Genomic DNA, 55,013 nt, shown 5'->3' with positions numbered 1-55,013 from the left:
CTCGGCGTAACGGTGCGCGGCAACGGTGTTTGCCACCTCGTCATCGGTCGCGGCGGCGGGGACGAGGCCGGCCGCTTCGAGCGCGGTATAGGCCGCGTCGCGCTTTGCCGGGTCGTCGAGCGCGGCCAGCGGGACGCCGCCGACCGCGCCGTTCTCCACATACGCCTCGAGCACGGCGCGCAGGTCGGCGCGGGTGAGCCGTTTCGGCGCGAGCCCCTGGGCGACGAGAAGTGCATAGGCTTCCTCGGCGGTGAAGCCGCGCTGGCCCGGGCGCAGCTCCTGCGCCACGTTGCCGGCGGGGGCGCCATCGAAGGCCGCGCGCGCGGTGGCGAGGATCGGGTTCAGCGCGCCGCGGAAATCAAGCGCCATGTCGGCACCGAAGCCCTCGATCGCCGTGACACGCTCGGCCGGGGTCGCACCGAAGCGGATGGTCAGCAGGCCGAGCAGGCGCTCCTTCTGCGCCTTGATCGCCGGATCGCTTTCCCCCTCGATCGCGGCGGCGAGCGGGGCGAGATGCTCGGCCCCGCCCTCGCGGGCGAGCGCCTCGAGCGCGGCGCGACGCTGGGCCGGGTCAGGGTCGGAAAGATGGAACTGCACCAGCGCCGCGGCGATCAGGCCGCGCACGCCGGAATTCGGCTTGATCTCGGCGATCTCGGCTTTCGGCGCGGTGCCGGCCGGGGCGCCGCTGACCGGGTCGCTCAACGCATAATCGGCGCCCTGCTTCTCCAGCAAGAAGATCGCCCCGTCGGACTTGCGTTGCCCAGCCGCTTGTCGGCCCAGGCGGCGAGGAAGCCGGGCGCGCCCTCTCCCGCCGCGACGAGCGCCTCCACCACCGGGCCGATGGTCTGGCGCGATGGCCTGGCGATCGCCTCGGCATTCGCCGCGATCACCGCAGCGAGGCCGGTGAGGGCCGGGGCCGAAACGGTGGTGTCGGGAGGAACGGGGGCGGCGCTTTCCTGCGCGGGGGCGGGCAGCGTGAGGCAGAGACCTGCACTCAGCGCCAGAAGAAAGGTGCGCATCTCGGTTTCCCTGCAAGGGTCGTCGGAGGGGGCGCGAACGCCCCCTCCTGGGTGCCGAAGCCGATCAGTAATTCGACTTCAGCTGAACGCAGGTCTTGGTGTCGGTGTTGTACATGCCGCATTTGAGCGTCTTCCAGTCCGACGAGAGCACCGCGGATTCGGGCAGGAAGTCGGTCCAGGCGTCGCCCGGCACCGGATCGGTCTGCGAGATGATGTCGAACTGGCCGTCCGCCTGGATCTCGCCGATCAGCACCGGCTTCGTCAGGTGGTGGTTCGGCAGCATCTCGGCCGTGGTGCCGGTGAGGTTCGGGAATTTCTGCCCGATCATCGCATCCTCGACCTTGTCGACATTGGTGGTGCCGGCCTCGGTCACCGCGTTCACCCACATGTTGAAGCCGATATAGGTGGCCTCCATCGGGTCGTTGGTGACGCGCTTGTCGTTGCCGGTGAACTTGTGCCAGCCGTCGATGAAGGCCTTGTTCTCGGGCGTATCGGCGCTTTCGAAATAGTTCCAGGCGGCCAGCTGGCCGACGAGGTTCTTCAGATCGCCCTCGCCGAGCCCCGAAAGCTCCTCCTCGCCCACCGAGAAGGCGACGACGGGGATGTCCTCGGCGGTGATCCCCGAGGCCGCGAGTTCCTTGTAGAAGCCGATATTCGCGTCGCCGTTGATCGTCGAGATCACCCCCACCTTCTTGCCATCGGCGCCAAGCGCCTTGACGTCAGCCACGATCTTCGACCAGTCCGACTGCCCGAAGGGGGTGTAGTTGACGAAGATGTCGCTCTCGGCGATGCCCTTCGACTTGAGATAGGCGGTCAGGATGTTGTTCGTGGTGCGCGGATAGACATAGTCGGTGCCCAGCAGCGCGAATTTCTGCACGCCGAGCTCATTCAGGAAATAGTCCACCGCCGGGATCGCCTGCTGGTTCGGCGCGGCGCCGGTGTAGAAGACGTTGTAGGAGCTTTCCTCGCCCTCGTATTGCACCGGGTAGAACAGCAACCCGTTCAGCTCCTCGAGCACCGGCAGCACCGACTTGCGGCTGACCGAAGTCCAGCAGCCGAAGATCACGTCGACCTTGTCGACGGTGATCAGCTCGCGCGCCTTCTCGGCGAACAGCGGCCAGTCGGAGGCCGGGTCGACGACCACCGGCTCGATCTTCTTGCCCAGAAGGCCGCCCTTCTTGTTCTGTTCGTCGATCAGCATCAGGACGGTGTCCTTCAGCGTCGTCTCCGAGATCGCCATCGTGCCCGACAGCGAATGCAGCACGCCGACCTTGATCGTGTCGCCCTCGGCGAGCGCGCCGCCCGCCGAGAACAGCGTGGCCAGTGCCGCGCCCGCCATCAGGTTCCCAAACCGCGTCCCAAACCGCATCATCGTGAAATCCCCCTGTTCCGGCCCGTCGTTCGATGCGCGGGCAGATTGTCGGCCGCCGGTTGCGGCGGCACGGCCCGGTTCTGGTGCCGCTGAGGACAGCAGAGCGCAGCACGCCGCGCTGCGGCAAGCGGCGGCGCAGGCGGCGCTCACGTCCCCCGCACGATTTCGTGAATCATGTCCAAAAATTGGGCGAATGCCCGGGTGTCGCGCAACACCCGGGCACCATTTTGATCAATTTGTCGGTTTTCCTGCCAATCAGGTCGGAATCGCCGCCAGTTCGAGCCCCCCTTCGCGCTCGAGGAAGGCGACGATCTCGGCGATGCCGCGGCCCTGGCGCAGCTGTGCCATGACATAGGGCCGGGCGCCGCGGGCGCGCTGCGTGTCGGATTCGAGCAATACCGGATCGACACCCACATAGGGCGCAAGGTCGGTCTTGTTCACCACCAGCAGGTCCGAGCGGGTCACCCCCGGGCCGCGCTTGCGCGGGATGTCCTGCCCTGCCGCGGTGTCGATCACATAGATCGTCAGATCGGCCAGCTCCGGGCTGAAGGTGGCAGCCAGATTGTCGCCGCCCGATTCGATCAGCACGAGGTCGAGATCGGGGAAAGCCGCGTTCAGCTCGGCGATGGCGGCAAGGTTGATCGAGGCATCCTCGCGGATCGCGGTATGCGGGCAACCGCCGGTCTCGACGCCGCGGATGCGCTCGGCCGGCAGCACCTGCGCGCGCATCAGCGCCTCGGCATCCTCGCGGGTGTAGATGTCATTCGTCACCACCGCCATCGAGCAGCGGCCGGCCAGCGCCCGGCACAGCTGTTCGGTCAGCGTGGTCTTGCCCACGCCCACCGGGCCCCCGATGCCGACGCGAAGCGGTCCGTTCGTCATGTCTTGAAGATCCTCACATCCAGCGTTTCATGCGCCGCCGCCTGCAGCTCGGCGCGGAAGGCCGCGCTGGCCAGATCGGCGCGCGTGGCCGCGGCCGCGCGGGCGGCGAGCGCAGCGATCATCGGGTGCAGGCCGGCCAGCACCGCTTGCCCCGCCGATTGTCCCAAAGGGATAAACCTGACCCCCGCCGAGACCAGGTTCGAGGCGAAGGAATGTTGGAAAAGTGCAATGACCTGCCCGGCTGGTAGGGCCAGCCCGCGCGCCGCCCGGGCCACGGCAAGCGGCAGCGGCAGGGGGGCAAGCGGCGAGCCGGTCATCTCGGCCTGCGCCCGGGTGAAGGCCGCGCCCTGCGCCTCGGTCTCGTGCAGACGCTCGGCACTGCCGGCAAGCGCGCGGGCAAGACCCGCGAGCGGCGCCAGATCCTCGCCGCGCAGCGCGCAGGCCAGAAGCACCGCGTCGTTCCAGCCTGCGCCATGGGCAAGGATGTCGGCAAGCCAGTCCGCCAGCGCCGGCGCGTCGCGCACGTCGCCCTCCGCCACCGCCTGTTCAAGCCCGTGGCTATAGGCGAAGGCGCCGGTCGGGAAGGCCGGTGACAGCCATTGCACGAGGCTGAGCAGGCCAAGCGCCTCAGGGGTGGACATGGAATTGCCCCGGCCCGTGCGACGGGCCATGATCGTGCCCCATCGTCCGGCCCATGCCATAGGCGCCGCCCTCGGGGGCGAAGGGCTCGACCGTCGCCGTGACCCGCGCGCCAAGCTGGCGCAGCATCGCCTCGAGCACGTGATCGGCGCGGATGACGAGCCGCGTGGGCTCGATCTGGCAGGGCGTGTGGCGGTTGCCGATGTGCCAGGCGAGGCGCGCCAGGTCGCCCGAGACGCTCAGCACCGGCTCGAGCCCGCAGCGCACCTCGACCAGCCGCCCGTCATCAAGCCGGAACGCCTCGCCGCCGGCCAGGTTCACCACCTCGGGCAGGTCGACAAGGAAGGCAAGCCCTCCCGCCGACACCAGCCGCTTGCGGCGCAGGAAACGCCCCTCGTAGTCAAGCGCGACGTGATCGGCCGCGCCCTGCCATTGGCCCTTCGGCACCACGGCCGGCGCATGGAGAAGTTCTGTCATCTCGGACCTTCGTTGTTAGACGTTTCTTAAAGATGGCGGCGCAGGCTGAGGCTTCAACTTCGCAAGGGAGGCGAAGATGCATCTGACATCCCCTGCCGACGAGCTGGTCGCCATCCGGGCCGAGATTGCCCGGCTGCGACGACGCGAAGCGGAACTGCGCGCGACCTTCCTGACCCGGCCGGAGGTACCGAAGATCGGCCGCTGGCACAAGATCGAGGTGGTGACACAGCGCCACCGCGTGTTCGACCCGCGGCTTCTGCCCGACGAGATCCGCCTCGATCCGGGTTATACCCGCGAGAAGATCGCGCGCGTGCTGCGGGCCTCGCGCCGGGCGGCCGAGGAACGCCCGCCCCTGCTCGACCTGCCGGACCTGGCCGGCGCCCTGCGCACGCTGCCGCGCGCAGGGCTGTTCGCCGGGCTTGGTCTGGGCTGAGCGCTCAATAGAGGAAGTAGCGCTGTGCAAGCGGCAGGCTCTCCGCCGGCTCGCAGACAAGCAGCTCGCCATCGGCGCGCACCTCGTAGGTTTCGGGGTTCACCTCGATCATCGGCGTCGCGGTGTTCAGCATCATGTCCGCCTTGCCGATGCCGCGCGTGCCCTTGACCGCGATCACGTCCTTCTCGAGGCCAAGCCGGCCGCTCACCCCCTCGGCCACCGCCGCCTCCGAGACGAAGGTGGCGCAGCTCGCGGACAGCGCCTTGCCGAAGGCGCCGAACATCTGCCGGGTGTAGAAGGGCTGCGCCGGGATCGAGCCGTTCGGGTCGCCCATCTGCGCCGCGACGATCATGCCGCCCATCAGCACCATCTCGGGCTTGGCACCGAAGAAGGCCGGATCCCACAGAACGAGGTCGGCGCGCTTGCCAACCTCGACCGAGCCGATATGCGCCGCGACGCCATGGGTGATCGCCGGGTTGATCGTGTATTTCGCGATATAGCGCCGGACCCGGAAGTTGTCGTTGGCGCCGGTTTCCTCGGCCAGCCGCCCGCGCTGTTTCTTCATCTTGTCGGCGGTCTGCCAGCAGCGGATGATGACCTCGCCCACCCGCCCCATCGCCTGGCTGTCCGAGCTGATGATCGACATCGCGCCCATGTCGTGCAGGATGTCCTCGGCGGCGATCGTCTCCTTGCGGATCCGGCTTTCGGCGAAGGCGACGTCCTCGGGCACCTTGTTGTCGAGGTGGTGGCACACCATCAGCATGTCGAGGTGTTCCTCGATCGTGTTCTTGGTGTAGGGTCGCGTCGGGTTGGTCGAGGACGGGATCACATTCGGCGCCGAGACGACGCGCAGGATGTCGGGGGCATGGCCACCGCCCGCGCCCTCGGTGTGGAAGGCGTGGATGGTGCGACCCTTGAAGGCGGCCAGCGTGTTCTCGACAAAGCCGCTTTCGTTCAGCGTGTCGGTGTGGATCATCACCTGCACGTCCATCGCATCGGCCACCGACAGGCAGCAGTCGATGGCGGCGGGCGTGGTGCCCCAGTCCTCGTGCAGCTTGAGCGAGCTCGCCCCTGCCTTCACCATCTCCTCGAGCGCCTCGGGCAGCGAGGCGTTGCCCTTGCCGGCCAGGGCAAGGTTCATCGGGAAGGCCTCGAAGCTTTGCAGCATCCGGCCGATGTGCCACGGCCCCGGGGTGCAGGTGGTGGCAAGCGTGCCATGCGCGGGGCCGGTGCCGCCGCCGAGCATCGTGGTCACGCCCGAGGCCAGCGCATCCTCGATCTGCTGCGGGCAGATGAAATGGATATGCGCGTCCATGCCGCCCGCGGTCAGGATCTTGCCCTCGCCCGCGATGATCTCGGTGCCGGGCCCGATGATCAGCGTGACGCCGGGCTGGGTGTCGGGGTTGCCGGCCTTGCCGATGCCGGCAATCCGGCCCGAGCGCAGCCCGACATCGGCCTTGTAGATGCCGGTATAGTCGACGATCAGCGCATTGGTGATGACGGTGTCCATCGCCCCCGCCGCGCGGCTGATCTGGCTTTGCCCCATGCCGTCGCGGATCACCTTGCCGCCGCCGAATTTCACCTCCTCGCCATAGGTGGTGAGATCCTTCTCGACCTCGATGATCAGATCGGTATCGGCCAGGCGCAGCCGGTCGCCGGTGGTGGGGCCGAACATGTCGGCATAGGTGGCGCGGGAAATCGTTGCGGGCATCAGAGGTCCCCCATCACGGTCTGATTGAAGCCGAACACCTTGCGCGCGCCGCGATAGGGCACCAGCCGCACCTCGCGGGTCTGGCCCGGTTCGAAGCGCACCGCGGTGCCCGCGGCGATGTCGAGCCGATAGCCACGCGCGGCGGCGCGGTCGAAGCTCAGGCCCGGGTTGGTTTCGGCGAAATGGTAATGCGAGCCCACCTGCACCGGCCGGTCGCCGGTGTTCGAGACGGTGAGGGTGATCGCCTCGAGCCCCTCGTTCAGGGTGATCACGCCGTCGGCGGGGAAGATTTCTCCGGGAATCATCGCGGCACCTCAGCGGATCGGGTGGTGGACGGTGACGAGCTTGGTGCCGTCGGGGAAGGTCGCCTCGACCTGGATCGAGTGGATCATCTCGGGGATGCCCTCCATGCACTGCTCGCGGGTCAGCACCTGAGCGCCGGTCTCCATCAGCTCGGCGACCGAGACGCCGGCGCGCGCGCCCTCGACCACGAAGTCCGAGATGATCGCGATCGCCTCGGGGTGGTTGAGCTTCACGCCGCGCTCGAGCCGGTTGCGCGCCACGATGGCGGCAAGGCTGATCAGCAGCTTGTCCTTTTCACGGGGGGTCAGGTTCATCGTTCCCTCTTACAATTGCCAGACGCGCGGCGGGGCAGCACCCCGGCGCAGCGCATCCATCAGCTTCAGGATCTGTCGGCGCAGCGGCCAGCCGTCACGGGCCAGCAACCGCACCACGCATTTGCCGTCAAAGCCCGAGGCGGCGCCCTCCACCCCGGTCTCGGTCAGGGCTGCACGGGCGGCGGCAACCGCATCTTCGGCCCCGGGGGCGCAGAGCACCAGCGTCGCGAAGGCGCGCGCGGGGCCAAGAAGTGCCGCACGCGGGCCACGGGCCAAAATGTTTGAATTCAGCACGAAAGGCTCTAAAAATACCGGATTTCCGTCCCGCAGGATGGTGCGATGGTCTGAAAACTGCAATGTCTCCACCGTCTCGCCCATGGCAGCCCGGCCCAGAACCACCGCTTCGAGCAGCAGGCAGGAGGCGTCGGGGGCGAGCTCGATCACCGTCTCGCGGGCAAGGTTCGCGGCCTCGAACAGGATCGTCTCCTGCGGCAGCCAGTCGAGCGATCCGCCCGGGCCGACCCTGTGGCGGACGGTGACACGCGCGGGGCCGGCATTCGCGCGATAGGCGCGCTCGGCCGCCTGGGTGGTGGTCACGGCGCGCGCACCGCCCTCGAGTGTCACGGAATAGGAAAGCGTATCGCCCGAGGTCAGCCCGCCCGAGGTGTTGAGAAACACCACCTCCGGCACGCCGCGCACCCGCGGCAGCAGCGCCTTGCCCGAGCCCTTCTGCCGCAGCCCGGTCAGGCGCGCGCCCTCAAAAGCCACGGCGGCCTCGCCGTGGCTGCGCTGCATGCGGGACTGGCCGGCTGTGTCGAACATCATTTCCTCTCGCCCCGATCCAATCCCCGGCGCGCGGGAAGGTCCATCCCGCGCCCTGCGGCACCCCCTGCCCCGACCGGGGCACGGGAAGCGAATGCCCGCCAGAATGGCGCAATGCTCGCCGATCAGGCAAATTGGAAATCAGCCAAGCGGCCCCGGCAGCCGCTCTTCCGACAGCAGCACATTCGCCTCGACTTGACCGAGCCCCGGCAAGGTCATGATCCGCCGCCGCAGCACGCGCTCGAAATCCGCGATGTCGCGGGCGCGCACCTTGATGCGATAGTCGAAGAGGCCCAGCACGTGCTGCACCACCTGCACCTCGGGAATGGCGGTCACCGCGCGCTCGAAATCCTCGAGGCTGACGCGGCCCTTGGTGGCGAGCTTCACCCCCAGGAACACCGTCACCCCGAAGCCAAGTGCGGCATGGTCCAGCACCAGCCGCCGCCCGGCGATCACCCCGGCCTCTTCAAGCCGCCGGATCCGTCGCCAGCAGGCGGGCTGCGACAGGCCGAGCCGACGGCCAAGCGCCCCGGCACTCAGCGTCGCATCGGCCTCGAGCGCGCGCAGGATCGCCCGGTCGGTATCGTCGAGCGCGATCACAACGGCAACTCCGCGCTGTCCTTGATCGTCGAGATCAGCATCAGCGCCTCGGTATCCTGGATATGTGGCAGGGTCAGGATGCGGGCGCGATAGATCTCCTGCCAATGCGCCATGTCGCGGGCGATCACGTTCAGACGCACATCGGTCTGGCCGAGGAAGGTCTGGATCTCCAGCACCTCGGGCACCTCGCGCGCGGCGGCCAGAAACTCGTCGAAGGCGCGCGGATGGGTCTTGTCGAGGGTGAAGCGCAGGCTCACCTCGACCTCCCAGCCAAGCGCGCGCCAGTCGATCACCGCCTGCGCCCCACGGATCACCCCGCCTTCGCGCAACCGTTCCAGCCGGCGCCAGCAGGTCGCCGTGGTCACCCCCGCCCGCTCGGCCAGATCCGCCGTCGCCATCGCGGGTTCTGCCAGCAGCTGCCGCAGAATCCTGCGGTCGGTATCGTCGATGGGCATGAATATTCCGCCAATTCCTGTTTTCAAGCATGACTTTTAACGTATCAGGCAAAAATCCTCAAACAATGAACCGACAATCTTCGCAAGTGGCCTATCCTGTGCGCATCAATCAATGGAGGAGCGCCATGCGCGTCTACTACGATCGCGATTGCGATGTGAACCTGATCAAGGACAAGAAGGTCGCCATCCTGGGCTATGGCTCGCAGGGCCACGCCCACGCGCTGAACCTGCGCGACTCGGGCGCGAAGAACGTGGTCGTCGCGCTGCGCGAGGGCTCGGCCTCGGCGAAGAAGGCCGAAGCCGAAGGCCTGACCGTCATGGGCATCGCCGAAGCCGCTGCCTGGTGTGACCTGATCATGTTCACCATGCCCGACGAACTGCAGGCCGCGACCTACAAGAAATACGTGCATGACAACCTGAAGGAAGGCGCCGCCATCGCCTTCGCTCACGGCCTGAACATCCACTTCGGCCTGATCGAGCCGAAGGCCGGCGTCGACGTCATCATGATGGCGCCAAAGGGCCCGGGCCACACCGTGCGCGGCGAATACGTCAAGGGCGGCGGCGTGCCCTGCCTCGTAGCCGTGGCGCAGGATGCGACCGGCAAGGCGATGGACATCGCGCTGAGCTATGTCTCGGCGATCGGCGGTGGCCGCTCGGGCATCATCGAAACCACCTTCCGTCAGGAATGCGAAACGGACCTCTTCGGCGAACAGGCCGTGCTGTGCGGCGGCGTGGTCGAGCTGATGCGTATGGGCTTCGAGACTCTGGTCGAGGCGGGCTATGCCCCCGAGATGGCCTATTTCGAATGCGTGCACGAGATGAAGCTGATCGTCGACCTGATCTATGAAGGCGGCATCGCGAACATGAACTACTCGATCTCGAACACCGCCGAATACGGCGAATACGTCTCGGGCCCGCGCGTTCTGCCCTATGACGAGACCAAGAAGAACATGAAGGCCGTGCTGACCGACATCCAGAACGGCAAGTTCGTGCGCGACTTCATGCAGGAAAACGCCGTCGGCCAACCCTTCTTCAAGGCGACCCGCCGGATCAACGACGAGCACCTGGTCGAAGAGACCGGCGCCAAGCTGCGCGCGATGATGCCCTGGATCACCGCCGGCAAGCTGGTGGACCGTTCGCGCAACTGATCGCCGCGACATCGCAACACGGACGGGGCGCCTTGCGGGGCGCCCCTTTTGTTTCTACGCTGCACGCGCAGAAGGAGAGCAGCGATGACCGAACTGACGGAACGAGAGATCGAGAAGATCGAGGCGGAACGCGCGAAGATCTTCACCGCACCGTGGTTTCGCGACCTCGTCGCCGGCCGGTTGGGCCTCGGCGACACCTTCTGGATCGGCAATTACGGCGTGCTTCTGGGCGTGGTGCCGCTGGTGGTGCTGGTCTCGGGCCTGCTCTATGCGCAACTGCCCGACCTGATGACGCCCTTCCTGCAGCTCTTCGCGGCGGCGCTCGGCCTGTGGCGCCTCGTCACGCTGCGCGCGCTGGCGCGGGCGCGCACGCGCCTTGCTGCCCCCGGCGCCTGGCCCATCGTCGGGCTGATCTGGACGCTGGGCGAGGCGATCACCGCCTTCGTCTACGCCGCCACGCTCTGATCCGGGGGCGCCGATGGACGGGACGCCCGACGCGCGCCGCCTGCCGAAGCTCCTCGTCGTCGGCTTCCCGAAATCGGGCACCAGCACGATCCAGCGCGCGCTCGAGGAAAGCGGCCTCGTCAGCGCGCATTGGATGTGGCGCAACCGCCCGGTCGGCCGGCTGATCTATGACGGCTGGTTCTCGCGCGGCGATCCGCTGGCGCTGCTCGAGGGCGTCGACGCGGTGACGCAGATGGATTTCTGCATGCCGTCGCAGGGGGTGAACCTCTGGCCGAACCTCGACATCGCGCTGTTGCTGACGATCCGCCGGCTGCATCCCGACTGCCGCTTCATCCTGAACTATCGCCCGCCGAAGGCGACAGAAAGCAGCTTCGGCCGCTGGAACACGCTGGTCGAGCGGATCACCGAAAGCGACATCCCCGGCCTGCCGCGCGGCCGTGGCGGCCGCCCGGGCGAGATCGCGCGCTGGATCGGGGCGCATCTCGATGCGATGCGGCAGATCTTCGCGGGCGACCCGAATTTCCTCGAACTCGACATCACCGCGCCGGACGCGGCCGAGAGGCTCGGCACCTTCCTCGGTCACGAGATCCACTGGTGGGGCGTGGCGAACGCGAACCCCGACGGCAAGCGCTGAGTTACGCCGCCGCCTCGACCGCGGCGACGATGCCGTCGACGGTGTCCGACAGCAGCGCCGCGTCCTCGCATTCCGCCATCACCCGGATCAGCGGCTCGGTCCCCGACTTGCGGATCAGCAGCCGGCCCTGACCGGCCAGACGTGCCTCGGCCTCGGCGATCACTTTTCGAACATTCTCGGTCGAAAGAGGCTCTTGCCCGGCAGCATACCGCACATTCTTCAACAATTGCGGCACGGTCTCGAATTGCTGGGTCAGCTCCGAGGCCGGCTGCCCGCTTTCCGCCATCGCGGCGAGGAACTGCAGCCCAGCCATCAGCCCGTCGCCGGTCGTGGCATAGTCGGTCATCACGATATGGCCCGACTGCTCGCCGCCGAGGTTGAAGCCGCCCTCGCGCATCCGCTCGACGACATAGCGGTCGCCGACCTTGGTGCGTTCAAGCCGCAGCCCGCGGCCGGCGAGGAACCGCTCGAGCCCGAGGTTCGACATCACCGTCGCCACCAGCGCCCCGCCCCGCAGCTTGCCCTCTTCCGCCCAGCGGCGGGCGAACAGTGCCATGATCTGGTCGCCATCGGCCACCTGCCCGCGCTCGTCGAGGATCATCACCCGGTCGGCATCGCCATCGAGCGAGATCCCCAGATCGGCGCCATGACGCAAGACCGCCTCGGAGGCCGCCGCGGGATGGGTCGAGCCGCAGTGGTCGTTGATGTTGTGCCCGTTCGGGGTGACGCCCACCGGGATCACCTCGCAGCCCAGTTCCCACAGCACCTCGGGCGCCGCCTTGTAGGCCGCCCCGTTCGCGCAATCGACCACCACCTTCAGCCCGCTCAGCCGGTCGCGCGCCGGGAAGGTGGTCTTGGCATATTCGACATAGCGCCCGACGCCGTCGTCGATGCGCTTCGCCCGGCCGATGTTGTGCGGCTGCGCCGGGCGGATCTCGCCGGCGACGATCGCCTCGATCTCGGCTTCGGCCTCGTCCGACAGCTTGAACCCGTCGGGCCCGAAGAACTTGATGCCGTTGTCCTTGGCGGGGTTGTGGCTGGCCGAGATCATGATCCCCAGATCGGCGCGCATCGAACGGGTCAGATAGCCGACGGCCGGCGTCGGCACCGGGCCGAGCAGCAGCACGTTCATCCCGGTCGAGGTCAGCCCCGCGGTCAGCGCGTTCTCGAGCATGTAGCCCGACAGCCGCGTGTCCTTGCCGATCACCACGCGGTGGCCGTTGCCGGCGTCACGGCGAAAGTAGCGCCCCGCCGCGGCGCCGAGTTTCAGCGCCATCTCGGCGGTCATCGGCCAGCTGTTGGCCTCACCCCGCACCCCGTCGGTGCCGAAAAGCTTGCGCGTCATTGCTCGTACCCTTTCGTGATCGCGTTCCACAGCCGGACGCCCTGGGCGATCTCGGCGACATCGTGCACGCGGTGGATCTGTGCCCCCTGCGCGATCCCGGCGAGCGTCACGGCCAATGTGCCGGGCATCCGCGCCTCGGCGGTCTCGCCCCCCGCGACGGTGCCGATGAAGCGCTTGCGCGACACGCCCAGAAGGATCGGGCAGCCGAGCCCGTGAAACAGGCCAAGACCGCGAATGAGCGCCAGATTGTGCGCCACGGTCTTGCCGAAGCCGATGCCCGGGTCGACGACGATCTGCTCGCGCGCGATGCCCTGCGCTTCGGCGAGCGCGATGCGCTCCTCGAGATAGTCATAGACGTCGAGCAGCACGTCGCCATACTCGGGGTCGTCCTGCATCGTCTCGGGCAGGCCCTGCGCGTGCATCAGACAGATCGGCAGGCCGGTGATGGCCGCCAGTTCCGCCATCGCCGGGTCGAATTCCATCGCCGAGACGTCGTTGAGCATCTCAGCCCCGGCCTCGACCGCGGCATCGGCGACCAGCGCCTTGCGGGTGTCGATCGAGATCGGCAGCGGGAAATCCTCGTCGCGCAGCGCGGCAATCACCGGGGCGGTGCGGTCGATCTCCTCGTCCTCGGGCACTTCCCGCGCGCCGGGGCGGGTGGATTCGCCGCCGATGTCGAGAATGTCGGCCCCGGCCTCGGCCAGCGCGCGGGCATGGTCGAGCGCGATCTCCTCGTCGTCATAGCGGCCGCCGTCCGAGAAACTGTCGGGGGTGACGTTCAGAATCCCCATGATCCGCGGCGCATCCATGCTCAGCCCGGCGACCGGGCGGCGCGGCGCGCACAGCCGCTCGGCCACCTCGGGCGGCAGATGAGTGGCGGGCAGGATTTCGCTTTCGCCGCCGCGGCCGAGGACTTCGACCTCGGTGAACCAGCACCAGCCACCGGCAAGCGGCAGGGCGCCTTCGGGGCGGACGGCATCGGTCTGGACGAGCGGGCGGTAATACGGACGGGTCATGCCGTTCCTATCGCCCGCGCAGCCCGGCTTGGCAAGCCGTCAGACCGGCACCCGGACAACCGGCACGCGGCTTCCTGCCGGGGCTGAAACATCCCCGTGAAGTTCCAGCCGCAGCGCCGCGCTCTGCTCGGCCAGCCACAGCGCCAGCGCCACCGCGTCGCGCGCCGGCCCCTTCGGGCCGTCGACCGCATCGAGCACGATCTTCGAGGGCGCCCAGACCACCATCTCGCCGTTGCGCATCGCCCAGTCGATCTCGGTGCGGGTGGCGACGACCATGCAGCGCCGGTCGCGCGCAGCGAGCCGCCAGGCGTTCTGCTCGATCGCCAGAAGGTCGATGCGGCGCTGCGTCGGGCGCTGCCCGGTCTCGGGCACCGGGGTGTCCGGCAGACCGACGGCCAGGATCACCGGCGCGCCCGAGGCCGCCAGCCGGTCGAGCCGCGCGGCAAGGTCGGGCGCCGCGATCGCGGCATTCGTCAGATAGGCCACCACCGGGTGCAGCGCCTCGGCCCCCTGCCCGTCATGCGCCGCAACCGGCACCGAGGCGCGCGAGCGCACGATCTCGACGCCAAGCGCCCCCGGGCCGCGGTCGAGCTTTTCGATCCGGACGAAGACGCGCATCGCCTGCGGTTCGGCCAGGATGCGTTCGGCCACGCGCTCGGCCAGCGTCTCGAGCAGGTTCAGCCGCTCCGCTGCCAGCTCGGCCGCAATCGCCTCGGTGATCCGGTCATAGCTGAGGATGCGGTCGACGTCGTCATCGAGCGGCGCCGGTGCCGGGCGCACCTCGACGACGACGTTGAAACGCAGCCGCTGGCCGTGGCCGCGCTCCTGCTGGAAGGCGCCGATATCGGCGGTGACCACATGGTCGCGCAACGAGATCCGGTCGCGCGGATCGGCCGAGGCGGAGGCAATCGCCCGCTCTTCGGGATGGGCGAAGGCCAGCGAGGTGTCGGAGGTGGGATCGGGTGTCATCGGCGTCCTGTGCAGTCACGCCCCGCCGTTATAGAAACGGGGCAGGCAAAGGCCCACCCCGAAACGTCATTCTTCAGGCCTGAAACGACCCCACCTCAGTTCGAGGCAGTCTGGATCGGCCGGCGATAGAACAGATGTGCGCCGATCGACGCGGTATTGACGAAGCGGTTCGACCAGCTCGGGCGGACGCTGCGGGCGTGGAAGAAAGTCGCGCCGTCGGTCAGGCTGCGCGGCATCCCGTCCAACATCGCCCGCGCGACCTTGGCGACCTGCTCGTAGGTCGCGTCGCGGCGCACCGCATCCGAACGGCCGTCACAGGCCCAGCTGAACTGGCAACTGCCGCCGCTGCGCTGATGCACGACACCGCAGATGGTCTGGGGAAACCGGCCGTCGTCGACACGGTTGAGGATCACCTCGGCCACCGCCTGCTGGCCTTCGACGCTTTCGCCGCGGGCCTCGTGATAGAGGGCGCTGGTGAGGCACTGGAACTGCTGGTCACCGCCGGCAGGCACCGGCTGGGCAGCGATCCAGTCCTCGGTGAGGACCCCGGGGGCTTCCCCGGCCTTCGGCCGCGGCGCGGTGGTGATTGCCGTGATCCGGCTCGCCGGAACCGAATCGAACCCGCTGCGTTCCCGGGACAGAAGCGCGACAAGGCTCGACGGGGCGAAGCCGGGCTGCACAGTCCCGATGGGGTCATTTGACTGGCTTACCGTAACTTCGGCACGCAAGCCTCCGGCGAGGGCAAGGAGGAGCAGGGCTCCACCCGTCCAGCTTTTCAGCACTGACATGTGTATCTTCCGATAAGGACGTCGCCCCGACAAACGTCAGGACCCGGCGCTCATAACCCACAAGGGTGCGCCGCGTCTACCTACCGATTTAAAAACAAGCACTTGCTTCCGCCTTCACGGCGGAATTCCGCTGATTGGCGGCCCGAATCACCCCCGAGCCACTTTTCTGTGAGTAGTCCCGCGCCAGACGAAACGCCAGTGAAATCAGCGCCAAAACGCAAGATCAGGGCCCCGGGCGATGCTTCGGCGCAAGAAGGGCGAAATGTGCGGCAGCAAGACGCGCAACCGGCACCCGAAAGGGCGAACAAGAGACGTAATCGAAGCCCGCAGCACGGCAGAAGGCGATCGATTCGGGGTTGCCGCCATGCTCGCCGCAGACCGAAATCGTCACGTCTGGGCGCGCTCCCTTACCCCGCGCGGCACCGATCAGCAGCAGTTCCCCCACCCCCTCGACGTCGAGAATGTGGAACGGGTCCTCGGCAAAGACCCCCTGGTTGACATAGGTCGACATGAAGCGCCCGGCGTCGTCGCGCGACAGGCCATAGGTCATCTGCGTCAGGTCGTTGGTGCCAAAGGACAGGAAATGCGCGTGCTCGGCGATCTCGCCCGCCCGCAGCGCGGCGCGCGGCGTCTCCACCATCACGCCGAGGCGATAGGTGAACTCGGCCTTCATCTCGGTGCGCACGGCCGCCGCCACCGCGTCGATCCGGGTCTTGACGATCTCGACCTCGCGCGCGGCGGACACCAGCGGGATCATCACCTCGGGCACCACCTGGGCGCCGCGCCGGCTGGCCTCGACCGCCGCCTCGAAGATCGCGCGGGCCTGCATATCGTAGATCTCGGGCACGGTCACACCAAGGCGCACGCCGCGCATGCCGAGCATCGGGTTGAATTCGGACAGCGCCTCGCAGCGCCGCGTGACCTCGCTCAGCGGCCGGTCGAGCGCCTCGGCCAGCTCGCGCATCCCCTCGCGGTCATGCGGCAGGAACTCGTGCAGCGGCGGGTCGAAGAGGCGGATGCAGACCGGCTGGCCCGCCATGATGTCGAAGAGCGTGATGAAGTCGGCGCGCTGCATCGGCAGCAGCCGTTCCAGCGCGATGCGCCGGTCATTCGGCGTGTCGGCAAAGATCATCTCGCGCATCAGCGTCAGGCGATCCTCGTCGAAGAACATGTGTTCGGTGCGGGCAAGGCCGATGCCCTCGGCCTCGAACATGCGCGCGGTGCGGGCATCCTCGGGCGTGTCGGCATTCGCCCGCACGCCGATGTCGCGCACATTGTCGGCCCAGTGCAGCAGCGTGCGGAAGCCGTCGTCAAGCGCCGGCTCCAGCATCTCGGCCGCGCCTGCCAGCACCTCGCCATTGGTGCCGTCAACGGTAATCACGTCGCCTTCGCGGAAGATCCGGCCGCCGGGCGCGCGCATCACCCTTTCGCGGGTGTCAATCGAAATGTCTGCGCAGCCCGCGATGCAGGGCAGCCCGAGGCCGCGCGCGATCACCGCGGCATGGCTGGTCATGCCGCCGCGCTCGGTCAGCACGGCGACGGCCGCGTGCATGCCACGGATGTCCTCGGGCGCGGTCTCGCGGCGCACCAGGATGCAGGGCTCGTCGCGCGCCGCCGAGGCCTGGGCGGCGGCGGCGGTGAAGACGATGCGGCCGGTGGCAGCACCGGGGCTTGCCGCGATACCGCGGGCAAAGCGGTCGCGCGCCCCGCGCGGGTCGACCTGATAGTGCAGGAGCTCCGACAGCGCCCGCGGCTCGACCCGAAGCAGCGCCTCCTCACGGCTGATGATGCCGTCCTGGGAGAGCGCCACGGCGATCTTCACCGCCGCCCGCGCCGAGCGCACCACCCGCACCGCGTCGATCACCGAGACCCGCCCGCCCTCGACCGCGAATTCGATCTGCATCTCCTCGCGCAGCTTCGCCCGGCAGGCGAGGCCATAGCCCTGCAGCTCGGCGAAGACCTCGGGCGAGGCCTCCTCGAGCGAGGCGCCGCGCGGGTCGCGGGTGAGGTAAAGCGTCTCGACCGAGGCCTTGCGGCCCTGGCTCTGGCCGCGGAAGCGGCCGGTGATGCGGCGCGCGCCGGTGACGCCATCGGCGAATTGCATCGTGCCCGAGCCCGACAGCCCCGGCCCGATGCCAAGCGCCATGCGCTGCACCAGAAGGCCCAACGCCGCCTCGAGCGGCGCGCCCTTCGCCTGCCGCAGGAGCCGCGCCGTCGTCCCCTCCCAGGCCCGCGCCATCGAGCGCAGCACCTCGCCGAGCTGCCGCGCGGGCGATTGCGGGAAGTCCTCGTCGGTCTCGGCGCGATAGGTCGCCAGTGCCGAGCTGAGCGCCCCCGGCCCCGGCTCGTCATGGAACATGTCGGGATCGAGCCGCGCGACATGGGTCGCGTAATTCTGCACGAAGCGCAGATAGAGCGCGTCGGCCGCCTCGCGCCCGTGGCTGTCGGTCAGCCGCGCGTGCATGGCATCGTTCATGCCGACGTTCAGCACCGTCCCCGGGCCGCCCCACTCGGGGTTTTCCGGGCTCGAGCGCACCGAGACGAGGAAATCCGGCCCGAAGACCGCAGCCAGTTTCTCGGTGTCAGGCAATTGCCCGGCGACGATCGCGCGCACCGTCTCCGAGGGCAGCGCCACGGTCTGCGGCACCGGCAGATCAAGCCGGATCAGGCGTTGCAGGCACTTCGCCCGCCAGCCATGGCGCGCGACACTGACCTGCGCCGAGGGCGTCAGTTCGACAAATTCAGCGAAATTCGCATGTTTCTGCATTGCAGCAATCCCCCGGTCCCCCGCAGGATATGCGGAAACGCGCCCCGTGCAAGTGCGACGATCAGGTAACGGACGCAACGTCGGTGCCGCCACGTCAGCCAGAGCCTGGAAAAGCCCGCCCGGTCGCCCGGACGGGCGCGGGCTCAGATCAGCCCCTCGGCGCGCAGCGCCGCCTGTGCGGCCGGCCGCGCCATCACCCGCGCGCGCAGAGCGAGCGCCTTCGGGCAGGCCGACAGGTCGAGCTTCAGCGCCAGCCCCCAGCCGAGGATGGTGGCGACATAGGCGTCGGCCTGGGTGAAATCGGGGCCGAGCCAATAGCCCTCGCCCGCCGGCATCATCGCCTCGAGCTCGCCCAGACGACGGCTCACCCGCGTCATCACCATCGCCCGGGTCTCCTCGGACATGTTCGGGGCGAACAGCCCGCCCACCGCCGCGTGCAGGTCCGAGCAGAAGCCGAGCGCCTCGTGCAGCCGCGCCCGCGCGATCGTGCCGCAGGCGGGTTTCAGCGCGGCAATCTGCGACAGATCGCCGAGATAGGGCAGGATCGCCGCGTTCTGGGTCAGCACCGTGCCATCGTCGAGCTCGAGCGCCGGCACCGCGCCGCGCGGGTTGATCTCGAGGTAATTGCGCCCGCCGGCGGTCACCTTGCCCTTCAGGTCGACCATCTCGGTCTCGAACGGCACGCCCATCTCGCACAGCACGATATGGGAGGCGAGCGAACAGGCGCCGGGCTTGTAGTAGAGTTTCATCGTCCATCCTCGGAAAACAGGTCGTGCTCCCGATCTAGCAGGCTCGCGCCCCACGGCAACGGCAACCGCCCCCGGTGCGCTCCGGGGGCGGTGAATGTCCTTGCGTCACTCGGCAAGGTCGGGCGAGACCTTCCAGTCACGCAGCTTGTAGACGGTGCCCGGCCGCGGGAAGGGCGTGTCCGACTTCTCGCGCAGGCGCCGCTTGAACGAGTGGATCGGCGTCGCGCGGTCGTCGATGCGGATCTCGACCACCGAGGGGCCGTCATGGGCGAAGGCGCGATCCAGCGCCGGGCCGATCTCGTCGGGGGTCTCGACATAGATCCCCAGCAGGCCAAGCGCCGCCGCCGCCCCGGCATAGCCCGGCTTCACGCTTTGCGTTTCCAGCACCGCCGATTGCACGTTGTTGAAGTAGAGCTCCTGCCACAGCTGGATCCAGCCGAGCTTGCCGTTGTTGATGACCACGTTGACGATCCGCTGGCCGTATTGCGCCTGCGTCGCAAGCTCGCCCACCGTGTAGGAAAAGGCGCCGTCGCCCGCCACCGTGACGATGCGCGCATCGGGCCGCACCGCCGCCGCGCCGATCGCCGCGGGCACCGAATAGCCAAGCCCGCCCTGCCCGCGCGCGAACAGGAACTGCCGCCCCGCCCGCTTCGCCGGGATATAGCCCGAGATCCAGCCCGCCGAGAACGAGGCATCCGAGACCACGATATCCTCTGCGCCCAGCCGGCGCGCGATCTCGTCCATCACCCGCGGCGGCTGGATCGGCATCCGGTCGCTCTCGATCTCGGCGCGCTTGTCGGCGTCGCAGGCGGCCTTCACCTCGGCGATGCGGGCGCGCCATTCGGGATGGGCCGGGATCTCGACGAGCGCCGCGTCGATCGCCGCCATCGTCTCGCGCACATCGCCGAGCAGAGCCACCGTCGGGCGGAAGGTACGGCCATGTTCCAGCGGGTCGGCGTCGATGGTGATCGTCGCCTGCTCGGGCAGCGGCAGCGACCAGTTCATGCCGGTGTTCTGGCTGACCTTGGAGCCGCACCAGATCACCAGATCGGCCTCGCGGACGAGATCGATCGCCGCCTTCGAGCCGAGCGGGTTCAGCACCCCCGCCGCATAGTCGCGGGTCTCGGGGACCGAGCCCTTGCCCGAGAGCGAGGTGACGACCAGCCCGTCGAGCCGGTCGGCGAAGGCGGTCACCTCGGCCGTCGCCTCGGATCCGTGCACGCCGCCGCCGCACACGAGGGCCGGCCGCTTCGCGCGCCGGATCAGCGCCGCGGCGCGGGCGATCTCGCCATGCGGGGCGCAGCTGCGCAGATAGGGGATCTGCCGGGCGCGGTCGTCGACGCGGATCTTCAGCACCTCCTCGTCCCATTCGGCATCGAAGATGTCATGCGGGATGATCAGCGCGACCGGCCCCGGCCGCGGCGCGGTGGCGATGCGGAAGGCGGTGCGGATCAGCTCGGGCAGCGCGGTGACCGAGGGGACGAGGAACGCCTCCTTGGTGCAGGTCTTGAAGAAGGAGAGCTGGTCGAAGCCCTGGCTCGCGATGCCCTTCTCCTTCAGCGGCAGCCAGTCGAGCGGCAGCTCGCCGATGATGCCGATCATCGGGATCGAGGCGTTCAGCGCCTCGAGGAAGCCCGCGGGCAAGAGGTTGGCGCCGGGGCCCACGGTGACGTCGCAGATCCCGGGCTTGCCGGTCAGCCGCGCATAGGCGTCGGCAGCATAGGCGGCGTTGCGTTCGTCGCGCATCAGGATGTGGCGGATGCGGTCGGTGCGGCGCGAGATCCCGTCGTGCAGCGCCGTGGTCTGCCCGCCGGGCATGCCGTAGACATACTCGACCCCGTATTGCGCCAGCGTTTCCGCAATGAGGTCACCGATATGAGCCATGATCTTTCCTTTCGTCAGGCATCGTTGGGCCGTGCCGCGGCGCAGGGCGCGCCGCAGCCGGCAGGAGGCAAGGTCGTGAGTGGTGTGTGGTCGGCCCGGGATCAGGCGGGCACGGCGGCCGGGGGCGCCGCCACCGGCGCGGGGCTGGCCCGGCTGCGCGCCGCCATCCGGTGCATCAGCGGCCGCAGCGCGGCATGGGTTTCAAGGTAAAGGTCAAGCTGCGCGCGGAACTGCACGGTGCGTTCGGGGTCCGGGTGCACCTCGTCGCGGATGCGCACCATCCGCTCCGCCGCCGTCTCGAGCGTGGGATGCAGCCCCGCCCCCACCGCCGCCGAGATCGCGGCCCCGAAGGCGGTGGCGTCGCCCACCTCGGGGATGCGCAGCGGCGTGCCGGTGGCGTCGGCGTGCATCTGCACCCAGAAGGGCGAGCGCAGCGCTCCGCCCGCCAGCGTCATGCTGTCGACGGCAAGGCCCCTGGCACTCAGCCGGCCGAGGATGTTCGCGGTGCCAAGCGCCACCGCCTCCATCAGCGCCCGCGTCACATCGGCGCGCGAATGCTTGAGCGTCAGCCCCCAGATCGCGCCTTGCAGGTCGTAATCGGTGAAGGGGTTGCGATTGCCCTGCCAGAAGTCGAGCACCACGAGCCCGTTCGCCCCTGCCGGCGCCGCCTCGGCCTCGGCCAGCAACGGCCCATAGCCGTCGCCCGCCTCGTGCAGAAGGTCATGCCACCAGCGCAGGATCGCCCCCGACGAGACCTGCCCACCCTCCATCACGAAGCGGCCGCGGGTGACGCAATCGGGATGCGGGCCGAAGAGGCCCTCGGTCTCGACATCCTCGGCCACCACCGGCAGCACCAGATGCGAGGTGCCGGTGATGAGGGCGGTCTCGCCCGGGCGCAGGGTGTTGAGCCCGACCATCGCGACATAGGCGTCGGTGCCGCCCGCCACCACCAGCACATCCGCGGGAAGGCCAGTCTCGGCCGCGGCCGCAGCGCAAAGCGGCCCGATCGGATCGCCGAGCGCGGGCATCTCGGCGGGGAACCGCGCGGTGATGCCCTGAAGCCCGATCGCGCTCAGGAAATCCTCGGGCCAGCCGCCGGCGCGCGGGTCATAGAACCAGCGGTTGATCGTCAGGTTCTGCCCGAGCGTGAGCCGGCCCGACAGCTTCAGCGCCAGATAATCGGCCATCTCGACGAACCAGCGGGTGCGGGCGAACCGCTCGGGCGCCTCTTCGCGCAGCCACAGGATCTTCGGCAGCGCGGTCTCGGCGCTGACCCCGGCGCGCGAGCGGCGCAGCGCGGCATGGCCCGTCGCCTCGATCCGGTGCGCCTGCGGCGAGGCGCGGTTGTCCATCCACAGGATCGCCTCCGCCACCGGCTCGAGATCGGCATCAAGCGCGACCAGCGTGCTCGAGGTGCCGTCGGCACAGATCGCGGCGATGCGGGCGGGGTCGATCCGGGCGCGCTCGACCGCCTCGCGGATCGCGCCGCAGGCCGCGCGCCACCAGTCCACTGGCGCCTGCGTCGCCCAGCCCGGGCGCGGGTAATGGGTTGGGTAGTCGCGCGTTGCCATGGCAAGCACCTGCCCCGCCGCGTCGCACACCAGCGCCCGCGCGCCGCCCGTGCCGCAATCGAGCCCGATGGTGATGTCACGCGCCATCGGCATGCCCTCCTGCCCCGTGGTGGCGCGCGGCCAGCGTCGCAACCGCGAGCCCGATCAGCAGCAGCGCCCCCTGGATGATCTGGCGCTGGTAGTCAGGCAGGCCAAGCAGCGCCGTGCCGCTGAACAGCACCCCGATGAAGAGCGTCGCGGTGAGCGTGCCAAGGATGTTCGGCTTGCCGACGCGCACCATCATGCCGCCAAGCAGCACCACGGTGAGCCCGTTGATCAGATAGGGCCCGCCGATCATCGGCTGCCCCGAGGCGAGATGCTCGGCGAGCAGCACACCCGCGGCGGCGGCACTCACCCCCGACAGCGCGAAAAGCAGCACGCCAAGCCCCACCACCGGCACGCCGACGCTGCGCACCGCGGCCTCGTTCTGCGCCATGGCGTAGATATAGCGCCCCATCGCCAGCCGCTCCTGCACGAACCAGGCCAGCGCCGCGATCAGCAGGACGGGCACCACCACCGGCGGCACCGCGCCGCCCAGCACCGGATCGAGCAGCGGCGCCAGCGGCCCCGGCGCCTCGATCCGGATCACCGTGCCCTTGCCAAGCGCCGCCGCGATCGAGGCGCAGATCCCCGCGGTCGAGATCGTGACGATCAGCGCCGGCAGCCGCATCGCCGAGACGAGAAGCCCGTTCACCACGCCGACGACGAGGCCCGCCGCCAGCGCCGCACCGATCGCCGCGCCCCAGCCCCAGCCCTGCGCCAGGCTCCAGGCGCAGAGCATGTTGGCGAGCGCCGCGACCTGCATGAAGCTGACGTCGATCTTGCCCGCGGCGATCACCCAGGTCAGGCCCAGCACCATCACCGCCATCACCGAGAAGGATTTCAGCACCGCCGCGATATTGCCGGCATCGAGGATCTGCGGCCGCACGCTTGCCACCGCGAGGGTCAGCACCACCACCGCCGCCGGCAGCCACAGATCGGTGGTCAGCCGCGCCATGCGCCGGCGCAGGGTGCCGCCCGGGCGGGTCGTCTTGTCGATATAGGTCATGGTCATGCCCTGTTCTCCGATTTCCGCGCCGCGCGCGGGCGCAGCAGGCCAAGCCCGGTGATCCACTCACGCAGGCTGTCCGAAAAGGCGATCACGCCGCCCAGAAGGATCAGGCTGACGACCCCGTCGCTGTAGTAGTAGGGCACCCCCATCAGCGCGAAGCCGTCGAGCAGCATGGTGATCAGCAGTATCCCCCCGAAGGTGGCGACGACCGAGGTCCCGCCCATCACCGCGGCACCGAGGAACACCCCGGCATAGGCCGGCATCATCAGGTTCGCGCCCTTGTTGGTCTCGGCATTGCCCGATTCCGCGAGGATCAGCAGCACCGCCAGAACCGTGCACAGCGCGCACAGCACATAGGCGAGCGCCACGAAGCGCCGCGTCGCGATACCCGAGAAATGCGCCGCAATCGGGTTCTCGCCGGTGGCATAGAAGGCCATGCCGGTGCGGGTGCGGCTCATCACGAACCAGGCCGCGGCATAGACGGCGAGCAGGATCCACAGCGACACGCCAAGCCCCAGCAGCCGGGCATCGTTGAGGTCGGTGATGCCGCTCTGGAAGAAGTTCTGGAAGATCGAGCGCCCGCCCGTGTAGAGGAACGCCAGCCCGCCGCAGATCGAGCCGACGGCGATGGTGGTGACGATGTCGGGCAGCTCGAAATAGCTGATCGCGATGCCAGAGACGGCGCCCAGCACCGCACCGAGCGCCAGCCCGCCCATGATCGCCGCCCAGAGCGGCAGACCGGCGGCGATCAGCGCCCCCATCGACATCGCCGCAAAGGCCGCGATGCCGGCGATCGACAGATCGAACTTGCGCACGATCACCACGAAGGTGAGGCCAAGCGCGGCAAGCCCGTTCGCCGCCATGTGCCGGGCGATGCCGTTCAGGCTGGCGTGGCTCAGAAAGCGCGGCTCGATCAGCGCGAAGACCGCGCCCACCCCCAGCACCAGCGCGACAAAGCCCAGAACCCGGGCCGCGCCGCGGAAATGATCGTTCAACCGGCTCATGCCGCAACCTCCCCCATGATCCCCGCCATCAGCAGGTCGTCGCGGCTGAAGCCGCGTGCCGCCGGCGCCACCAGACGCCCCTTGTGCAGCGCCACGGTGCGGTCGGCGACGCCGTGCACCTCGTCGCAGTCGCTCGAGATCACCACCACCGCGGCGGTCCGGGCGAGCGCACGCATCTGCGCATAGATCTTCGCCCGCGCGCCGATGTCGACGCCGACCGTGGGCTCGACGAAGATGTAGATGTCGGCCTGGCTGTAGAGCCCCTTCGCCAGCACGATCTTCTGCTGGTTGCCGCCCGAGAAGCCGCTTGCGGGCGTGGTCAGGCTTGGCGGATGCAGCGCCACCTGGCGTGTCAGCTCCTGCGCATCGCGGCGCAGCCTTCCGCGGCGCAGTGCCCAGAACCCGCCCGAGGCGCGGCGCAGGTTGGCGAGCGGCACGTTGAACAGCGCCGGCCGGCTCAGCGCCAGCCCCTCGCTGCGCCGGTCGCCCGGCACGAGGAAGATCCCGGCATCGAGGGCCGCGCGCGGCGAGCGCAGCGCCACCTCGCGGCCATGCACGCGGATCGTGCCGCGCGCGGCCGGCAGCGCGCCGAAGATCGTCTTCGACAGCTCGTCGCAGCCCGAGCCCACCAGCCCGAAGATGCCGAGGATCTCGCCGCGCCGGGCCTGCAAGGTGATGTCGGTGAATTCATGCGGCCGGCCCAGCCCCTCGAGCTCGAGCAGAGCCTCGCCCGCGGGCGCCCCGGCCTTCGGCGGGAACACGTCCCCCACCGCCTCGCCCAGCATCAGCTCGGCCAGCGACACCCGGCTTTCGCGCGCCTCGGCGACGCTCATCCGCGCCACGCAGGTGCCGGCACGGAACACCGAGAAGCTGTCGGCGATGGCAAAGACCTCTTCCAGCTGGTGGGTGATGTAGATGATCGAGATGCCGCGGGTCTTGAGCTGATTCATCAGCGCGAAGAGGTCCTCGCGCTCGACCTCGGTGAGCGTCGAGGTCGGCTCGTCGAGGATCAGCACGCGGATGCCGTCGACGGCGAGCGCCTGCAGGATCGCCACCGCCTCGCGCTCGACCGCGGACATCTGTCCGACCTCCTGACGCAGGTCGAGCGGCACGGCAAAGCGCGCCAGCAGCGCCTCGGCCCGGGCCTCGAGCCCGGCGCGGTCGATGCGGGCGAAAAGGCCGCGCCCGGCGGTCTCGCGGCCGAGGAAGATATTGTCGAGCCCGCTCATGTCGGCCACGAGCTCGGGGTGCTGCTGCACCGTCGCGATGCCGGCGCGGATCGCGTCCTCGGGGGTGCGGAAATGCACCTCGCGGCCGGCGACGGTCAGCGTGCCGCCGTCTTTCTGGATGATCCCCGAGAGGATCTTGATGAAGGTGGATTTTCCCGCGCCGTTGATGCCGAGCAGGGCGTGCACCTCGCCCGGCCCGACGTGGAAATCCACGCCGCGCAGGGCCTGCACCGGGCCGAACCGCTTCGACACATCGGACGCCGTCAGAACGGGCGTTGCCATGGCTTCAGTTCCTCATGTTGCGTTTGCGGGCCGCGGGCGGGGGTCTCCCGCGGCCCGGCCCGGGTCAGAGCGCGCGGGTCCAGCCCAGCTCTCCGGCGCGCCCCGGCACGTCGTAATCGTCGGGAATGCCGTCCTTCAGCATGTCGTGGGTCACGGCATAGGTCGGGGTGATCACCAGCCGCGGCGTCTTGCGCCCGGCCAGTGCCTCATGCGCATAGAAGACGCTCGCATAGGCCATCTCGTAGAAGCTCTGTGCCATCGACAGCTTCAGCGGCGTATCGGCGGCGATGTAGTTGAAGGCCTGCGAACCGCCGTCGATGCCGGTCAGGATCAGATCGGCCCGCCCCGCGGCGCGGGCGGCAAGCGTGCCCTCGACCGAGGCGCCGTCCCAGGCGCACCAGATCGCGTTGACGTCCGGGTTCGAGGTCAGGATGTTGTCGACCGCCTGACGCGGCGTGACGTTGCCGGCCAGCGCAAAGGCCCATTCGGTGACGATCTCGATCTCGGGATAGCGGCGCAAGGTCCATTCCATGCCGAGCGTGCGCTGATCCCAGCTTTCGTTTTGCGGCAGCATGACGCGGGCGATCTTGCCCTTGCCGTTCAGCGCCTTGCAGATGAACTCGGCGGAATACTGGCCCATGCCGAAGTTCGACGACATCGCGGTGGTGGTGACCATCGCGCCCGGCACCGAGCTGTCGGCGCAAAAGACCGGGATCCCCGCAGCGATCGCGCGCTGCACCGCCGGGGCGATCGCCACCGCATCGGCCGGGGTGACGAAGAGCGCCTCGGGCTTCGAGGCGACGAGCGAGTCGATCTGGTCGGACTGCACCCGCGCGTCGAAGCCGGCGTCGGTGGTGGTCAGGGAACCGCCCAGCTCCTTCACCGCGGCGTTGAACCCGTCCTGCAGGTGGCGCCCCGAGTCATAGGTCGTCCAGCCGAGCGAGGCGGCGAACTTGCGGTCGGCGGCAGCGGCGCGCATCTCGCGCGGCCAGAGCGCGGCAGAGGCGGCAAGCGTCGCGGCCCCCGTCAGGAAGGCACGGCGGCCAAGGCCCGCGCCGGTGAATTCTTCGGTCATGTCGTCTCTCCTCCACTGTTGCACCGCCCTGTTCCCGGGCGGAGTCCTCGGCCGGCGCCCGCAAGGCGCCCGCCCGTCGTCAACACAGCGCCGCGACCGTCCTCCAGCGGTCGTAGGCCTGTGCGTAACCGTCGGCATGGGCTGGCTCGGGGCCGATCGCCTCGCGCAGCGCCGGGCGGCGGAGCACAGTGCCCGGCGCGGCCCCGCTCGCCGCGATCATGCCGAGCCGCGCCGCACCGAAGGCCGCGCCAAGCGCGCCGGTGCGCGGCACGTCAAGCTCGACTCCGAGCGAGGTCGCGATCATCGCGAGCCAGGGGCGCGAGCGCGAGCCGCCGCCGATCGCCAGCAGCCGGCGCAGCTCGGAGCCGCCCGAGCGGAAGGCGTCGGCGCATTCGCGCAGCGCGAAGGCCACGCCCTGCATCACCGCCTGCGCCATCGCCAGATCGTCGTGCTGATGCGCCAGGCCGTAGAAGCCGCCGCGCACCGAGGCGTCCGAGCGCGGCGACCAGCAGCCGTCGAGGAAGGGCACGAAGATCAGCCCCGTCGCCGGCAGCGGCGCCTCGCCCAATGCCCGGGCCAGCTCGCCGGGCTCGCGCTTGAGCCGCGCGCCGAGCCAGGTCAGGCAGGAGGTCGCCGACAGCAGCACCGACATCTGGTGCCAGCGGCCGGGGACGGCATGGCACAGCGTCTCGATGGCGAAATCGCCGGCCGGGCGCGGGCTGTCGTTCGCCACGAAGAGCACCCCCGAGGTGCCGAGCGAGACCGTGCCGTCACCATCCTCGATCACCCCGGTGCCGCAGGCGCCGCAGGCGTTGTCGCCGCCACCGCCGGCGATCACCGGGCGGCGGTGCATGCCCCAGCGGGCGGCAAGCTCGCGCCGCAGCCGGCCCGAGACCTCGGTGCCCTCGACCAGCTGCGGCATGTGCGTGCGGTTCAGCCCCGAGGCCTCGAGCATCCGGTCCGACCAGTTCCGCGCCGCCAGATCGACCCACATCGTGCCGCTCGCGTCGGCGAGGTCGGTCGATTTCTCGCCCGACAGCCGCAGCCGCACATAGTCCTTTGGCAGCAAGACCTTGCGGATCTGGCGATAGGTCTCGGGCTCGTGCCGACGCAGCCACAGGATCTTGCTGGCCGTCACCCCGGGCGTCGGCCGGCGCCCGACGCGGGCCACCAGATCGGGCACCCCCGCCATCAGCTCGTCGCATTCGGCGCCGCTGCGGGTGTCGTTCCACAAGATCGCCGGGCGCAGCGGCTGATCGCGTGCATCGAGCACGGTCGCGCCATACATCTGGCCCGAAAGTCCGATCCCCTCGACCGCCGCCATCGCCGCCGGATGCCCGGCCGCAAGGCTGTCGAGCGTCTCGCTCACCGCCTCCCACCACAGTTCGGGGTCCTGCTCCGACCAGCCCGGCCGGTGCCGGCTCACCTCGAGCGGCCGCGAGGAGGCCTCGCCGATCACGCTCTGGGCGTCATCCATCAGAATGCACTTCACCCCCGACGTTCCAAGGTCGATCCCCAGAAACATCGCGTCTCCTCCCTGTTATACGGCCGCCTCCCGTGCGGCCGGTTGGATCAGAGCGCCCCGGGCCTCCACTCCCGGCGCGATTGCGCTCAGGCGCTCTGACGTTTCGGCATCTGTCCTTCCATGTAGCGTTCCAGCGCCGCGACCTCGTCCGGGCTCAGCACGAGGCCCAGCTTCGAGCGGCGGAACAGGATGTCCTCGGCGCTGCGCACCCATTCGTGCGCACGCATGTAGTCGACCTCGCGCGCGGTCAGACCGCCGCCGAAGGCCTCGCCCAGATCGGCACGGCTGCGGGCCCCTCCCAGAACCCGTCGCGCCCGCGATCCGTAATAGCGCAGCAGCCGCGTCGCCTCGGCCTGGCCCAGGAAACCATAGTCCGCGCGCAGCGCGTCGCGCTCGGCGTCGAACGCCAGCGGCGCGAAGTCCCCGCCCGGCAGCGCCTTCTGCCCGGTCCATCCCGCCGGCAGCCGCGGGCCTCCCTCAGGATCTCCGAGGCACGAAGCAATGCGCTCCAGCGCCGATTCGGCAAGCCGGCGATAGGTCGTGATCTTGCCGCCGAAGACCGAGAGCACCGGCGCCTCGGCCCGGGTGTCGAGTTCGAGCACGTAATCGCGGGTGGCCTTCTGCGCCTCGGAGCTGCCGTCGTCATAAAGCGGACGCACCCCGGAATAGGTCCAGACCACATCGGCGGGCGTGACCGGGCGCTTGAAATAGCTGCTCGCCAGCGTGCACAGATAGGCGATCTCCTCGGGCGAGGCCGCGACCTTGGCCGGGTCGCCCGGATAGTCGCGGTCGGTGGTGCCGATCAGGGTGAAGCGCCCCTCGTAGGGGATGGTGAAGACGATCCGGCCGTCACCGTTCTGGAAGATGAAGCAGCGGTCGTGATCGTAGAGCTTCGGCACGATGATATGCGAGCCCTGCACCTGCCGCACCCGCCCCTTCGGCGGGCGCCGCGCGATGGTGCGCGCGACATCATTCGCCCAGGGACCGCCGGCGTTGATCAGCATCCGCGCCTCGATGACCTCCTCGCGACCGCTCTCGCCGCGCAGGGTGACGCGCCAGCCGCCGCCCGGGCGCGGCTCGGCCTTCGTGCAGCGGGTGCGCACCCGCACCGTCGCGCCACGCTCGACCGCGTCGATGGCGTTCAGGATCACCAGCCGGTTGTCCTCGACCCAGCAATCCGAATACTCGAAGCCAAGCCGCAGCCCGTCGCGCAGCCCCTGCCCGATCGGCCCCGACTTCAGGTCGACGCGCGCGGTGCCGGGCAGCAGCTTGCGCCCGCCGAGGTGGTCATAGATGAACAGGCCAAGCCGCAGCAGCCAGGCCGGCCGCATCCCCTTGCTGTGCGGCAGCACGAAGCGCAGCGGGCGCACGATATGCGGCGCGATGTTCCACAGCACCTCGCGTTCGATCAGCGCCTCGCGCACGAGGCGGAACTCGTGATGCTCGAGATAGCGCAGCCCGCCATGCAGCAGCTTGGTCGAGGAGGACGAGGTCGCGCCACCGAGATCGCCCTGCTCGCACAGGACCACCGAATAGCCCCGCCCGACCGCGTCGCGCGCGATGCCGCAGCCGTTGATGCCGCCGCCGATGATGAACAGATCGACCATGTCAGGCATCGGCCGCCTCCGGCACCCGCGCGCCAAGGATCCGCTCGGCGATCTCGACGAACCCCGCGCCCCCTTCCGAGGCGGCGACGAAGGCCGGCGGCGTGAAGCTGCCCGGCGCGAAGTCGCGCACATTCGCCACGCCGCAGCTGTTCGGGAAGAAGCCGAACATCGGCCCGTCGTTCGGGCTGTCGCCGGCAAAGATCACCCGCGCCCGCTCGGCGTCGATGTCGAGCCCGAGGATGTCGCGTGCGAAGATCCGGGTCATCGACAGCTTGTCGTAGTCGCCGAACCAGCCGTTCACATGGATCGACGACAGTTTCGCCACCGCCCCCGCCTCGGCGAAGATGTCGAGGATGCGCTGCACCTCGGCCTCGGGCAATGCCGGCACGTCCTCGCAGAAGTCGATGGCGAGATCTGCCTCGCGGTAGAGCTGATCCGAGGCGATCCCCGCCCCCGGCACCTCGCGCAGGATCCGCTCGCGCAGCGCGCTCAGCCGGGCGCGGTTCGCCTGACGCTCGGCCTCTGGCGCGAAGAAGCGCTGCCGCATCACCCGCGCCGTGCGGTCATAGCTGAAGTAGAAGGCGCCGTTCTCGCCCACCACCCCGGCGACCGGCCAGAACCGGGCGATCATGTCGCACCAGCCCGCCGGGCGGCCGGTGATCGGCACCACCGCAAGCCCGGCCTGCGCCAGCCGCTCGAGCGCCCCATAGGCGGCGGCGGGCAACTGCCCGTCGGTGGTCAGCGTGTCGTCGATATCGGTCAGCACCGCGACGCAACCGCGCAGCGCGGCCGGGTCGAGCTCGGCAAGCGGTCGCATCAGACTTCCTCCTCGATGAAATCGTCCAGAATGCCGATGTCCTCGGCCAGATCGAGCAGCGAATAGCGGTCGCGCATCTCGCGGCAGTGGCGCAGCGCCTCGATATAGAGGTCGCGGTCGAGGCCGATCTCGGCCGGCGTCGCACCGCCGCCGGCCGCGCGCAGATGCGCCGCCATCTCGTCCGGCGGCAGCATCATCGCGCCGAGCGTCGCGCGCAGTTCGGGCCAGATCGCGGCAAGCTTGGCGTTGAAGGCTTCGGCATCCTCGGCCGTCATCGCCTTCGCCCGGCTCGCGGTCAGGCAATCCTCAACCGCGGCGGCCGGATAGCGCGCCCGGATCGCCGCCTCGTCGGGCTGCCAGGGCCGCAGCCGCGGCGCCTCTTCCATCGCGAGGATCCGCGCCTGCAGCCGCGCCATGGTGACCGAGGCAACGCCGACCTGCTGGCCATGCACCGTGCCCGGATGCCGCGCGCCGGCAAAGCTGTCGATCCAGTGCGAGATCTGATGCTCGCCCATCGAGCCCGGGTGGCTCATCCCCACCACCGCGATGCCCAGCCCGCCGAGCGTCAGCAGCCGCTGCAGGTAGCCGATGGCGTCATGCTCGCGCGCACCAAGCCCGGCGCTGCGCGCCAGAACCGCGGCCTCGTCCTCTTCCTGCAGCAGATAGGGGGCGGTGGCATAGCGCGTGCCCAGCATCACATGCGAGAAATACCAGTCGACCTGCGCGGTGGGGCGGCACAGGCTGTCACCGAGCCCCGCCCCGATCAGGTATTGCGGCGCCGCGGCCGAAACCCCGATGTCGATGAAGACGCCGCGCGCGGCATGCGCCTTCTGCGTCGTCTTCAGCCCGGACTCGAGGGTGATCGAGGCCGTCGACGAGGTGTATCCGTTCATCGAGGGCGCGGTGCCGAAGACGCTGTAGGCCCGCCCGTCGCGGAAGGTCGCGTATTTGCAAAGATCGTTGATCGTGCCCGAACCGACGGCGATCAGCGCCTCGACATCGCGGGTCTCGTCGCTCAGCGCCCGCACCTGCGCCGCGTCGGCATGCGGGTGATCGAGCACGACCAGCCGTGCCGTCGCCCCCATCGCCCGGGCAACCTCGGCCCCCATCGCCTCGGCGGTGTCGGCGTCGCAGACCACGGCATAGCTCCCGGCCCGCATCACCCGCTCGACCAGATCCCGCGCCCCAGCGGCAAACCCGTCGCCGATCTCGATGCAGCGGAACGGCACGGTGACCGCAGCCCCGGTGTCCGGGTCCTGCCAGCGGCCGGTGGTGACGTCTTCGATGAGGGCATTCCAGCCCCCGGTCGCGCTCTCGCGCGCCGTCAGCGGCAAGCTCATCTGCTCCTCCCAAGCAAGTGCTCTCCCTTGATTTGAAAGTTGCCAGATGACTCTGTCATTCGTCAACAACAATTTTCACGTAATGTCGGCATTTGCCAAAACACCCGCTTTCATGCGAGACTGCCCAACAGGTCGGGGCGCATTTCGGCCCCGACCGACGAAGGGAAAACGCATGGCAAGAAAAGCGGATTTGATCGAGACGACCGAGCCCCGGACCGGCCGGCGCGCCGTTCCGGCGCAATTCGGCATGGACGAGGTGCTCTGGGCGGCCTGGCTCTATTACGAGCAGGGGCAAAAGCAGGACCGGATCGCCGAGGAGCTGGGGATCTCCCGCGCCTCGGTGTTCAACCTGCTGCAGAAGGCGCGCGACGAGGGGGTGGTGAACATCTCGATCGACCCGACGCGAATCGCCGGAATGGCGCTGTCACTGAAGATCTGCGCCGCGACAGGCCTTGCGGAATGCTACATCCTGCCGCGCCAGCGCGAGGGCGAGGGCGAGGGCGGATCGCTGCATGGCCAGATCGGCCATCTCGCGGCGCGGGTGCTGGAAAACCGGCTGCGGCCCGAGGACACGATCGGCGTCGCCTGGGGGCGCACCGTGCTCGCGCTCTCGCAACACCTCAGTGCCATCGCCTGCCCGACCGTCACCGTGGCGCAGATCACCGGATCCTCCGCCGCCACCTTCGACTTCTCGCCGGTGCTGTGCACCTCGAACATCGCGGCGCGGCTGAACGCGCGGGCGATCAACCTGCATGCGCCGGGCGTCGTCTCCTCGCCGCATGTGAAGGAGATCCTGATGCACGAGCCGGCGATCCGCGACCATTTCGCGCTGCTGCGCGGCTGCACCAAGGCGGTGTTCGGCGTCACCCAGCTGACCGGCGAGACGCTGCTGGTGCAGGGCGGCTTCATGACCGAGGCCGAGCTTGCCGCCTATCGCGACCTCGGCGCGGTGGGCTTCGCCGCGGGCTATTTCTTCGATGCGGACGGCAGGATCGTGCACAGCGAGTTCGACGGCCGCCACATCACCATGGCGCTTGGCGATCTGCTGCAGGTGCCCGAGCGGATCTGCATCGGCGGCGGTCCGGAAAAGGTCGAGGCGATCCGCGCCATGCTGCGCGGCGGGCTGGCGAGCGTCCTCGTCACCGACGAGGCGACGGCCCTCGCCCTCGCGGCCACCTAAGGAAACACCCCGGGGCTTTCATCTTGCCCGAAATACCTCGGGGGGCCTGCCAGCGGCAGGCGGGGGCAGCGCCCCCTCCCCGGCCGGGGAAGGGGCGCCGCGCCGGGGCTCAGCCCTCGATCTTCGCAAGGTCGGCGACGCTCAGGCAGATCTGGCGGATGCGCGAGAGCAGGTTGAGCCGGTTGCGGCGCACGATCTCGTTCTCGGCATTGATCTGCACCGCGGTGAAGAAGGCGTCGATCGGCGCGCGCAGGGCGGCCATCGCGGCCATCGCGGCGCCGAACTCCTCGGCCGCCATCGCCGGGCCGATCGCCGCCTCGGCGGCATCGAGCGCGGCGAACAGCGCCGTCTCCTCGGCGCCTTCGACAAACTTCGGATCGGCGCCGAAGCTGTATTCGACCCCGTCCTTCGCCTCGGCCTGGCTGAGGATGTTGTTGGCGCGCTTGAAGCCCTGGATCAGGTTGCCGCCATCCTCGGTCTTCAGGAACGCGACCAGCGCCTCGGCCCGCTTCACGACAAGCGTCAGATCGTCGTTGCCCGGCATGGCGAGCACCGCGTCGATCACGTCGTGGCGGATGTTCTGATCCTTCATGAAGACCTTCAGGCGGTCATGGAAGAAAGCCAGAAGGTCGGCCGCATCGGTCTTGTCATTCGCCGTCGCGAAGACCTTCGCAAGGTCAAGCCGCAGCCCGTTCACCAGCACCAGCCGGATCACGCCCAGCGCCGCACGACGCAGCGCGAAGGGGTCTTTCGAGCCCGTGGGCTTCTCGTCGATCGCCCAGAAGCCGGTGAGCGTGTCGATCTTGTCAGCGAGCGCCACCGCCACCGTCACCGGCTCCGAGGGCACCTCGTCCGAGGGGCCGAGCGGCGAGTAATGGCCCTTGCAGGCATTCGCGACCGCCTCGGGCAGGCCCGCGGCCCGGGCGTAATAGCTGCCCATCAGGCCCTGAAGTTCCGGGAACTCGCCGACCATCGCCGAGCGCAGGTCGGATTTCACCACCCGCGCGGCCTCGGCGGCCAGATCGGGCTGCGCACCGACCATCGGCGCGATCTCCTGAGCCAGCGCCTCGATGCGTTCGATCCGCGCCGCCTGGGAGCCGAGCTTGTTGTGGAAGGTGACCTGGGCCAGCCCCTCGCCCATGCCCTCGAGCCCCTCGGTCTTGACGATCCGCAGGTCGTGTTCCCAGAAGAACTTGGCATCCGACAGCCGCGCCGACAGCACCTTGAGGTTGCCCTTCAGGATCGTCGCGCCATGGTCGGCGGTCTCGCGGTTCGCCACGGTGACGAAGCCCTCGATCCGGCCGGTCTTCGGGTTCTTCACCGAGAAGAACTTCTGATGCTCCTTCATCGAGGTCTGCAGCACCTCGGGCGGCAGGCCGAGGAAGGTTTCGGCGATGTCGCCCATCAGCGCGACCGGCCATTCGACCAGCCCCGCGACCTCGGCCAGAAGGCCCCGGTCGGGCACCAGCTCGAGCCCGCGCGCGAAGGCCAGCGTCTGCGCCTCGTTCCACAGGATCTCCTCGCGCTCGGCACTGTCGAGCACGACCTTCGCCGCCTTCAGCTTGGCGACGTAATCGTCAAAGCCCGAGACCGCGAAGCGGCCCGGCGCCATGAAGCGGTGGCCCTCGGTGGTGTTGCCCGAGCGGATGCCCTCGACTTCCAGATCGACGACCTCGGCGCCGGCCTCGGTGGTCAGCAGGCACAGGATCGAATGCAGCGGCCGCACCCATTTGAGCGTGCCCGAGCCCCAGCGCATCGACTTCGGCCAGGGGAAAGTGCGGATCGTCTTTTCCAGCACCTCGGCGACGATCTCGGGCGCGCTGCGGCCGGGTTTCTCGACCACGGCGAAATAGACCTGACCCTTCTTGTCGTCGCGCACCTCGAGCTGCTCGAGCGTCAGGCCGGTCGAGCGCAGGAAGCCCTCGATCGCCTTCTCGTTCGCGCCGGTCGAGGGGCCCTTGCGCTCTTCGCGCAGCGTCGGGCTTTCGGCGCTCAGCCCCTCGAGGGCCAGCGTCAGGCGCCGCGGCGTCGAGAAGGCCGCGGCATGACCATAGGTCAGGCCGGCCTCGACGAGACCGTCGGTCACCAGCTTCTTCAGCGCTTCCCGCGCCCCCGGCTGCATCCGCGCCGGGATCTCCTCGGAGAAGAGTTCAATCAGCAGATCGGGCATGTCACTTCCCCGCTTCGTCATTCAGTTGCTGCCAGGCATAGGCCCGGCCATCGGGATAAATCGCCACCACGCGGTCGACGCCGGGGTGGATGTCGTGTTCGGACAGGAAGGCCACCGCCGTCCCTGTCTCGATATCGGCGCCGATCCGGGCCGCGTCGAAACAGGAGAACCAGCCCGGCGCGGTGAGCGGCGTGGCCTTGTCATAGACGGTGAAGGTCTCGGTCAGCAGCGCAAGGCTCATCGGCGTGCGGAAGCAGCCGCGATAGCGCAGCGGCGAGCTGTCGGCGTCGATGCCCTGAAAATCCTCGGCGAGGATCGGCTCGGGCGCGCCGGTCTCGATCGCGGTCAGCCGCACCTCGGCGGCAGGCGCCGCCGCATCGACCGCATGATAATAGCCGTAGACCTGCAGATAATAGACCGCAGCCCCGGTGATCAGCGCGCTGAACACGAGAAAGCCTCCGACATATCGTCCCCTGACCGCCATAGCCCAGCGCATACAGGCCCGCCCGCCGCCGCGCAAGCGCAGGCAGGAGGATTTTGCACAATCGGGTTCATGCCGTTAGACAGGCACGACAGCCGGAAGGAAGACGCATTGGATCCCCTGTTCTTCATCAAGTCGCTCGCCGCCTTCTTCGCGATCATGAACCCGTTCATCGCGTTGCCGATGTTTCTCAGCCTGACCGCGGACTGGGATGCGCCCAGCCGGCACCGCGCGGCGCTGGCCACCATCGCCTTCAGCGCCGGGATGTGCCTCGTGATCGCGGTGGCGGGGCTGCGGGTGCTGTCGGTCTTCGGGATCAGCATCGACGACTTCCGCGTCGCGGGCGGGATCGTGCTGGCGACAATCGGGCTTGGTATGCTGAACGGCAATGGCCACAGCGCCCATTCGGGCACCCCCGACGAACAAGCCCAGCAGCAGGCGCTTGACAGCATCGCCTTCTACCCGATGACCTTCCCGATGATCGTCGGGCCCGGCACGATCGCCACCCTGGTGATCTTTACCGGGCAGGCGCGGGGGCTTGCGGGCTCTGTCGCGCTCGCGCTCGCGATCGGCTGCGTTTTGCTGGCGATGCTCTGCGTGCTGTGGTTTTCCGGCACCATCACCCGGGTGACGACGCAGACGCTGCGCGTCATCATGACCCGGCTGATGGGAATGATCCTGATCGCCATCGCCGTCGACATGGCGACGACGGGGCTGAAGGCGCTGCTGCCGGGGCTGGGCTGAACGCCCGGCCCCGCGGGGTCACGCGGCCGCGTCGGGCGTCCAGCCGCCGGCGGTGGTCTGCACGAAGGCATCGGCGCATTTCTTGGCGAGCGCCCGGACCCGGCCGATATAGGCCTGCCGCTCGGTCACCGAGATCACCCCGCGCGCATCGAGCAGGTTGAACAGGTGGCTCGCCTTGATGCACTGGTCATAGGCCGGGTGCACCATGATGATGCGCTTGCCCGAGTTCGGGTCTTCGGCCGGGAAGGACAGCAGCCGCTCGCATTCCGCCTCGGCATCCTCGAAATGGCGCAAGAGCATCTCGGTGTTGGCCGCATCGAAGTTGTGGCGCGAATACTCTTCCTCGGTCTGCCGGAACACGTCGCCATAGGTCAGCGGGATCGGCGCGTCGGGCGCGTTGAATGGCATCTGCATGACGTGGTCGATGCCGAGCACATACATCGCCAGCCGTTCGAGCCCATAGGTCAGCTCGCCCGAGACCGGCTTGCAGTCATGCCCGCCGACCTGCTGGAAATAGGTGAACTGGCTGACTTCCATGCCGTCGCACCAGACTTCCCAGCCAAGCCCCCAAGCGCCCAGCGTCGGGCTCTCCCAGTCGTCCTCGACGAAGCGGATGTCGTGCAGGTCAAGGTCGATGCCGATCGCGGCGAGCGAGCCGAGATAGAGCTCCTGCAGGTTCGAGGGGCTCGGCTTGATCAGCACCTGATACTGATAATAGTGCTGCAGCCGGTTCGGGTTCTCGCCATAGCGGCCGTCGGTCGGACGGCGCGAGGGCTGGACATAGGCCGCGGCCCAGGGGTTCGAGCCGAGCGAGCGCAGCGTCGTCGCCGGGTGGAAGGTGCCCGCGCCCACCTCCATGTCATAGGGCTGCAGCACCGCGCAGCCTTTCGAGGCCCAGTAATTCATGAGCCGCAGGATGATTTCCTGGAACGACCGCGGAGCGACAGGGTTCGACATGGCTTCCCTCTGGTTCAAAGCGCCTTCTCTCTAGGCAAGCGCCGGGCAAGGGTCAACGCCCCGCCCTGCCCCCGGACCCGATTTCCCGCGATTTCCGGGGTGACGCGGGCGGTCAGCCTGCTAACCTCACCCCGTTTTGAGAACAGGAAGTGGGTTTCACGATGACGGGAATGCGCAGGGCGATGCACCTCGCGACGGCGGCGGGTCTGGCGGGGCTGATCTGGACGGGGCCCGGCGCGGCCGAGCCGGTCTGGCTGCAGATCGAGGCGCAGCCCTCGCTCCCGCAGGCCGAGGAGCGCGCGCGGGACTGGGCCGGCATGTTCCCCGATATCGCCGGTTTCGCGATGTCGACGGGCTGGTATGCCATCGCTATCGGCCCCTTCGCCGACACCGCAGAGGCGACGGCGCGGCTGCGCACGCTGCGCCGCGAGGGGCTGATCCCGGGCGACAGCTATGTCTCGGACGGCGGCCGCTTCCGCGGCCAGTTCTGGCCCAACGGCACCGCCCCGCTGCCCGGGACGGCCGGGACGCCGGCGCCGGAGGCCCCCGCCCCCGAAACCACCGGCGCCGAACCGCCCCCGGCCGAGGCTCTGCCCGCCGCCCCTGAACCGACGCCGCCGGTCGAGACGCTGGCCGAGTCGCAGCGGCTCGAGGCGGCGCTTGACCGCGAGGCACGGATGGAGATTCAGGCCGCGCTCGAATGGCAGGGGTTCTACAACGCCACCATCGACGGCGCCTTCGGCCGCGGCACGCGCGCGGCGATCGCCGCATGGCAGACGGCGCAGGGCTTTGCGCCGACCGGCGTGCTCGCCTCGACGCAGCAGACGCAGCTTCTCGCCGCCGTCGCGGCCGACCGCGCCGCCCTTGGTCTCGAGACCGTCGAGGAGACCGACGCCGGCATTGCCATCGACCTGCCGCTCGGCCTGATCGAATTCGACCGCTACGACCCGCCCTTCGTCGTCTATCGCGCCAAGGACGGCTCGGGCGTCACGGCGCTGCTGCTGTCCCAGACCGGCGACCAGAACGCGCTTTACGGGCTTTACGACCGGATGCAGGCGCTGGCGCTGGTGCCCGCCGAGGGCGAGCGCAGCCGCAACCGCAGCGGCTTCACCATCGCCGGGCAGAACGACAGCCTGCGCTCCTGGACCGAGGCGCATCTGGCGGGCGGGCTGATCAAGGGCTTCACCCTGGCCTGGCCGCCCGGGCAGGAGGCGAAGATGCAGCGCGTGCTGGCGGCGATGAAGGCCTCGTTCCGGCCGATCGGCAGCACCGCGCTCGATCCCTCGCTCGGCACCCCGATGACGGTGACGCGCGGCGATCTGATGGCGGGGCTCGAGCGGCGGCACCCGGAATTTGCCCGCTCGGGCGCCTTCATCGACGAGAAGGGCGCGGTGCTGACGGCGGGCGCCGGGCTCGACACCTGCACCAAGATCACCATCGAGGACGAGGAGGCGGATCTCGCCTTCACCGATCCGGCGCTTGGCATTGCGGTGCTGCGGCCGAAGAAGGCGATGGCCCCTGCCGGCATCGTCACCTTCGAGACCGCGGCGACCGCCGCCGGCGCGCAAGTGGCGGTGGCGGGCTTTTCCTATCCCGAGGCGCTGACCGCGCCGGTGCTGAGCTTCGGCACGCTCTCCGATCTGACCGGCCTTGCCGGCGAGGCGAACCGGGCGCGGCTCGCGGTGCACACCCTGGCGGGCGATGCGGGCGGGCCAGTGCTCGATGGCTCGGGCGCGCTTGTCGGCATCGTCCTGCCGCGCGCGGCCGATGGCACCAAGCTGATGCCCGCCGATCTGACCGAGGCGGTGCAGGCGATGCCGCTCGTTCAGGTGCTGGCCGAGCATGGCTTCATGCCGACGGCGTCGGAGGCCACGGGCACGCTCGCGGCCGAGGATCTGGCCGTCGAGGCGCAGAAATTCACCGTGCAGATCGCCTGCTGGAAATGACCGCCCGAACCTGACCGCGGGCGCGGCGCTCAGCCGCGCCAGAACTTCGGCAAGAGCAGCACGAAGGCCGACATCAGCTCGAGCCGGCCAAGCATCATCCCGAGCGCCATCAGCCATTTCGCGCTGTCGGGGAAGCGGTCGACGGCGCCGTTGGACGACACCTCGGGCCCCCAGGCCGGCCCGACATTGGCGATCGCCGTCCAGGCCGCGGTCAGCGCCGTGCGCGGGGCGAGCCCGGTCAGCGACAGCGCCACGATCAGCCCGCCGAAGGTCAGCACGAAGAGGGTGAAGAAGGCGACGACGGAATCGAGCACCTCGCGCTCGACCGCGCGGCCGTCATAGCGCATCCCCATCACCCGGTGCGGGCTGTAGAGCCGCCGGATCGCCACCTTGATCGCCTGGAATAGGATCAGATAGCGGAACACCTTGACCGAGCAGCCGGTCGACGAGGTGCAGCCGCCGATCAGCCCGGTGATGATCAGCACCACGAAGGCCAGATGCCCCCAGGTGGTGATGTCCTCGGAGGCATAGCCGGTGCCGGTGAAGGTCGAGACGACGTTGAAGGTCACCTCGCGCAGCGTCGGCCAGAACGCGCTTTCGTGCCGGATCAGGCGATAGAGCACGATCACCGCGATCGCATAGCCGTGCCAGCGCAGGAAGGCGCGCACCTGCGGGTCGCGCCACAGCGGTGCGGGGTTGCCCTGGGCAAGCTGCACGAAGCGGATGAAGGGCATCGCGGCCAGCAGCATGAACAGCGAGGCCGCATATTCCGGCGCGCCGCGATAGACACCGAAGCTCGCGTCGTAATTCGAGAAGCCCCCGGTCGAGAGCGTGGTCAGCGCATGCACCACCGCATCGAAGGCGGTCATGCCAAGCACGGCATAGGTCACCGCGCAGGCCACCGTCAGCCCGACATAGACCCGGATCAGCGCCGCCGAGATGTCCATCGCCCGCGGCAGGATCTTGCCCAGCGTGTCGAAGCCTTCCGAGCGGAAGAACTGCATGCCGCCGACCTTCATCACCGGCAGGAAGATCATCGCCACGATGATGATGCCGAGCCCGCCCAACCATTGCAGGATCGCCCGCCACAGGTTGGTGCCGGCAGGCAGCTCGTCGAGCTCGGGGATCGCCGTCGTGCCGGTGGTGGTCAGCCCCGACATCGCCTCGAAATAGGCGTCGGTGAAGTCGAGCCCCGGCGCCCCGGTGAGGAAGGGCAGCGCGCCGAAGGCGGGCAGTACCGCCCAGGCGCCGGTGGTGACGACGAAGCTCTGGCGCAGGCTCAGCATCGTGCCGCGCCCGTCATGGGCCGCCAGCGCCACCAACCCGCCCGCGGTCATGGTGACGATCGCCGCCTCGAGGAAGGCGCCGGCATTGGCATCGCCGCGCAGGAAATCGAGCGCGGCCGGGATCAGCATCGCCGCCCCGAGGGCCGTGGCCAGCAGGCCGATGATGTAGCCCACCGGGCGCAACTCGATCATGCCCCCTGCTTGCCCGCCCCCCTGCCGCACGTCAATAGCGCGCCGCACCGCGGCCAACTTTGCAAACATTTCAAAATTGGTCAGTTAATTTGCTCAATTTCGCAGAATTAACTTGCGCTGCATCGCAGCGACGCTAGGTTTTCCGGCACCACTGCGGGGAGGGTCCATGATGTTCCGCAAAATCCTGATCGCCAACCGGGGCGAGATTGCCATCCGCGTGATGCGGGCCGCAAACGAACTCGGCAAGAAGACCGTCGCCGTCTATGCCGAGGAAGACAAGCTCTCCCTGCACCGCTTCAAGGCGGATGAGGCCTATCGCATCGGCGCCGGGCTGAGCCCCGTCGGCGCCTATCTCTCGATCCCCGAGATCATCCGCGTCGCGCAGGAATCCGGCGCCGACGCGATCCACCCGGGCTATGGGCTGCTGTCGGAGAACCCCGATTTCGTCGAGGCCTGCGACAAGGCCGGCATCACCTTCATCGGCCCGCGCGCCGAGACCATGCGCGCCCTTGGCGACAAGGCCTCGGCCCGGCATGTGGCGATGAAGGCGGGGGTGCCGGTGATCCCGGCGACCGAGGTGCTCGGCGACGATTTCGACGCGATCAAGGCCGAGGCCGCCGCGATCGGCTATCCGCTGATGCTGAAGGCGAGCTGGGGCGGCGGCGGGCGCGGCATGCGCCCGATCATGGGCCCCGACGAGCTGGTCGAGAAGGTGCGCGAGGGCCGGCGCGAGGCCGAAGCCGCCTTCGGCAATGGCGAGGGCTATCTGGAAAAGATGATCCTGCGCGCGCGCCACGTCGAGGTGCAGCTTCTGGGCGACACGCATGGCCAGCTCTATCACCTCTACGAGCGCGACTGCACCGTGCAGCGGCGCAACCAGAAGGTGGTCGAGCGCGCCCCCGCCCCCTATCTGACGCCCGAACAGCGCGCCGAGGTCTGCGGCCTGGCGCTGCAGATCGGCAACGCGGTCGGCTATCAGAACGCCGGCACCGTCGAGTTCCTGATGGACATGGACGAGGGCCGTTTCTACTTCATCGAGGTCAACCCGCGCGTGCAGGTCGAGCATACCGTGACCGAAGAGGTCACCGGCATCGACATCGTGCAGGCGCAGATCCGCATCGCCGAGGGCGCGACGCTGGCCGAGGCGACGGGCGCAGCCGCGCAATCCGAGGTGACGCTTTCCGGCCACGCGCTGCAATGCCGGGTGACGACCGAGGACCCGCAGAACAACTTCATCCCCGATTACGGCCGCATCACCGCCTATCGCACCGCGACCGGCATGGGGATCCGGCTCGACGGCGGCACCGCCTATGCGGGCGGCGTCATCACCCGCTATTACGACAGCCTTCTGGTGAAGGTGACCGCTTGGGCGCAGACCCCCGACCAGACCATCCACCGCATGGACCGCGCGCTGCGCGAGTTCCGCATCCGCGGCGTGAGCACCAACATCGATTTCGTCATCAACCTGCTCAAGCACCCGACCTTCCTGAGCATGGGCTACACGACGAAGTTCATCGACACCACGCCCGAGCTTTTCCAGTTCAAGAAGCGGCGCGACCGCGGCACCAAGATCCTGACCTATATCGCCGACATCACGGTGAACGGCCATCCCGAGACCGCCGGCCGGCCGAAGCCGCCGGCCGAGGCACGCCCGCCGCGCCTGCCCGAGATCAAGGGCGCGGTGAAGCCCGGCACCCGGCAGCTGCTCGACGCCGAGGGGCCGAAGGCGGTGGCCGACTGGATGAAGGCGCAAAAGCGGCTGCTGCTGACCGACACCACGATGCGTGACGGGCACCAGTCGCTTCTGGCGACCCGGATGCGCTCGATCGACATGGTCACCGCGGCGCCGGTCTACGCGGCCAATCTCGGCGATCTGTTCTCGGTCGAGTGCTGGGGCGGCGCGACCTTCGACGTCGCCTATCGCTTCTTGCAGGAATGCCCGTGGCAGCGGCTGCGCGACATCCGTGCGGCGATGCCGAACGTGCTGACGCAGATGCTGCTGCGCGCCTCGAACGGGGTGGGCTACACCAACTATCCCGACAACGTGGTGCAGTTCTTCGTGGCGCAGGCGGCGAAGACCGGCGTCGACGTGTTCCGCGTCTTCGACAGCCTGAACTGGGTCGAGAACATGCGCGTCGCAATGGATGCGGTGATCGAGGCCGAGAAGATCTGCGAGGGCACGATCTGCTACACCGGCGACATCCTGAACCCGGACCGGGCGAAATACGACCTGAAGTATTACGTCGCGATGGCGAAGGAACTCGAGGCCGCAGGCGCCCATGTGCTCGGGCTGAAGGACATGGCGGGGCTTCTGAAGCCCGCCGCCGCCCGCGCCCTTGTCACCGCGCTGAAGGACGAGGTGGGCCTGCCCATTCACTTCCACACCCATGACACCTCGGGCATCGCCGGGGCCACGGTCCTCGCCGCGGCCGAGGCGGGGGTCGATGCCGTCGACGCGGCGATGGACGCCTTCTCGGGCGGCACCTCGCAGCCCTGCCTCGGCTCGATCGTCGAGGCACTCGCGCATACCGAGCGCGACACCGGCCTCGACATCGACGCGATCCGGCGGATGTCGAACTATTGGGAAGCCGTGCGCACGCAATATGCGGCCTTCGAATCGGGCACGCGGGCGCCCGCGTCCGAAGTCTGGCTGCACGAGATGCCGGGGGGCCAGTTCACCAACCTCAAGGCGCAGGCGCGCAGCCTTGGCCTCGAAGAACGCTGGCACGCGGTGGCGCAGGCCTATGCCGATGCGAACCAGATCTTCGGCGACATCGTGAAGGTCACCCCCTCGTCGAAGGTGGTGGGCGACATGGCGCTGATGATGGTGGCGCAGGGGCTGTCGAAGGCCGATGTGCTTGATCCCGACCGCGACATGGCCTTCCCCGATTCGGTGGTCGACATGCTGAAGGGCAACCTTGGCCAGCCGCCCGGAGGCTGGCCCGCGGCGATCGTGAAGAAAGCGCTGAAGGGCGAGCCCGCCTCGACCGAGCGGCCGGGCCTGCATCTGCCGGCGGTCGATCTCGAGGCGACGCGGGCAAAGCTTTCGGCCGAGCTGAACGGCTATGCCGTCGATGACGAGGATCTGGCGGGCTATCTGATGTATCCGAAGGTCTTCCTCGACTACATGGGCCGGCACCGGCAATACGGGCCGGTGCGCACCCTGCCGACGCCGGTCTTCTTCTATGGCATGCAGTCGGGCGAGCAGATCTCGGCCGAGATCGACCCGGGCAAGACGCTCGAGATCCGCTATCAGACGATGAGCGAGACCGACGAGGCCGGCGAGGTGAAGGTGTTCTTCGAACTGAATGGCCAGCCGCGCGCAGTGCGCGTGCCGAACCGGGCGGTGAAATCGGTGGTGAAGGCACGGCCGAAGGCCGAGGCCGGCAACCCTGCCCATGTCGGCGCGCCGATGCCGGGATCGGTGGCCTCGGTCACCGTCGCGGTCGGGCAGAAGGTGGCGCAGGGCGACCTGCTCCTGACCATCGAGGCGATGAAGATGGAAACCGGCATCCACGCCGATCGCGCCGCCACGGTGAAGGCCGTGCATGTCGCGCCCGGCGCGCAGATCGACGCCAAGGACCTGCTCGTCGAGCTCGAGTGAGCCCCAGCCGTTTCCCCTTGTCCTCGCGCCCGCGGCCGGTCAGGCTTGCGGGCGCGATCACATAGGGAGACGTCGATGATCACTGCCGGCTATGCGCTGCCGCTCGTTGCGCTTTACATTTTCCTGTCGCTGCATGTGGTGAATGCGCGCAAGACGCATCGCGTCTCGATCGGCGACGGCGGCAAGGATGACCTCGTGCTGCGGATCCGCACGCATGGCAACCTCGCCGAATATGCGCCCTTCGGCATCGTGATGCTGCTGCTGGCCGAGCTGGCCGGCGCCGGCGCCATCGCGCTGCACCTGTCGGGCGCGGCACTGGTCGTGGGGCGGGCCCTGCATGCCTGGGCGCTTGGCTTCGGCGGCCCGATGGGGGCGCGCGTCGCCGGCATGGTGCTGACCCTTCTGTCGCTCGCCGCCAGCGCGGTGCTGGCGGTTCTCGCCTGAGACGCGAAAAGGGGGGCCGGAGCCCCCTTTTCGACCGGAATCGTCCCGGTCAGAGCGACTCGATGAAGTCGTTGACCTCGCGCTTCGCCTCTTCCTTCGAGCGGCCGTATTTCTGCTGGATCAGCCCGGCCAGGCGTTCGGTATTGCCGGCCACCTGCTCGACCTCGTCATCGGTCAGCTCGCCCCATTTGGCGCGCACGCTGCCCTTGATCTCCTTCCACTTGCCTTCGAGCATGTCGGTGTTCATCGCTTGCCTCCGTCTGTGGTTTCGGGTCGGGGCGGATCTTTCCGCCCTTCCCCCTGTCAACGGCCAAGCCCTGTTGACGGTTCCCGCATCGCGCCCACCCTGCGCCGGAAGATGCCCACAGGATTTTTTCGGAGTGACGAATTTTTCCTCTTGCGGCCCCCCGCCCGATCCCATAAATCGCCTCCACCGAACAACGGTGCGGGCGTAGCTCAGGGGTAGAGCATTACCTTGCCAAGGTAAGGGTCGTGAGTTCGAATCTCATCGCCCGCTCCAGTTCGGAAACATATCGCTGCATGCGGGCGTAGCTCAGGGGTAGAGCATTACCTTGCCAAGGTAAGGGTCGTGAGTTCGAATCTCATCGCCCGCTCCAGCGAAATGAATGCGAAACGGACCGCTTCGGCGGTCCTTTTGCTTTTCTGCCCCCCCTTCCCGGCCCCTGGCCCGCAGCCGCCCGACCAGCGACCACCCCGCAACAGTTGCAAGCCCCTGCTTTGCAAGCCGCGCCCCGCGCCCTATAAGGCGGTGACACGGAAGGGAGCGACGATGCGCAAGGCCACCATCACCCGCAAGACCGCCGAGACCGAGATCTCGGTCGAGATCGACCTCGACGGCACCGGCCGCTACCGGAACGTCACCGGGGTGGGCTTTTTCGACCATATGCTCGACCAGCTCTCGCGCCACTCGCTGATCGACATGACGATCACTGCGGCGGGCGATCTGCACATCGACGACCACCACACCATCGAGGACACGGGCATCGCCCTTGGCCAGGCCCTGGTGCAGGCGCTCGGCGACAAGAAGGGCATCCGCCGCTACGGCCATTTCGCGCTTGCGATGGACGACACCCAGGTCGCCACCGCGCTCGACCTCTCGGCGCGGCCCTTCCTGGTGTGGAACGTCGATTTCCCGACGCAGAAGATCGGCACCTTCGACACCGAGCTGGTGCGCGAGTTCTTTCAGGCGCTCTCGACCAATGGCGGCATCACGCTGCATGTCGACAAGGTGCACGGGATCAACAGCCACCACATCGCCGAGGCAGCCTTCAAGTCGGTCGCCCGCGCGCTGCGCATGGCGGTCGAGATCGACCCGCGCATGGCCGGGGTGCTGCCCTCGACCAAGGGCGCGCTCTGAGAAGGAAAGACAGATGAGCCTCACCGTTCTGGTCGATTACGACTCGGGCAACCTGCACTCGGCCCGCAAGGCCTTCGAGCGGATGGCGCTCGAGCTCGGACAGGGCTCGGTCGTCGTCACCTCGGAACCCGACGTGGTGGCGCGTGCCGACCGCATCGTGCTGCCCGGCGACGGCGCCTTCCCGTCGTGCCGCGCCGCCCTGACCCGCTTCACCGGGCTTTTCGAGGCGATCGAGGAGGCGGTGCACCGGAAGGGCACGCCCTTCCTCGGCATCTGCATCGGCATGCAGATGATGGCGAGCCGCGGGCTCGAGTTCGAACCGACCGAGGGCTTTGGCTGGATCCCGGGCGAGGTGGTGCGCATCGAGCCCGCCGATCCGACGCTGAAGGTGCCGCACATGGGCTGGAACGATCTGGTGATCGACCGCCCGCATGCCCTGTTCCAGGGGATCGAGACCGGCGATCACGCCTATTTCGTGCATTCCTACCACTTCCGCGTGGCGAACCCCGAACACCTGCTCGCCCATGTCGACTATGCCGGGCCGATCACCGCGATCGTCGGGCGCGACAACATGGTGGGGACGCAGTTCCACCCCGAGAAATCGCAACGCACCGGATTGCGGCTGATCTCGAACTTCCTGCAGTGGAAACCATGAAAAAGGGCGCCCGAGGGCGCCCTTTCCGTTTCTGCCGGCAGGCCGGTCACTTCACCCGCGACCAGTCCTGCTTGGCGCAGAACAGCCCGCCAAGGACACAGCCCGACAGCTTCATCGCATCGCCTGCCAAGGCGATCTTGCCGATGTAGGTCTTGTCGTTCGAGGGCCGCCAGACCTTGCCCTCGTAGGCACCATTGCCCTTCGGCGCCATGTCGATGACGATCGGCTTGCCGATGTTGGGCGACTTGTACTCGCCGCCATCCTTGAAGGTGCGGGTGATCTTGCCGCAGTAATTCGCCCCGCAGGGCCCGATCTGCACCAGCGCATAGGCGCCGTCATCGGGCTGGGTCTGCCACAGCCCCTCGATCGGATCGGCGCCCGCGGCGCCCGCGGCGAGCGCAAACAGCCCCGCCAGCAGAATGCGTTTCATGGTCTTTCCTCCCGGTTTCCCTGCGCGTCATCTGGCCATGCCCCCCGATTCCCGGCAAGCCTGACGTGGCGTTTCGCAACACTTGCCGCGCGCCCCGCCGCGTGGCATGAGGCCCGAAAGCCCAAAGCCCGAAGGCAAGGAGAGCCGCGATGATCCTCTACCCCGCGATCGACCTCAAGGACGGCCAGTGCGTGCGCCTGCTGCACGGCGAGATGGACAAGGCCACGGTCTTCGGCGACGACCCCGCAGCCCAGGCCGCCAAGTTCGAGGCCGCGGGCTGCGAATGGGTCCACCTTGTCGACCTGAACGGCGCCTTCGCCGGCGCGCCGGTGAATGCCGCGGCGGTCGAGGCAATCCTCGCCCGGATCTCCGTTCCCGCCCAGCTCGGCGGCGGCATCCGCGACATGGCGACGATCGAAGGCTGGCTCTCGAAGGGACTTTCCCGCGTCATCCTCGGCACCGTGGCGGTCGAGAACCCGGCCCTCGTGCGCGAGGCGGCCCGCGCCTTCCCGGGCCAGGTCGCGGTCGGCATCGACGCCCGCGGCGGCCGCGTCGCCACCAAGGGCTGGGCCGAGGAGACCGACGTGATGGTCACCGACCTCGCGAAATCCTTCGAGGACGCAGGCGTCGCGGCGATCATCTACACCGACATCCTGCGCGACGGCGCGATGACCGGCCCGAACATCGAGGCGACCGAGGCGCTGGCCCGTGCCGTGACGATCCCGGTGATTGCCTCGGGCGGGGTGTCGTCGCTGCCCGACCTGGTCGCGCTGCGCGACACCGGCGTGATCGCCGGCGCGATCTCGGGTCGCGCGATCTATGACGGGGCACTCGATCTGAGCGCTGCCCTTGCAGCGCTGAAAGCGTAAGAGGGGCTCCGCCCCGCCGAGGCGATGCCTCGGCTCCCCGAGGTATTTTCGGCAAGATGAAAGCGCCGCGGCCCCCTCTTCATCTTGCCTGAAATACCTCGGGGTGCAGGGGCAGCGCCCCTGCCCTTTCGCTTCCCATCCCGCGCGACGGGCGCTATCAAGGCGCCAAAGGAGGCGCCTCCATGCTGAAAACCCGCATCATCCCCTGCCTCGATGTCGCCGACGGCCGTGTCGTCAAGGGCGTCAACTTCGTCAACCTGATCGACGCGGGCGACCCGGTCGAGGCGGCGAAGGCCTATGACGCGGCGGGCGCCGACGAGCTGTGCTTCCTCGACATCCATGCGACGCACGAGAACCGCGGCACGATGTACGACCTCGTCACCCGCACCGCCGAGCAATGCTTCATGCCGCTCACCGTCGGCGGCGGCGTGCGCAGCCACGAGGATGTGCGCAAGCTGCTGCTCGCGGGCGCCGACAAGGTCAGCTTCAACTCCGCCGCCGTGGCGAACCCCGATGTCGTGGCCGAGGCCGCCGACCGTTTCGGCAGCCAGTGCATCGTCGTCGCCATCGACGCGAAGACGGTGGAACCGGGCCGGTGGGAGATCTTCACCCATGGCGGGCGCAAGGCGACAGGCATCGACGCGGTGGAATTCGCCCGCACCGTCGAGGCGATGGGCGCGGGCGAGATCCTGCTCACCTCGATGGACCGCGACGGCACCCGGGCGGGCTTCAACCTGCCGCTGACCCGCGCCATCGCCGATGCGGTCGAAGTGCCGGTGATCGCCTCGGGCGGGGTCGGCACGCTCGATCATCTGGTCGAGGGCGTGACCGAGGGCCATGCCTCGGCGGTACTCGCCGCCTCGATCTTCCACTTCGGCACCTACACCATCCGGCAGGCCAAGGAACACATGGCCGCCGCCGGCATTCCCGTGAGGCTGACATGACCACGCTCGAACGGCTTGAAGCCACGATCGCGGCGCGCAAGAGCGCCGATCCCGACAGCTCGTGGACGGCGAAGCTGCTGTCCAAGGGGGCGCAGAAATGCGCGCAGAAATTCGGCGAGGAGGCGATCGAGGCCTGCATGGCTGTCGCCAAGGACGACCGCGCGAACCTCGTCTATGAAAGCGCCGACGTGCTTTACCACCTGCTGGTCATGCTGGCCGCGAAGGACGTCCCCCTCGCCGAGGTGCTGGCCGAGCTCGAGCGCCGCGAGGGCACCTCGGGGATCGCCGAAAAGGCCGCGCGCGGCTGAGCGGTCTTGCAAAATCCGCGTTCTCCCGCAAGGCTTTGGCAAAACTGGAGGCGTAGATGAGCAAGAGTGCAAAAGGATACTGGATCGGTCATGTCACCGTCGACGACCCGCAGGCCTATGCGGCCTACCGGGAAGCGAACGCCGTGGCCTTCGAGAAATACGGCGGCCGGTTTCTGGTGCGCGGCGGCGCACAGGAGGTGGTCGAGGGCGACCTGCGTCCGCGCACGGTGGTGATCGAGTTTCCGACCATCGAGGCGGCGCGGGCCTGCTATCTGAGCCCGGAATACCAGCGCGCGATGGCACTGCGCACACCGGTCTCGGAGGCCGATCTGTGCATCGTCGAGGGCTGGAATGGCTGAGGCCCGGGAAGCGGCGGTCAAGGGGTACTGGGTGGCGCAGGTGCGCGTGCACGACCGGGCGGGCTATACCGCCTATCGCGCGGCGGCCGCTGCCCCGATCGCGGCCGCGGGCGGGCGCCTCCTCGTGCTCGGCGGCGCGCCCGAGGTGGTGGCCGGGCAGATGGCGCCCGAAACCGTGATCGTCGTCTTCCCCAGTCTGGCGGCGGCGCGGGCCTGCTATCACGGTCCGGGGTATCAGGCGACGCTCGCCCTGCGCGATGCCGCGGCGACGGTCTCGCTTGCGATCGTCGCAGGCCACGCCGGCTGAGCCCGCCTTGCCCCGGCCGCGAAAGGCGTTAGAGTATCGGCCATGTTCAAGGCACTTCTCACCCTTCTGGCCGCCCCCCACCCCGCGCCGCTGACCGCGGAAGATGCGGAGCTGGCGCTGGCGGCGCTTCTGGTGCGGCTCGCCCGCGCCGACGACAGTTATGACGAGGGCGAGAAGATGCGGATCGACCGCGTTCTCGCGATGCGCCGCGGGCTTGGGCCCGAGGCGGCGCGCGCGCTACGCGCGCGGGCCGAGACGGCCGAGGCCGAAGCCCCCGACACCGTGCGCTTCACCCGCGCGCTGAAGGAAAAGATCGCCTATGAGGACCGCGCCGGGGTGATCGAGGCGATGTGGGACGTGGCGCTGTCGGACGACACCCGCGCCCCCGAAGAAGAGGCGCTGATCCGCCTCACCGCGAGCCTCCTTGGCATCAACGACCGCGATTCGGCGCTGGCCCGGCAGCGGGTGGAAGCCCGGCGCGGCTGAACCGCCGCCCTGCATGTTTCGAGGCATCTGCCCGACTTTTTGGCGCATCTCCTCGCGTCAACCGTCACTCCGCCGTTGCATTCCCCCCCGGAATCGCGCCAACTTTACCAACCGGACAAAGAGAAGCCGAAAGTGACAGTGACCGCACCCGTCATCGAAATCCGCGACCTGCACAAAAGCTACGGGTCGCTCGAGGTGCTCAAGGGCGTCTCGATCCGTGCTGACCGGGGGGAGGTGATCTCGCTGATCGGCTCCTCGGGCTCGGGAAAATCCACCCTGCTGCGCTGCTGCAACCTGCTGGAGGACAGCCAGCGCGGCGAGGTCCTGTTCCGCGGCGAGGCGGTGAAATGGGCGGGCGAGGGCCTCGCGCGGCGCCCGGCCGACCGCGCGCAGGTGACGCGCTTCCGCACCAACCTGTCGATGGTGTTCCAGCAGTTCAACCTCTGGTCGCACATGACGATCCTGCAAAACGTCATGGAGGCGCCGGTGACGGTGCTGAAGCGCGATCCGCGCGAGGTCGAGACGCTGGCGCGCAGCCTGCTCGACAAGGTCGGGATCGGCGACAAGGCCGACAACTGGCCGGCGCAGCTCTCGGGCGGCCAGCAGCAGCGCGCGGCGATTGCGCGCGCACTGTGCATGCAGCCCGAGGCGCTGCTCTTCGACGAACCCACCTCGGCGCTCGACCCCGAGTTGCAGCAGGAGGTGGTGAAGGTGATCAAGGATCTGGCGAACGAACACCGCACGATGATCCTCGTTACCCATGACATGCGCCTTGCGGCCGATGTCTCGGATCACGTCATTTTCCTGCACAAGGGCCTGATCGAGGAAGAGGGCCCGCCCGCCCAGCTTTTCGGCGCACCGAAGTCGGAGCGCCTGCAACAGTTCCTGTCGGCCAGCGTGCCGGCTTGATGCCAACGATAGACAATCAACGATTGCAAACACTGCACAGGGGAAACACATGAAGAAGCTGATCCTGACCGCCGCTGCCGCGCTGGCGCTGTCGACCGGGTTTGCCAGCGCCGAGGATGTCGTGCGCATGGGCACCGAAGGCGCCTACCCGCCCTTTAACTTCATCAACGACAAGGGCGAGGTCGACGGCTTCGAACGCGAACTCGGCGACACGCTCTGCACCAAGGCCGAGGTCAAGTGCACCTGGGTGACGAACGAATGGGACAGCATCATTCCGAACCTGCTCGGCGGCAACTATGACACGATCATGGCCGGCATGAGCATCACCGACGAGCGCAAGCAGACCATCGACTTCACCGAAGCCTATTACCCGCCGGCGGCCTCGGCCTATGCCGCGCTGAAGGACGGCGCCGACCTCAAGGGTGTGGTCGCGGCGCAGGTCGGCACGATCCAGGCCGATTACGTCGCGAAATCGGGCGCGACGCTGCTGGAATTCGCCACCCTCGACGACACCGTCGCCGCGGTGAAGAACGGCGAGGCCGACGCGGTCTTCGCCGACAAGGACGCGCTCGCGCCCTTCACCGCCGATCAGGGCGGCGCCCTCGTCTGGACCGGCGAGGACATCCCGCTGGGCGAAGGTATCGGCATGGGCCTGCGCAAGTCCGACACCGCGCTGAAGGAGAAGTTCAACGCCGTCATCACCGCGATGAAGGCCGACGGCTCGCTCAACGCGATGATCAAGAAATGGTTCGGCGACGACGCCCTGACCTTCTGATCCCCCCGGCGGGGGCCGTCACACGGTCGGCACCCGCCCCTTCCTGACAGGTTCCATGTTCGCAAGCTGCGCCGACCCGAAGGCCCTCGACGGCCTCGCCTGGATGCTGTGCTACCTGAGTTCAGGCAAGCACCTGCTGTTCTACGGCTCGTTCCTCGTGGTGATCGCGCTGATGCTGGTGGTGGCGCCGGTGGCGCTGGCCTTCGGCTTTGGCGGCGCGCTCGCCGCGCGCTCCCACATCGCGCCGCTGCGCTGGTTCGGCAAGGGCTACACCTCGATGGTGCGCGGCATTCCCGACATCATCTTCTTCCTGTTCGTGCCGGTGGCGATGGACCAGGGGCTGGAATACCTCCGCCACAAGATCCTCTGCCCGGACTGGACCGCGCCGATCCGGCAGGGTAACGACTTCCTCGTCTGCCCCGCGGCGAAGCTGCCGCTGAATTCCGCGCCGCAGATCTATCACGAGGTCTATGGCTTCGCGCTTGCCGTGGTGGCCTTCGCCATCGTCTTCGGCGCCTTCGCGGCGAATGTGATCTACGGCGCGATGCGGGCAGTACCGCGGGCCCAGCTCGAGACCGCCGAGGCCTATGGCATGACGCCCGCGCAGGTGCGCCGGCGCATCCTGATCCCGCAGATGTGGACCTATGCGCTGCCCGGGCTGTCGAACCTGTGGATGATCCTGATCAAGGCGACGCCGCTGCTGTTCCTGCTCGGCGTCGAGGATATCGTCTACTGGGCGCGCGAACTCGGCGCGACGAAATCGCAGATCTATGACTTCCCGCACCCCGACTGGCGGCTGTGGTATTTCCTGCTGCTGCTTGCCTTCTATCTCGGCATGACCCGGGTCTCGGAAATCGTGCTCGGCCGGCTCGCGACGCGGCTCGCGCGGGGCCAGGCGACGATGGCGGGCGAAGCGATGCGAAAGGCCGGCGCATGAGTTCCTCCTGCCTGCAGACGATCTCCGATTACGGCCTGCGCTCGCTCGGCTTTGGCGAGCGGTTGCTGCCGCGCGGCGATTTCACCCTGTGCGACCAGTTCACCCTGATCGGCTCGGGGCTGATCTGGAACATCTACTTCGGTGTCTTCGCCCTTGCCTTCGGCTTCTTCTTCGCCACCGCGCTCGCCCTCGCGAAGGCCAGCCCGAACCGCTGGCTGCGCAAGCCCGCCGAGTGGTTCATCTTCGTCTTCCGCGGCTCGCCGCTCTTCATCCAGTTCTTCATCGCCTATGAGGCGCTGGTGATGCTGCCGCGCACCGGCATCGACCTGTGGGGGCTGCTGATCCCCACCGACTGGATGACCTCGGCCTGGGCCGGCGCGCTCTTCGTGCTGTTCCTCAACACCTCTGCCTATTCCGCCGAGATCTTCTATGGCGCACTGCGGGCGGTCCCGAAGGGCGATCTCGAGGCCGCCGACGCCTATGGCATGACCGGCTGGACCAAGTTCCGCCGCATCGTCTGGCCAACCACGCTGCGTCTGGCCTGGCCCGCCTACACCAACGAGGCGATCTTCCTGTTCCACGCCACGACGCTCGTCTTCTTCTCGGGCTTCCCGGCGTTCCAGCAGCGTGGAGACGCGCTCTATTACGCGAAATTCTTCGCGGACAAGACTTTCAACCCCTTCGTCCCCTACCCGATCGCGGCGTTCTACTTCGTCTGTCTGACCGTCACCCTGATCGCGCTGTTCGGAGGGATCAACCGCCGCCTGAACCGGCATCTGCCGGGCGCGATCCGCCCGAAACTGAGGATCAGGCCGCAAATCATCAGGTGAGGACATGGACTGGCTCAGAGAACACCCCGAAGTGCGCACCATTCGCGTGGCAGCGGCGGACCTGAACGGGGTGGCGCGGGGCAAGCGCATCCCCGCAAGGTTCGCCGATAAGGTCTTCACCGAGGGGACGCGGTTTCCCTTCTCGGTGATGAACCTCGACATCTGGGGCGAAGACATCGAGGACAGCCCGCTCGTCTTCGAGACCGGCGATTGCGACGGGCTGCTGCGCCCGACCGAGCGGGGCTTCATGCCGATGCCCTGGCTCGCCTCGCCGACCGCGCTTCTGCCGATCTGGATGTTCCACATGGACGGCCGGCCCTATGCGGGCGATCCGCGTCAGGCGCTGGCCCGTGTCGTCGACCGCTACAAGGCGCGCGGCCTGACACCCGTGGTGGCGACCGAGCTCGAATTCTTCCTGATCGACGACAGCGGCAAGACCCTGCGGGTGCCGCCCTCGCCCCGCTCGGGCAAGCGGCGCACCGGCGGCGAA

Annotated in this window: 54 protein-coding genes, 2 tRNA genes and 1 pseudogene (2 of these 57 only partly in view); 24 read left to right on the top strand and 33 right to left on the bottom strand. The window is 68.6% G+C overall.

Annotation, left to right across the window (positions count from 1 at the left end):
- The 5 genes and pseudogenes from urtB to EOW65_RS03215 form a co-directional block, all read right to left on the bottom strand.
- Positions 1-1,019 (bottom strand): annotated as a pseudogene (gene urtB / locus EOW65_RS03235) (urea ABC transporter permease subunit UrtB) (it extends 972 nt beyond the left edge of the window).
- 64 nt (positions 1,020-1,083) lie between these two features.
- Positions 1,084-2,358 (bottom strand): urea ABC transporter substrate-binding protein, encoded by a 1,275-nt coding sequence (gene urtA, locus EOW65_RS03230; RefSeq protein WP_128147663.1) that lies wholly within the window; start codon positions 2,356-2,358, stop codon positions 1,084-1,086.
- Between the two features lie 288 nt (positions 2,359-2,646).
- Positions 2,647-3,273 (bottom strand): urease accessory protein UreG, encoded by a 627-nt coding sequence (gene ureG, locus EOW65_RS03225; protein ID WP_121530372.1) that lies wholly within the window; start codon positions 3,271-3,273, stop codon positions 2,647-2,649.
- Positions 3,270-3,914 (bottom strand): urease accessory protein UreF, encoded by a 645-nt coding sequence (locus tag EOW65_RS03220; protein ID WP_128147569.1) that lies wholly within the window; start codon positions 3,912-3,914, stop codon positions 3,270-3,272. Before EOW65_RS03220 ends, ureG begins: the two co-directional genes overlap by 4 nt.
- Positions 3,901-4,389 (bottom strand): urease accessory protein UreE, encoded by a 489-nt coding sequence (locus EOW65_RS03215; RefSeq protein ID WP_128147568.1) that lies wholly within the window; start codon positions 4,387-4,389, stop codon positions 3,901-3,903. The genes EOW65_RS03220 and EOW65_RS03215 overlap by 14 nt, the downstream gene beginning before the upstream one ends.
- Positions 4,390-4,465: 76 nt before the next feature.
- Between EOW65_RS03215 and EOW65_RS03210 the strand changes: the two genes are divergently transcribed.
- Positions 4,466-4,822, top strand: coding sequence for a hypothetical protein (locus EOW65_RS03210; RefSeq protein WP_128147567.1), 357 nt, complete (start codon positions 4,466-4,468; stop codon positions 4,820-4,822).
- Positions 4,823-4,826: 4 nt separating this feature from the next.
- Here the strand turns inward: EOW65_RS03210 and ureC are convergent, their stop codons facing one another.
- From ureC to EOW65_RS03180, 6 genes are all read right to left on the bottom strand, one after another.
- A complete protein-coding gene (gene ureC / locus EOW65_RS03205; protein ID WP_128147566.1) occupies positions 4,827-6,533 on the bottom strand; it encodes an urease subunit alpha in 1,707 nt (568 codons plus the stop codon).
- A complete protein-coding gene (locus EOW65_RS03200; RefSeq protein WP_128147565.1) occupies positions 6,533-6,838 on the bottom strand; it encodes an urease subunit beta in 306 nt (101 codons plus the stop codon). Before EOW65_RS03200 ends, ureC begins: the two co-directional genes overlap by 1 nt.
- 9 nt (positions 6,839-6,847) lie before the next feature.
- Positions 6,848-7,150 (bottom strand): urease subunit gamma, encoded by a 303-nt coding sequence (locus EOW65_RS03195; protein ID WP_121530367.1) that lies wholly within the window; start codon positions 7,148-7,150, stop codon positions 6,848-6,850.
- 9 nt (positions 7,151-7,159) lie between these two features.
- A complete protein-coding gene (locus EOW65_RS03190; RefSeq protein WP_394342728.1) occupies positions 7,160-7,975 on the bottom strand; it encodes an urease accessory protein UreD in 816 nt (271 codons plus the stop codon).
- Positions 7,976-8,113: 138 nt separating this feature from the next.
- Positions 8,114-8,572 (bottom strand): Lrp/AsnC family transcriptional regulator, encoded by a 459-nt coding sequence (locus tag EOW65_RS03185; RefSeq protein WP_121530366.1) that lies wholly within the window; start codon positions 8,570-8,572, stop codon positions 8,114-8,116.
- Entirely contained in the window at positions 8,569-9,027 is a 459-nt protein-coding gene (locus EOW65_RS03180; RefSeq protein ID WP_128147563.1) for an Lrp/AsnC family transcriptional regulator, read from the bottom strand. Before EOW65_RS03180 ends, EOW65_RS03185 begins: the two co-directional genes overlap by 4 nt.
- A gap of 65 nt (positions 9,028-9,092) precedes the next feature.
- Here EOW65_RS03180 and ilvC point away from each other — a divergent pair, with 65 nt between their 5' ends.
- The 3 genes from ilvC to EOW65_RS03165 all read left to right on the top strand — a co-directional run bounded on the left by ilvC (position 9,093) and on the right by EOW65_RS03165 (position 11,274).
- Positions 9,093-10,175, top strand: a complete 1,083-nt coding sequence (gene ilvC, locus EOW65_RS03175) for a ketol-acid reductoisomerase (RefSeq protein WP_128147562.1) — start codon at positions 9,093-9,095, stop codon at positions 10,173-10,175.
- Positions 10,176-10,259: 84 nt separating this feature from the next.
- Entirely contained in the window at positions 10,260-10,640 is a 381-nt protein-coding gene (locus EOW65_RS03170) for a hypothetical protein (protein ID WP_128147561.1), read from the top strand.
- Positions 10,641-10,653: 13 nt separating this feature from the next.
- On the top strand, positions 10,654-11,274 hold the full coding sequence (locus EOW65_RS03165) for a sulfotransferase (protein WP_128147560.1): 621 nt from the start codon (positions 10,654-10,656) through the stop codon (positions 11,272-11,274).
- 1 nt (position 11,275) lies between these two features.
- Here EOW65_RS03165 and glmM read toward each other — a convergent pair whose 3' ends face one another.
- The 16 genes from glmM to EOW65_RS03085 form a co-directional block, all read right to left on the bottom strand.
- Positions 11,276-12,619, bottom strand: a complete 1,344-nt coding sequence (glmM, locus tag EOW65_RS03160) for a phosphoglucosamine mutase (protein WP_128147559.1) — start codon at positions 12,617-12,619, stop codon at positions 11,276-11,278.
- On the bottom strand, positions 12,616-13,635 hold the full coding sequence (gene folP / locus EOW65_RS03155; RefSeq protein ID WP_128147558.1) for a dihydropteroate synthase: 1,020 nt from the start codon (positions 13,633-13,635) through the stop codon (positions 12,616-12,618). The genes glmM and folP overlap by 4 nt, the downstream gene beginning before the upstream one ends.
- A gap of 39 nt (positions 13,636-13,674) precedes the next feature.
- A complete protein-coding gene (locus EOW65_RS03150; protein ID WP_128147557.1) occupies positions 13,675-14,604 on the bottom strand; it encodes a dihydroneopterin aldolase in 930 nt (309 codons plus the stop codon).
- Between the two features lie 95 nt (positions 14,605-14,699).
- Positions 14,700-15,392, bottom strand: coding sequence for a cell wall hydrolase (locus EOW65_RS03145; RefSeq protein ID WP_128147556.1), 693 nt, complete (start codon positions 15,390-15,392; stop codon positions 14,700-14,702).
- A gap of 223 nt (positions 15,393-15,615) precedes the next feature.
- The gene (locus tag EOW65_RS03140; protein WP_128147555.1) at positions 15,616-18,159 is read right to left on the bottom strand and encodes a putative PEP-binding protein; all 2,544 of its coding nucleotides are present in this window, start codon (positions 18,157-18,159) and stop codon (positions 15,616-15,618) included.
- Positions 18,160-18,302: 143 nt separating this feature from the next.
- The gene (locus EOW65_RS03135; protein ID WP_128147554.1) at positions 18,303-18,908 is read right to left on the bottom strand and encodes a glutathione binding-like protein; all 606 of its coding nucleotides are present in this window, start codon (positions 18,906-18,908) and stop codon (positions 18,303-18,305) included.
- Positions 18,909-19,013: 105 nt separating this feature from the next.
- Positions 19,014-20,792 carry a thiamine pyrophosphate-binding protein gene (locus EOW65_RS03130; RefSeq protein WP_128147553.1) on the bottom strand — a complete coding sequence of 593 codons (1,779 nt, stop codon included), beginning with the start codon at positions 20,790-20,792 and terminating at the stop codon, positions 19,014-19,016.
- Positions 20,793-20,893: 101 nt separating this feature from the next.
- Positions 20,894-22,450, bottom strand: a complete 1,557-nt coding sequence (locus tag EOW65_RS03125; protein WP_164879971.1) for an FGGY-family carbohydrate kinase — start codon at positions 22,448-22,450, stop codon at positions 20,894-20,896.
- Positions 22,440-23,456 carry an ABC transporter permease gene (locus tag EOW65_RS03120; RefSeq protein WP_128147551.1) on the bottom strand — a complete coding sequence of 339 codons (1,017 nt, stop codon included), beginning with the start codon at positions 23,454-23,456 and terminating at the stop codon, positions 22,440-22,442. Before EOW65_RS03120 ends, EOW65_RS03125 begins: the two co-directional genes overlap by 11 nt.
- On the bottom strand, positions 23,453-24,457 hold the full coding sequence (locus EOW65_RS03115; RefSeq protein ID WP_128147550.1) for an ABC transporter permease: 1,005 nt from the start codon (positions 24,455-24,457) through the stop codon (positions 23,453-23,455). The genes EOW65_RS03120 and EOW65_RS03115 overlap by 4 nt, the downstream gene beginning before the upstream one ends.
- Positions 24,454-25,968: a sugar ABC transporter ATP-binding protein gene (locus EOW65_RS03110; RefSeq protein ID WP_128147549.1), complete on the bottom strand. Its 1,515-nt coding sequence runs from the start codon at positions 25,966-25,968 to the stop codon at positions 24,454-24,456. Before EOW65_RS03110 ends, EOW65_RS03115 begins: the two co-directional genes overlap by 4 nt.
- A gap of 64 nt (positions 25,969-26,032) precedes the next feature.
- The gene (locus EOW65_RS03105; RefSeq protein ID WP_128147548.1) at positions 26,033-27,043 is read right to left on the bottom strand and encodes a sugar ABC transporter substrate-binding protein; all 1,011 of its coding nucleotides are present in this window, start codon (positions 27,041-27,043) and stop codon (positions 26,033-26,035) included.
- A gap of 79 nt (positions 27,044-27,122) precedes the next feature.
- A complete protein-coding gene (xylB, locus tag EOW65_RS03100; protein ID WP_128147547.1) occupies positions 27,123-28,568 on the bottom strand; it encodes a xylulokinase in 1,446 nt (481 codons plus the stop codon).
- Positions 28,569-28,654: 86 nt separating this feature from the next.
- A complete protein-coding gene (glpD, locus tag EOW65_RS03095) occupies positions 28,655-30,184 on the bottom strand; it encodes a glycerol-3-phosphate dehydrogenase (RefSeq protein ID WP_128147546.1) in 1,530 nt (509 codons plus the stop codon).
- A complete protein-coding gene (locus EOW65_RS03090; protein ID WP_128147545.1) occupies positions 30,177-30,992 on the bottom strand; it encodes an HAD-IIB family hydrolase in 816 nt (271 codons plus the stop codon). Before EOW65_RS03090 ends, glpD begins: the two co-directional genes overlap by 8 nt.
- On the bottom strand, positions 30,992-32,332 hold the full coding sequence (locus EOW65_RS03085) for a sn-glycerol-1-phosphate dehydrogenase (RefSeq protein ID WP_128147544.1): 1,341 nt from the start codon (positions 32,330-32,332) through the stop codon (positions 30,992-30,994). The genes EOW65_RS03090 and EOW65_RS03085 overlap by 1 nt, the downstream gene beginning before the upstream one ends.
- A 172-nt stretch (positions 32,333-32,504) precedes the next feature.
- On the opposite strand from EOW65_RS03085, the gene EOW65_RS03080 reads away from it, so the two are divergent.
- Positions 32,505-33,512, top strand: coding sequence for a sugar-binding transcriptional regulator (locus tag EOW65_RS03080; protein ID WP_164879970.1), 1,008 nt, complete (start codon positions 32,505-32,507; stop codon positions 33,510-33,512).
- A gap of 109 nt (positions 33,513-33,621) precedes the next feature.
- Here the strand turns inward: EOW65_RS03080 and glyS are convergent, their stop codons facing one another.
- The gene (glyS, locus tag EOW65_RS03075; RefSeq protein ID WP_128147542.1) at positions 33,622-35,682 is read right to left on the bottom strand and encodes a glycine--tRNA ligase subunit beta; all 2,061 of its coding nucleotides are present in this window, start codon (positions 35,680-35,682) and stop codon (positions 33,622-33,624) included.
- 1 nt (position 35,683) lies between these two features.
- Positions 35,684-36,130: a DUF6446 family protein gene (locus EOW65_RS03070; RefSeq protein WP_240664473.1), complete on the bottom strand. Its 447-nt coding sequence runs from the start codon at positions 36,128-36,130 to the stop codon at positions 35,684-35,686.
- A gap of 144 nt (positions 36,131-36,274) precedes the next feature.
- On the opposite strand from EOW65_RS03070, the gene EOW65_RS03065 reads away from it, so the two are divergent.
- The gene (locus tag EOW65_RS03065; protein WP_206364007.1) at positions 36,275-36,907 is read left to right on the top strand and encodes a MarC family protein; all 633 of its coding nucleotides are present in this window, start codon (positions 36,275-36,277) and stop codon (positions 36,905-36,907) included.
- Positions 36,908-36,925: 18 nt separating this feature from the next.
- On the opposite strand, the gene EOW65_RS03060 is transcribed toward EOW65_RS03065, so the two are convergent.
- Positions 36,926-37,864 carry a glycine--tRNA ligase subunit alpha gene (locus EOW65_RS03060; RefSeq protein WP_128147540.1) on the bottom strand — a complete coding sequence of 313 codons (939 nt, stop codon included), beginning with the start codon at positions 37,862-37,864 and terminating at the stop codon, positions 36,926-36,928.
- Between the two features lie 170 nt (positions 37,865-38,034).
- Between EOW65_RS03060 and EOW65_RS03055 the strand changes: the two genes are divergently transcribed.
- A complete protein-coding gene (locus EOW65_RS03055) occupies positions 38,035-39,810 on the top strand; it encodes a trypsin-like peptidase domain-containing protein (RefSeq protein WP_164879969.1) in 1,776 nt (591 codons plus the stop codon).
- 29 nt (positions 39,811-39,839) lie between these two features.
- Here the strand turns inward: EOW65_RS03055 and EOW65_RS03050 are convergent, their stop codons facing one another.
- Positions 39,840-41,288 (bottom strand): TrkH family potassium uptake protein, encoded by a 1,449-nt coding sequence (locus EOW65_RS03050; protein ID WP_128147538.1) that lies wholly within the window; start codon positions 41,286-41,288, stop codon positions 39,840-39,842.
- A 169-nt stretch (positions 41,289-41,457) separates the two neighbouring features.
- On the opposite strand from EOW65_RS03050, the gene EOW65_RS03045 reads away from it, so the two are divergent.
- Both EOW65_RS03045 and EOW65_RS03040 read left to right on the top strand, forming a co-directional pair.
- Positions 41,458-44,892 carry a pyruvate carboxylase gene (locus EOW65_RS03045; protein WP_128147537.1) on the top strand — a complete coding sequence of 1,145 codons (3,435 nt, stop codon included), beginning with the start codon at positions 41,458-41,460 and terminating at the stop codon, positions 44,890-44,892.
- A 75-nt stretch (positions 44,893-44,967) separates the two neighbouring features.
- Positions 44,968-45,336: an MAPEG family protein gene (locus EOW65_RS03040; RefSeq protein ID WP_128147536.1), complete on the top strand. Its 369-nt coding sequence runs from the start codon at positions 44,968-44,970 to the stop codon at positions 45,334-45,336.
- A gap of 49 nt (positions 45,337-45,385) precedes the next feature.
- On the opposite strand, the gene EOW65_RS03035 is transcribed toward EOW65_RS03040, so the two are convergent.
- On the bottom strand, positions 45,386-45,583 hold the full coding sequence (locus EOW65_RS03035) for a CsbD family protein (protein ID WP_128147535.1): 198 nt from the start codon (positions 45,581-45,583) through the stop codon (positions 45,386-45,388).
- Positions 45,584-45,781: 198 nt separating this feature from the next.
- Between EOW65_RS03035 and EOW65_RS03030 the strand changes: the two genes are divergently transcribed.
- The 4 genes from EOW65_RS03030 to hisH all read left to right on the top strand — a co-directional run bounded on the left by EOW65_RS03030 (position 45,782) and on the right by hisH (position 47,369).
- A tRNA-Gly gene (locus EOW65_RS03030) sits at positions 45,782-45,856 on the top strand.
- Positions 45,857-45,878: 22 nt separating this feature from the next.
- Positions 45,879-45,953: transfer RNA gene (locus EOW65_RS03025), tRNA-Gly, on the top strand.
- A 173-nt stretch (positions 45,954-46,126) separates the two neighbouring features.
- Entirely contained in the window at positions 46,127-46,714 is a 588-nt protein-coding gene (gene hisB / locus EOW65_RS03020) for an imidazoleglycerol-phosphate dehydratase HisB (RefSeq protein WP_128147534.1), read from the top strand.
- A 13-nt stretch (positions 46,715-46,727) separates the two neighbouring features.
- Positions 46,728-47,369 carry an imidazole glycerol phosphate synthase subunit HisH gene (gene hisH / locus EOW65_RS03015; RefSeq protein ID WP_128147533.1) on the top strand — a complete coding sequence of 214 codons (642 nt, stop codon included), beginning with the start codon at positions 46,728-46,730 and terminating at the stop codon, positions 47,367-47,369.
- A 46-nt stretch (positions 47,370-47,415) separates the two neighbouring features.
- Here hisH and EOW65_RS03010 read toward each other — a convergent pair whose 3' ends face one another.
- Positions 47,416-47,799, bottom strand: coding sequence for a DUF2147 domain-containing protein (locus tag EOW65_RS03010; RefSeq protein WP_128147532.1), 384 nt, complete (start codon positions 47,797-47,799; stop codon positions 47,416-47,418).
- A gap of 149 nt (positions 47,800-47,948) precedes the next feature.
- On the opposite strand from EOW65_RS03010, the gene hisA reads away from it, so the two are divergent.
- The 11 genes from hisA to EOW65_RS02955 all read left to right on the top strand — a co-directional run.
- Entirely contained in the window at positions 47,949-48,668 is a 720-nt protein-coding gene (hisA, locus tag EOW65_RS03005) for a 1-(5-phosphoribosyl)-5-[(5-phosphoribosylamino)methylideneamino]imidazole-4-carboxamide isomerase (protein WP_128147531.1), read from the top strand.
- Between the two features lie 182 nt (positions 48,669-48,850).
- On the top strand, positions 48,851-49,612 hold the full coding sequence (hisF, locus tag EOW65_RS03000) for an imidazole glycerol phosphate synthase subunit HisF (RefSeq protein ID WP_128147530.1): 762 nt from the start codon (positions 48,851-48,853) through the stop codon (positions 49,610-49,612).
- Positions 49,609-49,920 (top strand): phosphoribosyl-ATP diphosphatase, encoded by a 312-nt coding sequence (locus tag EOW65_RS02995; protein WP_128147529.1) that lies wholly within the window; start codon positions 49,609-49,611, stop codon positions 49,918-49,920. The genes hisF and EOW65_RS02995 overlap by 4 nt, the downstream gene beginning before the upstream one ends.
- 56 nt (positions 49,921-49,976) lie before the next feature.
- Positions 49,977-50,279 (top strand): DUF1330 domain-containing protein, encoded by a 303-nt coding sequence (locus EOW65_RS02990; protein WP_128147528.1) that lies wholly within the window; start codon positions 49,977-49,979, stop codon positions 50,277-50,279.
- Complete coding sequence (locus EOW65_RS02985) at positions 50,272-50,586, top strand: DUF1330 domain-containing protein (RefSeq protein WP_128147527.1); 315 nt, start codon at positions 50,272-50,274, stop codon at positions 50,584-50,586. The genes EOW65_RS02990 and EOW65_RS02985 overlap by 8 nt, the downstream gene beginning before the upstream one ends.
- A 42-nt stretch (positions 50,587-50,628) precedes the next feature.
- A complete protein-coding gene (locus tag EOW65_RS02980) occupies positions 50,629-51,072 on the top strand; it encodes a tellurite resistance TerB family protein (RefSeq protein WP_128147526.1) in 444 nt (147 codons plus the stop codon).
- A gap of 132 nt (positions 51,073-51,204) precedes the next feature.
- The gene (locus EOW65_RS02975) at positions 51,205-51,981 is read left to right on the top strand and encodes an ABC transporter ATP-binding protein (protein ID WP_128147525.1); all 777 of its coding nucleotides are present in this window, start codon (positions 51,205-51,207) and stop codon (positions 51,979-51,981) included.
- Positions 51,982-52,030: 49 nt separating this feature from the next.
- Positions 52,031-52,756 (top strand): transporter substrate-binding domain-containing protein, encoded by a 726-nt coding sequence (locus EOW65_RS02970; protein WP_128147524.1) that lies wholly within the window; start codon positions 52,031-52,033, stop codon positions 52,754-52,756.
- A gap of 55 nt (positions 52,757-52,811) precedes the next feature.
- On the top strand, positions 52,812-53,693 hold the full coding sequence (locus tag EOW65_RS02965; RefSeq protein ID WP_128147523.1) for an ABC transporter permease: 882 nt from the start codon (positions 52,812-52,814) through the stop codon (positions 53,691-53,693).
- On the top strand, positions 53,690-54,523 hold the full coding sequence (locus tag EOW65_RS02960) for an ABC transporter permease (protein WP_128147522.1): 834 nt from the start codon (positions 53,690-53,692) through the stop codon (positions 54,521-54,523). The genes EOW65_RS02965 and EOW65_RS02960 overlap by 4 nt, the downstream gene beginning before the upstream one ends.
- Before the next feature lie 4 nt (positions 54,524-54,527).
- A protein-coding gene (locus EOW65_RS02955; RefSeq protein WP_128147521.1) for a glutamine synthetase family protein crosses the window boundary here: on the top strand, positions 54,528-55,013 show its beginning. 846 nt of this gene lie beyond the right edge of the window; 486 of the gene's 1,332 nt are visible here — the first part of the coding sequence; its start codon is at positions 54,528-54,530; its stop codon lies off the right edge, out of view.

This window comes from Paenirhodobacter ferrireducens (assembly GCF_004022265.1).
In the GTDB taxonomy this organism is placed as follows: Bacteria; Pseudomonadota; Alphaproteobacteria; order Rhodobacterales; family Rhodobacteraceae; genus Rhodobacter; species Rhodobacter ferrireducens.
Note: the sequence above shows the minus strand (reverse complement) of the source record. Positions and strands in the feature narration are given on the sequence as shown.

What these genes read in the sequence shown, in the direction of transcription:
- folP (WP_128147558.1), bottom strand. Translation starts at nt 13,635, where the DNA reads ATGACCCGTCCGTATTACCGCCCGCTCGTCCAGACCGATGCCGTCCGC.
- EOW65_RS03090 (WP_128147545.1), bottom strand. Translation starts at nt 30,992, where the DNA reads ATGCGACCGCTTGCCGAGCTCGACCCGGCCGCGCTGCGCGGTTGCGTC.
- xylB (WP_128147547.1), bottom strand. Translation starts at nt 28,568, where the DNA reads ATGTTTCTGGGGATCGACCTTGGAACGTCGGGGGTGAAGTGCATTCTG.
- EOW65_RS03215 (WP_128147568.1), bottom strand. Translation starts at nt 4,389, where the DNA reads ATGACAGAACTTCTCCATGCGCCGGCCGTGGTGCCGAAGGGCCAATGG.
- EOW65_RS03050 (WP_128147538.1), bottom strand. Translation starts at nt 41,288, where the DNA reads ATGATCGAGTTGCGCCCGGTGGGCTACATCATCGGCCTGCTGGCCACG.
- EOW65_RS03045 (WP_128147537.1), top strand. Translation starts at nt 41,458, where the DNA reads ATGTTCCGCAAAATCCTGATCGCCAACCGGGGCGAGATTGCCATCCGC.
- hisA (WP_128147531.1), top strand. Translation starts at nt 47,949, where the DNA reads ATGATCCTCTACCCCGCGATCGACCTCAAGGACGGCCAGTGCGTGCGC.
- EOW65_RS03060 (WP_128147540.1), bottom strand. Translation starts at nt 37,864, where the DNA reads ATGTCGAACCCTGTCGCTCCGCGGTCGTTCCAGGAAATCATCCTGCGG.
- EOW65_RS03085 (WP_128147544.1), bottom strand. Translation starts at nt 32,332, where the DNA reads ATGAGCTTGCCGCTGACGGCGCGCGAGAGCGCGACCGGGGGCTGGAAT.
- EOW65_RS02990 (WP_128147528.1), top strand. Translation starts at nt 49,977, where the DNA reads ATGAGCAAGAGTGCAAAAGGATACTGGATCGGTCATGTCACCGTCGAC.
- EOW65_RS03170 (WP_128147561.1), top strand. Translation starts at nt 10,260, where the DNA reads ATGACCGAACTGACGGAACGAGAGATCGAGAAGATCGAGGCGGAACGC.
- hisH (WP_128147533.1), top strand. Translation starts at nt 46,728, where the DNA reads ATGAGCCTCACCGTTCTGGTCGATTACGACTCGGGCAACCTGCACTCG.
- glyS (WP_128147542.1), bottom strand. Translation starts at nt 35,682, where the DNA reads ATGCCCGATCTGCTGATTGAACTCTTCTCCGAGGAGATCCCGGCGCGG.
- EOW65_RS03190 (WP_394342728.1), bottom strand. Translation starts at nt 7,975, where the DNA reads ATGATGTTCGACACAGCCGGCCAGTCCCGCATGCAGCGCAGCCACGGC.
- EOW65_RS03080 (WP_164879970.1), top strand. Translation starts at nt 32,505, where the DNA reads ATGGCAAGAAAAGCGGATTTGATCGAGACGACCGAGCCCCGGACCGGC.
- EOW65_RS03105 (WP_128147548.1), bottom strand. Translation starts at nt 27,043, where the DNA reads ATGACCGAAGAATTCACCGGCGCGGGCCTTGGCCGCCGTGCCTTCCTG.
- ilvC (WP_128147562.1), top strand. Translation starts at nt 9,093, where the DNA reads ATGAACCGACAATCTTCGCAAGTGGCCTATCCTGTGCGCATCAATCAA.
- EOW65_RS03120 (WP_128147551.1), bottom strand. Translation starts at nt 23,456, where the DNA reads ATGACCATGACCTATATCGACAAGACGACCCGCCCGGGCGGCACCCTG.
- EOW65_RS02970 (WP_128147524.1), top strand. Translation starts at nt 52,031, where the DNA reads ATGAAGAAGCTGATCCTGACCGCCGCTGCCGCGCTGGCGCTGTCGACC.
- EOW65_RS03195 (WP_121530367.1), bottom strand. Translation starts at nt 7,150, where the DNA reads ATGAACCTGACCCCCCGTGAAAAGGACAAGCTGCTGATCAGCCTTGCC.
- EOW65_RS03140 (WP_128147555.1), bottom strand. Translation starts at nt 18,159, where the DNA reads ATGCAGAAACATGCGAATTTCGCTGAATTTGTCGAACTGACGCCCTCG.
- EOW65_RS03145 (WP_128147556.1), bottom strand. Translation starts at nt 15,392, where the DNA reads ATGTCAGTGCTGAAAAGCTGGACGGGTGGAGCCCTGCTCCTCCTTGCC.
- EOW65_RS02960 (WP_128147522.1), top strand. Translation starts at nt 53,690, where the DNA reads ATGAGTTCCTCCTGCCTGCAGACGATCTCCGATTACGGCCTGCGCTCG.
- EOW65_RS03110 (WP_128147549.1), bottom strand. Translation starts at nt 25,968, where the DNA reads ATGGCAACGCCCGTTCTGACGGCGTCCGATGTGTCGAAGCGGTTCGGC.
- EOW65_RS02995 (WP_128147529.1), top strand. Translation starts at nt 49,609, where the DNA reads ATGACCACGCTCGAACGGCTTGAAGCCACGATCGCGGCGCGCAAGAGC.
- urtA (WP_128147663.1), bottom strand. Translation starts at nt 2,358, where the DNA reads ATGGCGGGCGCGGCACTGGCCACGCTGTTCTCGGCGGGCGGCGCGCTC.
- EOW65_RS03055 (WP_164879969.1), top strand. Translation starts at nt 38,035, where the DNA reads ATGCGCAGGGCGATGCACCTCGCGACGGCGGCGGGTCTGGCGGGGCTG.
- EOW65_RS03035 (WP_128147535.1), bottom strand. Translation starts at nt 45,583, where the DNA reads ATGAACACCGACATGCTCGAAGGCAAGTGGAAGGAGATCAAGGGCAGC.
- EOW65_RS02980 (WP_128147526.1), top strand. Translation starts at nt 50,629, where the DNA reads ATGTTCAAGGCACTTCTCACCCTTCTGGCCGCCCCCCACCCCGCGCCG.
- EOW65_RS03010 (WP_128147532.1), bottom strand. Translation starts at nt 47,799, where the DNA reads ATGAAACGCATTCTGCTGGCGGGGCTGTTTGCGCTCGCCGCGGGCGCC.
- EOW65_RS02965 (WP_128147523.1), top strand. Translation starts at nt 52,812, where the DNA reads ATGTTCGCAAGCTGCGCCGACCCGAAGGCCCTCGACGGCCTCGCCTGG.
- glmM (WP_128147559.1), bottom strand. Translation starts at nt 12,619, where the DNA reads ATGACGCGCAAGCTTTTCGGCACCGACGGGGTGCGGGGTGAGGCCAAC.
- EOW65_RS03125 (WP_164879971.1), bottom strand. Translation starts at nt 22,450, where the DNA reads ATGGCGCGTGACATCACCATCGGGCTCGATTGCGGCACGGGCGGCGCG.
- EOW65_RS03135 (WP_128147554.1), bottom strand. Translation starts at nt 18,908, where the DNA reads ATGAAACTCTACTACAAGCCCGGCGCCTGTTCGCTCGCCTCCCATATC.
- EOW65_RS03210 (WP_128147567.1), top strand. Translation starts at nt 4,466, where the DNA reads ATGCATCTGACATCCCCTGCCGACGAGCTGGTCGCCATCCGGGCCGAG.
- ureG (WP_121530372.1), bottom strand. Translation starts at nt 3,273, where the DNA reads ATGACGAACGGACCGCTTCGCGTCGGCATCGGGGGCCCGGTGGGCGTG.
- EOW65_RS03040 (WP_128147536.1), top strand. Translation starts at nt 44,968, where the DNA reads ATGATCACTGCCGGCTATGCGCTGCCGCTCGTTGCGCTTTACATTTTC.
- EOW65_RS03150 (WP_128147557.1), bottom strand. Translation starts at nt 14,604, where the DNA reads ATGACACCCGATCCCACCTCCGACACCTCGCTGGCCTTCGCCCATCCC.
- hisF (WP_128147530.1), top strand. Translation starts at nt 48,851, where the DNA reads ATGCTGAAAACCCGCATCATCCCCTGCCTCGATGTCGCCGACGGCCGT.
- EOW65_RS03115 (WP_128147550.1), bottom strand. Translation starts at nt 24,457, where the DNA reads ATGAGCCGGTTGAACGATCATTTCCGCGGCGCGGCCCGGGTTCTGGGC.
- ureC (WP_128147566.1), bottom strand. Translation starts at nt 6,533, where the DNA reads ATGCCCGCAACGATTTCCCGCGCCACCTATGCCGACATGTTCGGCCCC.
- EOW65_RS03165 (WP_128147560.1), top strand. Translation starts at nt 10,654, where the DNA reads ATGGACGGGACGCCCGACGCGCGCCGCCTGCCGAAGCTCCTCGTCGTC.
- EOW65_RS03180 (WP_128147563.1), bottom strand. Translation starts at nt 9,027, where the DNA reads ATGCCCATCGACGATACCGACCGCAGGATTCTGCGGCAGCTGCTGGCA.
- EOW65_RS02985 (WP_128147527.1), top strand. Translation starts at nt 50,272, where the DNA reads ATGGCTGAGGCCCGGGAAGCGGCGGTCAAGGGGTACTGGGTGGCGCAG.
- EOW65_RS03130 (WP_128147553.1), bottom strand. Translation starts at nt 20,792, where the DNA reads ATGGCTCATATCGGTGACCTCATTGCGGAAACGCTGGCGCAATACGGG.
- EOW65_RS03200 (WP_128147565.1), bottom strand. Translation starts at nt 6,838, where the DNA reads ATGATTCCCGGAGAAATCTTCCCCGCCGACGGCGTGATCACCCTGAAC.
- hisB (WP_128147534.1), top strand. Translation starts at nt 46,127, where the DNA reads ATGCGCAAGGCCACCATCACCCGCAAGACCGCCGAGACCGAGATCTCG.
- glpD (WP_128147546.1), bottom strand. Translation starts at nt 30,184, where the DNA reads ATGCCTGACATGGTCGATCTGTTCATCATCGGCGGCGGCATCAACGGC.
- EOW65_RS03220 (WP_128147569.1), bottom strand. Translation starts at nt 3,914, where the DNA reads ATGTCCACCCCTGAGGCGCTTGGCCTGCTCAGCCTCGTGCAATGGCTG.